At 58.8% G+C, this 57,671-nt stretch carries 49 protein-coding genes, 6 pseudogenes and 1 other annotated feature; of the genes and pseudogenes, 25 read left to right on the forward strand and 30 right to left on the reverse strand.

The features are described from left to right. Positions 1-1,137 precede the first annotated feature (1,137 nt). Positions 1,138-3,529: pseudogene (locus G8E10_RS23835) on the reverse strand (hypothetical protein). Positions 3,530-3,801: 272 nt separating this feature from the next. Between G8E10_RS23835 and G8E10_RS23840 the strand changes: the two are divergent. From G8E10_RS23840 to G8E10_RS23850, 3 genes are all read left to right on the forward strand, one after another. Then, positions 3,802-4,767 carry an NAD-dependent epimerase/dehydratase family protein gene (locus G8E10_RS23840; protein ID WP_167130930.1) on the forward strand — a complete coding sequence of 322 codons (966 nt, stop codon included), beginning with the start codon at positions 3,802-3,804 and terminating at the stop codon, positions 4,765-4,767. A 259-nt stretch (positions 4,768-5,026) separates the two neighbouring features. Continuing rightward, complete coding sequence (locus G8E10_RS23845) at positions 5,027-6,133, forward strand: Fic family protein (RefSeq protein WP_132449629.1); 1,107 nt, start codon at positions 5,027-5,029, stop codon at positions 6,131-6,133. A 154-nt stretch (positions 6,134-6,287) separates the two neighbouring features. Continuing rightward, positions 6,288-7,382, forward strand: coding sequence for a nucleotidyltransferase family protein (locus G8E10_RS23850; RefSeq protein WP_167130973.1), 1,095 nt, complete (start codon positions 6,288-6,290; stop codon positions 7,380-7,382). Positions 7,383-7,544: 162 nt separating this feature from the next. Here G8E10_RS23850 and G8E10_RS23855 read toward each other — a convergent pair whose 3' ends face one another. The 11 genes from G8E10_RS23855 to G8E10_RS23905 form a co-directional block, all read right to left on the reverse strand. Further along, entirely contained in the window at positions 7,545-8,537 is a 993-nt protein-coding gene (locus G8E10_RS23855) for a GlxA family transcriptional regulator (RefSeq protein ID WP_167130931.1), read from the reverse strand. Positions 8,538-8,550: 13 nt separating this feature from the next. Further along, entirely contained in the window at positions 8,551-9,342 is a 792-nt protein-coding gene (locus G8E10_RS23860) for a pyrroline-5-carboxylate reductase family protein (protein WP_167130932.1), read from the reverse strand. A 10-nt stretch (positions 9,343-9,352) separates the two neighbouring features. Then, entirely contained in the window at positions 9,353-10,351 is a 999-nt protein-coding gene (locus G8E10_RS23865; RefSeq protein ID WP_167130933.1) for a 4-hydroxyproline epimerase, read from the reverse strand. Between the two features lie 15 nt (positions 10,352-10,366). Next, positions 10,367-11,218, reverse strand: coding sequence for an ABC transporter permease (locus tag G8E10_RS23870; RefSeq protein WP_167130934.1), 852 nt, complete (start codon positions 11,216-11,218; stop codon positions 10,367-10,369). Beyond that, on the reverse strand, positions 11,215-12,063 hold the full coding sequence (locus G8E10_RS23875) for an ABC transporter permease (RefSeq protein ID WP_167130935.1): 849 nt from the start codon (positions 12,061-12,063) through the stop codon (positions 11,215-11,217). The genes G8E10_RS23870 and G8E10_RS23875 overlap by 4 nt, the downstream gene beginning before the upstream one ends. 14 nt (positions 12,064-12,077) lie before the next feature. Beyond that, positions 12,078-13,166 carry a quaternary amine ABC transporter ATP-binding protein gene (locus G8E10_RS23880; protein ID WP_167130936.1) on the reverse strand — a complete coding sequence of 363 codons (1,089 nt, stop codon included), beginning with the start codon at positions 13,164-13,166 and terminating at the stop codon, positions 12,078-12,080. Between the two features lie 90 nt (positions 13,167-13,256). Further along, positions 13,257-14,108 carry a glycine betaine ABC transporter substrate-binding protein gene (locus G8E10_RS23885; protein ID WP_167130937.1) on the reverse strand — a complete coding sequence of 284 codons (852 nt, stop codon included), beginning with the start codon at positions 14,106-14,108 and terminating at the stop codon, positions 13,257-13,259. An 80-nt stretch (positions 14,109-14,188) separates the two neighbouring features. Then, positions 14,189-15,517 carry an NAD(P)/FAD-dependent oxidoreductase gene (locus G8E10_RS23890; RefSeq protein ID WP_167130938.1) on the reverse strand — a complete coding sequence of 443 codons (1,329 nt, stop codon included), beginning with the start codon at positions 15,515-15,517 and terminating at the stop codon, positions 14,189-14,191. Beyond that, entirely contained in the window at positions 15,514-17,031 is a 1,518-nt protein-coding gene (locus G8E10_RS23895) for an aldehyde dehydrogenase (protein WP_167130939.1), read from the reverse strand. The genes G8E10_RS23890 and G8E10_RS23895 overlap by 4 nt, the downstream gene beginning before the upstream one ends. Next, positions 17,024-17,935: a dihydrodipicolinate synthase family protein gene (locus G8E10_RS23900; RefSeq protein ID WP_167130940.1), complete on the reverse strand. Its 912-nt coding sequence runs from the start codon at positions 17,933-17,935 to the stop codon at positions 17,024-17,026. Before G8E10_RS23900 ends, G8E10_RS23895 begins: the two co-directional genes overlap by 8 nt. After that, positions 17,932-18,642, reverse strand: coding sequence for a GntR family transcriptional regulator (locus G8E10_RS23905; RefSeq protein WP_167130941.1), 711 nt, complete (start codon positions 18,640-18,642; stop codon positions 17,932-17,934). The genes G8E10_RS23900 and G8E10_RS23905 overlap by 4 nt, the downstream gene beginning before the upstream one ends. Before the next feature lie 218 nt (positions 18,643-18,860). Between G8E10_RS23905 and G8E10_RS23910 the strand changes: the two genes are divergently transcribed. Further along, positions 18,861-19,571 carry a GntR family transcriptional regulator gene (locus G8E10_RS23910; RefSeq protein WP_167130942.1) on the forward strand — a complete coding sequence of 237 codons (711 nt, stop codon included), beginning with the start codon at positions 18,861-18,863 and terminating at the stop codon, positions 19,569-19,571. 3 nt (positions 19,572-19,574) lie between these two features. On the opposite strand, the gene G8E10_RS23915 is transcribed toward G8E10_RS23910, so the two are convergent. Beyond that, positions 19,575-20,474 (reverse strand): LysR substrate-binding domain-containing protein, encoded by a 900-nt coding sequence (locus G8E10_RS23915; RefSeq protein ID WP_167130974.1) that lies wholly within the window; start codon positions 20,472-20,474, stop codon positions 19,575-19,577. Positions 20,475-20,588: 114 nt separating this feature from the next. On the opposite strand from G8E10_RS23915, the gene G8E10_RS23920 reads away from it, so the two are divergent. From G8E10_RS23920 to G8E10_RS23935, 4 genes and pseudogenes are all read left to right on the forward strand, one after another. After that, on the forward strand, positions 20,589-21,842 hold the full coding sequence (locus tag G8E10_RS23920; protein WP_167130943.1) for an aromatic ring-hydroxylating oxygenase subunit alpha: 1,254 nt from the start codon (positions 20,589-20,591) through the stop codon (positions 21,840-21,842). Continuing rightward, entirely contained in the window at positions 21,832-22,908 is a 1,077-nt protein-coding gene (locus G8E10_RS23925; protein WP_167130944.1) for an FAD-binding oxidoreductase, read from the forward strand. Before G8E10_RS23920 ends, G8E10_RS23925 begins: the two co-directional genes overlap by 11 nt. Before the next feature lie 241 nt (positions 22,909-23,149). After that, positions 23,150-23,392, forward strand: coding sequence for a type II toxin-antitoxin system ParD family antitoxin (locus tag G8E10_RS23930; RefSeq protein ID WP_167130945.1), 243 nt, complete (start codon positions 23,150-23,152; stop codon positions 23,390-23,392). After that, positions 23,389-23,680, forward strand: a pseudogene (locus tag G8E10_RS23935) (type II toxin-antitoxin system RelE/ParE family toxin). The gene G8E10_RS23930 and the pseudogene G8E10_RS23935 overlap by 4 nt, the downstream one beginning before the upstream one ends. A 178-nt stretch (positions 23,681-23,858) precedes the next feature. On the opposite strand, the gene G8E10_RS26275 reads toward G8E10_RS23935, so the two are convergent. Further along, positions 23,859-24,827 carry a cupin domain-containing protein gene (locus tag G8E10_RS26275; RefSeq protein WP_167130946.1) on the reverse strand — a complete coding sequence of 323 codons (969 nt, stop codon included), beginning with the start codon at positions 24,825-24,827 and terminating at the stop codon, positions 23,859-23,861. A 138-nt stretch (positions 24,828-24,965) separates the two neighbouring features. Here G8E10_RS26275 and G8E10_RS23945 point away from each other — a divergent pair, with 138 nt between their 5' ends. Next, positions 24,966-25,928: a zinc-dependent alcohol dehydrogenase family protein gene (locus G8E10_RS23945; RefSeq protein ID WP_281517785.1), complete on the forward strand. Its 963-nt coding sequence runs from the start codon at positions 24,966-24,968 to the stop codon at positions 25,926-25,928. Positions 25,929-25,959: 31 nt separating this feature from the next. Continuing rightward, positions 25,960-26,250 (forward strand): DUF1330 domain-containing protein, encoded by a 291-nt coding sequence (locus G8E10_RS23950; RefSeq protein WP_167130948.1) that lies wholly within the window; start codon positions 25,960-25,962, stop codon positions 26,248-26,250. Positions 26,251-26,360: 110 nt separating this feature from the next. Here the strand turns inward: G8E10_RS23950 and G8E10_RS23955 are convergent, their stop codons facing one another. From G8E10_RS23955 to G8E10_RS23970, 4 genes and pseudogenes are all read right to left on the reverse strand, one after another. Then, positions 26,361-26,798 (reverse strand): lipocalin-like domain-containing protein, encoded by a 438-nt coding sequence (locus G8E10_RS23955; RefSeq protein ID WP_167130949.1) that lies wholly within the window; start codon positions 26,796-26,798, stop codon positions 26,361-26,363. A 40-nt stretch (positions 26,799-26,838) separates the two neighbouring features. Continuing rightward, positions 26,839-27,300 (reverse strand): annotated as a pseudogene (locus G8E10_RS23960) (cyclophilin-like fold protein). A gap of 11 nt (positions 27,301-27,311) precedes the next feature. After that, positions 27,312-28,058: an SDR family oxidoreductase gene (locus tag G8E10_RS23965; protein ID WP_167130950.1), complete on the reverse strand. Its 747-nt coding sequence runs from the start codon at positions 28,056-28,058 to the stop codon at positions 27,312-27,314. 30 nt (positions 28,059-28,088) lie between these two features. Then, positions 28,089-29,253: pseudogene (locus G8E10_RS23970) on the reverse strand (MFS transporter). A 94-nt stretch (positions 29,254-29,347) separates the two neighbouring features. Between G8E10_RS23970 and G8E10_RS23975 the strand changes: the two are divergent. Both G8E10_RS23975 and G8E10_RS23980 read left to right on the forward strand, forming a co-directional pair. Then, positions 29,348-30,253 (forward strand): LysR family transcriptional regulator, encoded by a 906-nt coding sequence (locus G8E10_RS23975; RefSeq protein ID WP_167130951.1) that lies wholly within the window; start codon positions 29,348-29,350, stop codon positions 30,251-30,253. A gap of 132 nt (positions 30,254-30,385) precedes the next feature. After that, positions 30,386-31,446 (forward strand): IS630 family transposase gene (locus G8E10_RS23980; protein ID WP_167130952.1). Its coding sequence is split into 2 segments (ribosomal slippage): positions 30,386-30,878 and positions 30,878-31,446, totalling 1,062 coding nucleotides; the frame shifts between segments, so codons are not numbered across the junction. 275 nt (positions 31,447-31,721) lie between these two features. On the opposite strand, the gene G8E10_RS23985 is transcribed toward G8E10_RS23980, so the two are convergent. The 10 genes from G8E10_RS23985 to G8E10_RS24030 all read right to left on the reverse strand — a co-directional run bounded on the left by G8E10_RS23985 (position 31,722) and on the right by G8E10_RS24030 (position 41,475). Beyond that, entirely contained in the window at positions 31,722-32,594 is an 873-nt protein-coding gene (locus G8E10_RS23985; protein ID WP_167130953.1) for an intradiol ring-cleavage dioxygenase, read from the reverse strand. A 110-nt stretch (positions 32,595-32,704) separates the two neighbouring features. After that, positions 32,705-33,769 carry a maleylacetate reductase gene (locus G8E10_RS23990; RefSeq protein ID WP_281517786.1) on the reverse strand — a complete coding sequence of 355 codons (1,065 nt, stop codon included), beginning with the start codon at positions 33,767-33,769 and terminating at the stop codon, positions 32,705-32,707. Then, the gene (locus G8E10_RS23995) at positions 33,766-34,080 is read right to left on the reverse strand and encodes a Dabb family protein (protein ID WP_167130955.1); all 315 of its coding nucleotides are present in this window, start codon (positions 34,078-34,080) and stop codon (positions 33,766-33,768) included. The genes G8E10_RS23990 and G8E10_RS23995 overlap by 4 nt, the downstream gene beginning before the upstream one ends. Positions 34,081-34,139: 59 nt before the next feature. Continuing rightward, positions 34,140-35,225: a Gfo/Idh/MocA family protein gene (locus tag G8E10_RS24000; RefSeq protein WP_167130956.1), complete on the reverse strand. Its 1,086-nt coding sequence runs from the start codon at positions 35,223-35,225 to the stop codon at positions 34,140-34,142. 25 nt (positions 35,226-35,250) lie between these two features. Beyond that, the gene (gene iolG / locus G8E10_RS24005) at positions 35,251-36,246 is read right to left on the reverse strand and encodes an inositol 2-dehydrogenase (RefSeq protein ID WP_167130957.1); all 996 of its coding nucleotides are present in this window, start codon (positions 36,244-36,246) and stop codon (positions 35,251-35,253) included. A 52-nt stretch (positions 36,247-36,298) separates the two neighbouring features. Further along, positions 36,299-37,177 (reverse strand): sugar phosphate isomerase/epimerase family protein, encoded by an 879-nt coding sequence (locus G8E10_RS24010; RefSeq protein ID WP_167130958.1) that lies wholly within the window; start codon positions 37,175-37,177, stop codon positions 36,299-36,301. A gap of 66 nt (positions 37,178-37,243) precedes the next feature. After that, a complete protein-coding gene (locus G8E10_RS24015) occupies positions 37,244-38,452 on the reverse strand; it encodes a sugar ABC transporter permease (RefSeq protein ID WP_167130959.1) in 1,209 nt (402 codons plus the stop codon). 32 nt (positions 38,453-38,484) lie between these two features. Continuing rightward, entirely contained in the window at positions 38,485-39,291 is an 807-nt protein-coding gene (locus tag G8E10_RS24020) for an ATP-binding cassette domain-containing protein (RefSeq protein ID WP_167130960.1), read from the reverse strand. Between the two features lie 56 nt (positions 39,292-39,347). Further along, complete coding sequence (locus G8E10_RS24025) at positions 39,348-40,484, reverse strand: ABC transporter substrate-binding protein (RefSeq protein WP_281517787.1); 1,137 nt, start codon at positions 40,482-40,484, stop codon at positions 39,348-39,350. 76 nt (positions 40,485-40,560) lie between these two features. Further along, positions 40,561-41,475, reverse strand: a complete 915-nt coding sequence (locus G8E10_RS24030) for a LysR family transcriptional regulator (protein ID WP_167130961.1) — start codon at positions 41,473-41,475, stop codon at positions 40,561-40,563. A gap of 601 nt (positions 41,476-42,076) precedes the next feature. Here G8E10_RS24030 and G8E10_RS24035 point away from each other — a divergent pair. The 10 genes and pseudogenes from G8E10_RS24035 (at position 42,077) to G8E10_RS24080 (ending at position 52,202) form a co-directional block, all read left to right on the forward strand. After that, a pseudogene (locus tag G8E10_RS24035) lies at positions 42,077-43,340 on the forward strand (IS3 family transposase). Next, positions 42,361-42,510, forward strand: a sequence feature (AL1L pseudoknot). It overlaps the preceding pseudogene by 150 nt. A gap of 272 nt (positions 43,341-43,612) precedes the next feature. After that, entirely contained in the window at positions 43,613-44,191 is a 579-nt protein-coding gene (locus tag G8E10_RS24040) for a cysteine hydrolase family protein (RefSeq protein ID WP_167130962.1), read from the forward strand. A gap of 381 nt (positions 44,192-44,572) precedes the next feature. Next, complete coding sequence (gene coxB, locus G8E10_RS24045) at positions 44,573-45,457, forward strand: cytochrome c oxidase subunit II (RefSeq protein ID WP_343289872.1); 885 nt, start codon at positions 44,573-44,575, stop codon at positions 45,455-45,457. Beyond that, positions 45,454-47,973, forward strand: a complete 2,520-nt coding sequence (ctaD, locus tag G8E10_RS24050; protein WP_167130963.1) for a cytochrome c oxidase subunit I — start codon at positions 45,454-45,456, stop codon at positions 47,971-47,973. Before coxB ends, ctaD begins: the two co-directional genes overlap by 4 nt. Before the next feature lie 4 nt (positions 47,974-47,977). Continuing rightward, on the forward strand, positions 47,978-48,355 hold the full coding sequence (locus G8E10_RS24055; RefSeq protein ID WP_062594334.1) for a hypothetical protein: 378 nt from the start codon (positions 47,978-47,980) through the stop codon (positions 48,353-48,355). Further along, a complete protein-coding gene (locus tag G8E10_RS24060; protein WP_167130964.1) occupies positions 48,352-49,014 on the forward strand; it encodes a cytochrome c oxidase assembly protein in 663 nt (220 codons plus the stop codon). Before G8E10_RS24055 ends, G8E10_RS24060 begins: the two co-directional genes overlap by 4 nt. Then, on the forward strand, positions 49,008-50,057 hold the full coding sequence (locus G8E10_RS24065) for a c-type cytochrome (protein WP_167130965.1): 1,050 nt from the start codon (positions 49,008-49,010) through the stop codon (positions 50,055-50,057). Before G8E10_RS24060 ends, G8E10_RS24065 begins: the two co-directional genes overlap by 7 nt. A gap of 262 nt (positions 50,058-50,319) precedes the next feature. Continuing rightward, positions 50,320-51,537 (forward strand): PAS domain-containing sensor histidine kinase, encoded by a 1,218-nt coding sequence (locus G8E10_RS24070; protein WP_343289873.1) that lies wholly within the window; start codon positions 50,320-50,322, stop codon positions 51,535-51,537. 23 nt (positions 51,538-51,560) lie between these two features. Beyond that, complete coding sequence (locus G8E10_RS24075) at positions 51,561-51,932, forward strand: response regulator (RefSeq protein ID WP_167130967.1); 372 nt, start codon at positions 51,561-51,563, stop codon at positions 51,930-51,932. Between the two features lie 87 nt (positions 51,933-52,019). Further along, complete coding sequence (locus G8E10_RS24080) at positions 52,020-52,202, forward strand: hypothetical protein (RefSeq protein WP_167130968.1); 183 nt, start codon at positions 52,020-52,022, stop codon at positions 52,200-52,202. A 572-nt stretch (positions 52,203-52,774) separates the two neighbouring features. On the opposite strand, the gene G8E10_RS24085 is transcribed toward G8E10_RS24080, so the two are convergent. Further along, positions 52,775-53,683, reverse strand: coding sequence for a LysR family transcriptional regulator (locus G8E10_RS24085; protein WP_167130969.1), 909 nt, complete (start codon positions 53,681-53,683; stop codon positions 52,775-52,777). 146 nt (positions 53,684-53,829) lie between these two features. Between G8E10_RS24085 and G8E10_RS24090 the strand changes: the two genes are divergently transcribed. Continuing rightward, entirely contained in the window at positions 53,830-54,408 is a 579-nt protein-coding gene (locus G8E10_RS24090; protein WP_167130970.1) for a flavodoxin family protein, read from the forward strand. A gap of 33 nt (positions 54,409-54,441) precedes the next feature. Beyond that, positions 54,442-55,849 (forward strand): annotated as a pseudogene (locus G8E10_RS24095) (aldehyde dehydrogenase family protein). Between the two features lie 187 nt (positions 55,850-56,036). Here G8E10_RS24095 and G8E10_RS24100 read toward each other — a convergent pair. Then, a complete protein-coding gene (locus G8E10_RS24100; RefSeq protein ID WP_167130971.1) occupies positions 56,037-56,939 on the reverse strand; it encodes an AraC family transcriptional regulator in 903 nt (300 codons plus the stop codon). Here G8E10_RS24100 and G8E10_RS24105 point away from each other — a divergent pair. Next, positions 56,938-57,345, forward strand: coding sequence for a DUF2000 family protein (locus G8E10_RS24105; RefSeq protein ID WP_167130972.1), 408 nt, complete (start codon positions 56,938-56,940; stop codon positions 57,343-57,345). The genes G8E10_RS24100 and G8E10_RS24105 overlap by 2 nt on opposite strands. The last annotated feature ends 326 nt before the right edge of the window (positions 57,346-57,671 follow it).

Here is a 57,671-nt window from a genome sequence, read left to right on the forward strand (position 1 = left end):
ATGTTCAAGAACGTCGGTGGCGGGCATCTCGACCTTTTCACCGCGCGCCATCTCTTGTTACAGAGCCGGTCGCTGGGATAAGAGATCGCGTGGTTTACTTCGGGGAGGGTCTTACAAGATCGGAAGCCTACTGTGATGCTCGCGGCAATCTGGAGATGCTGCTGACCATTCGTAAGTGGTCCTGAATCCTGATTTAACTGCCCCCTTATATCGCGTGCAGTTCGTTCAAGTCCAATGCGCGCTCAAACTCATGAGTTCGATCACCAAATTCATGTCACGGTTGACCGACGGAATGTTTCTTCCTTCAACGACCTTCTTCAATCAACCCGCAATTTTCAGCCGTGGGCCTACTCATAAGACGCTTATATTGATCGGAAACAAAACCTATTACCCCAGTTCTAGGGGAAAATCCTAAAATCTACCGCTTGTCAAAGAGAAAGCTTCGACTTCCCGTAAGTGACTATCGACTCTTCGTAAAGTTGTGCGATGATCTCCTCGTTATCTGAGGGGACAACGTTGAAATTTAAGCAATTTGCGCGGCTCGCGTTAGCCGCATCGATGACGCTTGCCTTGGCGAGCTGCACAACCACTACTCAAGCTGAGTTTGCCAGGAATCCTAAAGCCGTCAGCCAGGCTTCCCTATGCCGTACATTTCTGCAGGCTATGGATCCTGTTTTCCAGCAGCAGATTGCGGTCGAGCTGAATCGACGTGGAATCCAAACCTACGATTGCCCGGCAATGGTGCAGCAGCAGGACCAGGCTGCTGCTGCAATCGTGGCTATCGCATTGGTTGGAACAGCCGTCGCAATTTGTGCCAACAACGATTGCGGGGCACCGTCTTACCCGACGTATCAAGGAAATTGTCAGTACTCCTGGCAGCGGGACGCGAGAGGCAGACGATGCGGAGATCGTGCAGCCAACCGGAGGGCAGGTGGATGGTGATAACACGCTGCGTAGCCATTGCAGGCTTCATCCTTTCACTGTGCCACACGACGAGCCTGGAGGCTCATGGTGGAGGTTGCCGTAAAGATTCTCCACCCGGACAGTGCTGTCATATGAACAGGAAGACCGGTCAAGCCCACTGCCATTGACGGTAGGGCCATAGGGATCCGCGCTTGCGCGCAGAGCACATGTACCTCACGCCGCCTGCCAAACCTGATTGAGGATCTTCGCCGCCAGCGCCGCCTTATCCTGCGGCAGGAAGCGGCCATAGTGCCTTGCGACCATGTCGGGTGTGTCCTGGAAGGCATAGCTTGCCTGCTCGTAGGAGCCGGTCTGCTTTAAGATATGGGTGGCGAGCACATCGCGAACATTGTGCGGCCCGTGTGGCAGCAGGCCTTCGATCGCACCGCGGCCGGTGTAGGGATTGTAGATCCCGTACCGCTGGATGGTCAGCCGCCAAGCCTCGTAGAAAGTCGTCTGGTCGTAGGCCGCATCCTTGCTGGTGGTCTTCACCGTCTTGACGAAGAAAGTTTCGGGATCGCGCGCGTTTCCAAGAAGGACACTGCGGTGTCGCGCGACATAGGCGTCAAGATGCGTGTAGAGACCCAAAAGATCGGGCAGAACCAGCCGGAAAGGTTTCGAGCCGAAGAACGACGAGTGGGCATTCTTGAAGGCGTTGGCCGGAATGAGCACTTCCCAGCCCCGCTCGCGGTCGTTCCAGCGCAGCTCGCCCCGCTTCAGTTCTTCCAGCCGCCGCTCGGAGCGTGGAAAATGACCGCGAGGGCAGAGCAGGAGCTGGCGCAGGTTCTTCTGGCGAAGCCCCAGATGCAGGCCGAGACGCAACATCAGGAAAGCACGCACGGATTCGGCCACAGCCCGCGGATACCGGCGTTCATCCGGCATCCGCTGAACGATCTCCTCCGTGATCTTGCGATACTCGGCAAGCGGGCTTGCCGCCTCCAGAACCGGCATGATCGGCTCGAACGGATCACGGTGGACGCGCATGACCCGCTGGATCTCCTTCGAGCGATGACGGGCATACTGGAAGAAACGTTCGCAGGCGGCATGCCAGTCGCTGCGCGCGTCATCGATCTCGGCTTGCGAAATCAGGCCGGGCACGGCACGTACGCGCTGCAAAAGTTCGGGATGTTGTCGCAGCCAGCCTGTGCCTTCCCGGGTCAACGAAAGTGCGACGTTCAGCATGTCGACCTCCCAGGCAGTGTAGAAGCACGGCGGCGTTCACGCCACTGCACATACCAGTCCCAGATGCCGGGAAAGACCAGCATGCCGAAGGTCAGGTGCGGCAGCGGCACACCACGCCCGCGCACGGCACTGCCAGGAGAGGCGGCAAGGGCACCGAACATCAGGCCGAGATGCTCGATCTTCTGGGACGCCGTTTCCTCACCCCACACCCCGTGGCGCTGAAACCCGAGGGCTGTCAGCGTCGATGTCTTGAAGCTAACGAGATCGGCCATTTCCATCGCAAGGGCTGGCGGCGCATCGAACACGCCGGACAGGAGATCCGGATCCTCGATCGACGTGACATCGTCTTCATCTGCATCGTCCACACTTGTGAGGAGGTTGCAACTGGTCGATGGGCCGCCGCCATAGGCTATTCCGGGAAAGCGTATGGCGTATCGCTGACGCACGGCTGCTGCCTGATATCGCCTGTAGTCGGTGGCGCCGGTAATAATGACGCGGCGGACCCATTCAAGGATCTCCTCGCGCTTGGCATGGGGCAGACTGTTGAAGTCGTCCGGAAGATGCCAGACCAATCGACGGCGTTCCGCTGGACCGATGTCGCTGCCGACGTCATGGCCCGATGCTGCGCGCGCGGCATGCGGCAGTTTGGCTTTGAAGTATCCTTGGGGAAGGCGATAGCGGGCTTCAATACGGTTGAGGATGTCGAGGCTTTCCAGCGTCCTCTGCGTCTCATGCCGGTGATCCAGCTCAGAAGCGTATTCTTGTCAAAGGTCTCGCTTGGACGAACGACGGTCTTATGCAGGCTGTAGTAGGTCTCGCCAAAACGACGGATCTGGTAGCTGAGTGCCTCCTGGAAAGAGGCGGGATCCTGCCCTTGGCTGAAGAGCGGCTCGGGGAAGGGGTCGATTGGTCGCGGATCCGGTTCAGGCTTCAACCGAGACGATGGCGACACGGATATCATCGTTGGCTGCGACGTTGACGATCTCGATGGCGGCGCGCCTTTGACTGATCGTTTAGCCTCCGCCGTCTTGCCCATAGTCGTCGTCCGCGGGCGCGGCCGTGCTTGCTGAGAGGGAGCTAGAACCGGCTCCGCCTCGCTGACGTCGCGTATCCAGCGTTCGATCGCATCCAGTCCTGGCTGCATCGCCCGCTTAAGCCTCGGCGACAGGTCGTGCTGGAGATCACATTCATCTGCAATCTGCCGCCAGTCCGCGGTGCGCCCTGTGTTCATCATGGGCGACGGGGCTTTTTCGGCGATGAGGGCAAGCATGAAGCGCTGAATGTTCTGGCAGTCTCGTGGTGTTGCCACGGAAGCGATCCCCGCTTGGCAGAACTGGGTAATCATGCGCTGGAGGGTTTGGGGTGAGGCAATGTGCTTTCGCATAAGGCATCCGCAGTTGGTCGAACATCGCCGACCTAAGGCCGGGGCACGCCTGCTAATGCGATAATGTTAACAGAGCGTGTATAAGACAATGAGAATGTAGTTTCGGAGCTGTCTGACCCGTTTGGAAGCGCCCGATCCTGTGCTGCACCTTGCGCAGCTCCATGTAACTTAAGATTTTAAGGCGTTCGGACCGTTCGGACCGTTCGGAACCGGAGCGACAGATGCGCGTTCCCGAACACGAGCCTCCATCAACCAGGCAGTCAGGTGACGTTATGACCCGTGTGATCGTGATTGGAGCAACGGGGCATGTCGGGACCTACCTTGTTCCCGCCCTCGTTGACGCAGGGTATAAGGTTGTCGCCATCAGTCGTGGCTTGGCCGAACCCTACCAGCCGCACACGGCCTGGCGTCAGGTCGAACGTCTGCAAATGGATCGGGAGGCACTGGAGCGCGCCAGTACTTTTGGCAAGGATATCCTGTCTCTGAAGCCCGACATCGTCATCGACATGATTTGCTTCACAAAACCCAGCGCTGAAATGCTTGTTGAAGCACTGGCTGGTCACGTCGGTCATTTCCTTCACACAGGCACGATCTGGACCCACGGCACGTCTGTTGCTGTGCCGACCGTTGAAGACGCAGCAAAATATCCCCTCGGCGACTATGGGGTGAAGAAAGCCGAGATCGAGACCTACCTGTTGAAGAAGGCGCATCAGGACGGGTTTCCCGTGACTATTCTTCATCCCGGCCACATCGTCGGACCGGGCTGGGCCCCGCTCAACCCGCAGGGCAACTTCAATTCGCAGGTGTTTTCGATGCTGGCGCGGGGTGAAACACTCGTCCTGCCGAACTTCGGCCTGGAGACGGTTCATCATGTCCATGCGGAAGATGTCGCCCGCTTGTTCATGGCGGCCATCTCCTCTCGTGCAACGGCAATCGGCGAGGCCTTCCACGCGGTTTCCGACAAGGCTCTGACGCTGCGCGGATATGCGGAGAGCATGTTGCGTTGGTTCGGTCACGAACCGGATCTGGAATTCCTTCCCTATGACCAATGGGCTGCTGGCCAGAATGCCGAAGACGCGAAAGCCACATGGGAGCATATTGCGCGCAGCCCAAACTGCTCGGTGGAAAAAGCGCGGCGTCTCCTAGGTTTCGTCCCCCGGCACACATCGCTGCAAGCCGTACAGGAAGCGGTCACGTGGCTCATCGCAAAGGATGAGGTAGAGGCACCAATCGGGTAAGTATATTGGCTTCAGCGTGGATTATATGCCACCGATAAGCCGTACTTATCGATGGTTAGAGCTCCTACCAGCAATCATACCATGTGAGCGATTGGGAATATGAGGCGAGCTTTATCAAAATGTGTTTAGGGTAAGAGGTTGCCTGTCGATCGCTGCCTCTTGGGTGGAGGCTGCAGAATGTGGTATTGAGCGATAGGCGGGCTTGCAATAGCTCATTCTGGGCAATAATTATGAGTTATAGAGAGGAATTCTATAGCTCATGAAATGGAACTGGCAAAACACTGACTGGCCAAACTTCAGATACGACAGCGCAAGCCTAGTACCGTTGGAGCAGAAATTCTTGCAGTCCGCCGGCGAGGTTATCGGTGCTGTTCGACATTTCAACGATGACGACAGCAACCAACTTCGCATTGAGTTGCTGAGCGACGAAGCGGTCAAGACCTCAGAGATTGAGGGGGAGTTTCTGGACCGCGTGAGTGTCCAGTCATCACTCCGCCGGCAGTTCGGGCTGAACACTGATGATAGACAGATCCGCCCCCAGGAGCGGGGAATCGCCGAGATGATGGCGGATGTCTATCGAAGTTGGCATAGGCCGCTGTGTCATGAGGGACTGTTCCACTGGCATTCAATGCTGATGGCCGGAAACCGATATATTGAAACGGTTGGTGCTTACCGCACGCATGAAGACGCCATGCAGATCGTATCAGGTCGATTGGACAAACCCACTATCCACTTTGAGGCTCCCCCATCTCGTCAGGTTGCCGCTGAGATGGAGACCTTCATCAAATGGTTCAATCAATCCGGGCCAGATTGTCAAACGTCGCTTCAAGCTTTGGCACGCGCCGCATTAGGACACCTTTACTTTGAAAGCATACATCCATTTGAGGATGGCAACGGCCGAATTGGACGCGCGCTCGCCGAGAAATCCCTGGCGCAAAACATAGGGCAACCAAGCCTCATTTCACTCGCCTTCACAATCGAGAAGCGTCGGAAGGCCTATTACTCAGAGCTTGAACGGCACCAGCGCACGCTTGATATCACCGACTGGGTCATTTTCTTTTCAGAGACTATCCTGGATGCTCAACGGGCGACGCTTGAGCGCGTAGATTTCTTCATCCATAAAGCAAAGTTCTATGATCGTTTTCGGGACAAGCTGAACGAGCGGCAAGAAAAGGTAGTCGCGCGTATCTTCAAGGAAGGCACAGCTGGTTTCAAGGGAGGTCTAAGTGCCGAGAACTATATCTCGATCACAGATACATCCCGCGCTACAGCAACACGCGACCTTCAGCAGCTCGTGGAGATCGGTGCACTGACGCGTAGGGGTGAACGTCGGCATACTCGGTACTCACTATCATTGCAGAAATAAATCGCTGCCACTCCAATGAACAACACCAAAGTCATTATCTAGTGAACGGCGGTTCGTATCCGTTCAAGGCGGAGAACTTACGTCCCGTATTGCGACCTATCCTTTCGAGCGTTATACTGTTTTTGAAAAACAGTATAACGCCGGAGTCGAGCTTATGAAATCTGTCGACCTCATGTACCAGACTATGCTCGCCGAGCTAGGTCAGCGCTCGCTTGACGCCGCTTGGACGGCTGATTTCCCTCCAGAGGGGCGATTTACCCCTGCGACCATCAAGGGACGCAAGTATTGGTACTTCGACATCCCGGATGGACACGGTGGTACCAAACGTCGCTATGTTGGTCCTGCTGACGATCCGGATATAGCACAACGCGTATCTGATCATAAGCGGGACAAGGACGACCTACGCGCTCGCAGGCGGTTGGTAAATAGCCTGACCCGCGAAGGTGGGATGATTTCCCCCGACGCCATGTCGGGCGACATTGTCGAAGCTCTTGCCGATGGGGGGCTCTTTCGACTCCGTGGTGTTCTCATAGGCACGGTGGCCTTTCAATGCTATTCAGGGCTGCTGGGCGTGCGCCTTCCCATGGCTGCCATACTGACCGGCGATGCGGACATCGCTCAGGATTATGCCATCAGTCGAGAGGTTGAAGATAGTCTGCCTCCGATCGTGGAGTTGCTGCAGCACGTCGACGCCAGTTTCCTGCCCGTTCCACATAGATCGGGATCAGGGGCCTCGTCAGCGTTTCAGAATGCCGACGGCTACAGAGTTGAATTCCTGACATCGAACCGTGGCTCGGACGACTACGTCGATCAGCCAGCGAAGATGCCTGCTCTTGGCGGTGCTAGCGCGGATCCACTGCGCTTTCTCGACTTTCTCATCAGGGAACCGGTCAGGACAATCCTGCTCCACCGAAGCGGCATCCCAGTCGTTGTCCCTGATCCGCCTCGGTATGCCGTCCATAAGCTCATAGTCGCCAGCCGTCGGCACACCGACGGGCAAGGGCCAGCGAAGCGCGAGAAGGACATTCGTCAGGCCGCGCTGCTTTTCGAGGCGCTGCAGCAGACAAGGCGATCCGCTGACTTGGCCCTCGTCTACAACGAAGCGTGGGAGCGCGGCCCTGCGTGGCAAGACGCTATCCGAATTGGGGCGGGGATGCTGCCGGCACCAGATGCAGACCGGTTCAAAACTGTCCTAATCGACGGCGCAAAGAAAAACCGAGAAGCAATTGAACTTCCGTTCGGCGAATAGACGTACTTGAATTGAATGCCAAGCTGTTGATCTCGTTGGAAGTGGCTCACACAAATAGGGTGCCGAGAGTCCGATTCTGTTCAAGGCGATGGGAGTAGAAGGAGAACTGGAACCGAACCTCTTCGGAATTCATCATGGATGAAGCACGTTGAGGGGGCCGCGTCAGCCCACGCCAACTGAGCGCAGCGCTCGCAGCCTTGACGGTGTCTGGCCGAACACCTGGAGGAAGGCGCGCGAGAAATTGGAGGCGTTTTCAAAGCCGACATCAAGCGCAATTTCGATCATGGAAGTATCTGTTTCCAGCAGTAGCTGCTTGGCCCGCTCAAGTCTCAGGCGGCGATAGACGAGGGCGGGGCTCATAGCGAGTTCAGCGAGGAACATGCGTTCCAGATGACGGCGGGACAAGCCAACGGACGCGGCGAGTTCTTCGATCGGCACCTTGCCCTCGATGTGGCGGTCCATCGCGATGAGCACGGCCTGAATGCGAGGATCCTTACTTTCAAGCGAAAGCGGGCGGCGTGGCTGGATCGCGAGCGCGGTGCGTGCCTTGTCGATCTGCAGGACTTCCATCGCATTGCGCTCGGCTTCCCGACTGATGTGCTTGCGCACGATCATCGCGGCCATGTCGGCCGCGCTGCTACCGCCAGCGCATGAGCCCCGGCTGCGGTCGAGATTGAAAATTCGGTCGGAACGGACTTCGTGGTCAGGGAAGCGCTCGCGGAAAGCGTTGTAGTGTAGCCAACTGACGCAGGTACGATGCAATTTCATCAGGCCTGCTTCGGCAAGGATGAACGAGCCCGTGCAGACGCCGATCAGTGACACGTTCGCAGTAGCGGCCTTCTTGAGGAAGTCCATCGTCACCCGGTCGATCGTAACTTCGCTGTTGAGGAGGCCACCGACAACGACGATGTAGGTGAACTGTCGAGGATCGGTAAAGTCGGACGTCGGAGCGACCTTCACGCCACAGCTTGACGCGATCAGATTGCGACTGCTCGCAAGGACCTCCCAGTCCGCAAGCACGCGTCCCGAGCGGTCGAATTCGTCGCTGGCGAGCCGCAATGTGTCGATGAACAATGCGAATGCTGATAGCGTGAAGGACTTGGCCAGCACGAAGCCTATCTTCAACCGCGGCACATCAGGATCCAACGATGTCATGGCGACTCCAAGTTCAGCGGCCGGACGACATCGACAGCGCCTTCCGATAGGCGACCCAGAGGCCTCGGTCCACGATTTCGTCGAAACCGTTTCGACGCATCGCGAGTATACCTGCCGCCGTTGTGCCCTCATAGTCGATGAAGGACTGGACTGTCTGGGACACCGAGTCGCCCGACGTCTCCTGAAGCCGGCCCGCTGCAATCAGCACCTGCTGCGCCGCCCGATGAGCGATAGTCTCAGGGATGCCATGCTTTATCGCGGCTGCTGCCAAGGCATCGGTGAGGAGCGCAGGGAAGGCGGCTCCCGAGCCGGACATTGCCGTGAAGTAATCGATATGATCCTCGTCGAGGACGCGGTCTACCAGGCCTCCACATTTGAATATGGCCTCGATCCTCGCCGCGTCCGATGCGTCCTCGCTCGCTAAATGGTATGGCGTGTATCCAAAGCCGATCCCGACGGCTGCATTCGGCAGAGCACGCGCGACGCGTCGGGACTTCGTTCTTGCTGCTATCTGCTTGAGCGGGACTCCGGCCATGACGGAGATAACGAGCTTGTCGGCAGCCTCGATTCGGATGGTGGGCCAGTCATCCGGCCGCACGCAAAGCATGATAGTATCGGCAGCGCCTGCCAGTGCGACGTTGTCCGTCGTCCATGCGCAGCCGAGATCGTCGTCCGGTCGGGTACGGCGATAGGAGCAGATCAACCTGTCGGGTGTCAGCCGCCCCGTCTCAATCAGCCTGGCGGCGATCGCGCCGCCCAGCCATCCGGCCCCGCCAATGAGGCCGACCTTTCCGAGGTCCATCATATCAGTTCACTCATCTTATCTGGAAGCCATGCTTCAGCGGGTCACGGTCGTCAACGAAGATAGTATTGTGGCCGATAATCCTTGCCCAACCTGATACGCTGGGTCGTACGCCACGGAATGGCCCGACCTCGACCTGCTCTTCCAACCGACCCTCAAACACCGTGCCGATGAGGCTTTCCTGCCGGAAGATCTTCCCGATGGGAAGACGGCCCTTGCCATGGAGTTGCGCCATCCGTGCCGACGTGCCGGTTCCTCCAGGAGAACGATCGATAGCCTTGTCGCCGTAGAAGACGGCACCGCGACCGTCCGCGTTCGGGCTCGTGGATTGATCGCACCAGATGGCGTGGTGTACGCCTCGAATGCTGGAGTTCTCCGGATGCACAGGGTCGCAAATCTCCGCAAGCGCATCCTGTAGCCGGACACTGAGATCAACGATCTCGCCAGCATTCATCCCGTCAAGGCCGGACCAGGATGACTGCGGTTCTATGACCGCGTAGAAATTGCCGCCATAGGCGATATCGACTGTCAGTCGGCCATGGTTCGGCACATCGACCTCTATGTCGCTCGCATGCAGGTAGCTCGGGACGTTGTACATGCGGACAGAGGTCACGGCGTCGCCAGTTTTCTCGTAGGTCACGTCGACTTTTCCGGCTGGTGTCTCGAGCGAAACGCAGCCTTCGACACGGGGCACGAGGAGCCCTTCCTCGATCGCTGCCGTTACAAGGCCGATGGTGCCCGCCCCACACATTGGCAAGCAGCCGCTGACCTCGATGAATAGCACGGCGATGTCGCAGTCTTCGCGATAGGCCGGATAGAGGATCGCACCCGACATGATGTCATGGCCGCGGGGCTCGAACATAAGCGCCTGCCTCACCCAGTCGTGCTTGGCAACGAAGATGTCCCGCCTCTCGGCGATAGCGAGGTGCGGAAGGATCGGTCCGCCGCCTGCCACCAGTCGCACCGGGTTACCGCAAGTGTGGGCGTCGATGCAGAAGAAGCTGCGTCGCATCGGGAACCTCGTCTTTCACTGAATTTCTGTCATGTCACGCTGCTGCAGCGCGCCGCGCGACAGCCGGTCTAGAAGAATGGCAAGCGCCACGATAGCAAGGCCCGCGCGAAGGCCCAGACCCATCTCCATGCGCGTAAGACCGCGCGTGACTTCCGCTCCCAGACCTCCCGCGCCGACGAGACCAGCAAGCACGACAATAGCGAGCGAGAGCAGGATGCACTGATTAAGGCCGACGAGAAGTGTCGGGGTCGCTGAAGGGATCTCGATCTTGAAGAGGATCGAGCGTGGGGATGCCCCCGTCGCCTGTCCGAGTTCGAGAAGATCCTTGGGCACCTGCTGGAAGGCGAGTGTCGTCAGTCGGAGCATGGGCGGTATTCCGTAGACGATGGTGGCGATGATGGCCGGCACGCGGCCGAGGCTGAAGATCATCACGGCGGGGATCAGATAGACCCACGGCGGAACCGTCTGCATCACGTCGAGCATTGGGCGGATCACGGCTTCGAAGGTGCGGTTGCGTGCGGCAAGAACCCCGATCGGAAAGGCGATGATGACCGATATACAGACTGAGACGGTGACGAGCACAAGCGTCTGCATGGAAGCCTCCCAAAGGCCTGAGAAGAAACAGAAGCCGAGCGCGATGCCGCTGACGATGGCGACCCGGATGTTGACGAGAAGACCAGAAAAAATAACGACGATTGCGATGACGGCGTAGGCCGGGAGGATGAGGAGGATGGTCTCAAGGGCGCCGAGCGTCGTCTCGATGATACGCGTCACGAGATCGAAGAAAGGGTGGAAGTTGGCGTTCAACCAATCAACGACCGGCGCGAGCAAGGCGCCCGGCGAAAACCGAATGAGATCGGCGTTCATGATGCGGCTCCCTTGGCAAGGGCTGCCGCGCTCTGCGTTAGCCGGTCGATGATCATGGTCAGGATGACGATGGCGATCGCCGCATTGATCGATGTGGCGATGTCGAGGGTTCGCACCGCGCTGTAGATCGTCTCTCCGAGCCCGCCGGAGCCCACGATCCCGGCAATGACCACCATGCCGAAGGCCATCATCAGGCTCTGGTTGATCCCGGCCATCATGCTCGGTACGGCAAACGGCATGCGGATCTTCGCAAACATCTGCCAAGGCGTGAGGCCGCTCGCATGACCGAGTTCGATGAAGGCGTGCGGTGTGCGACGGATGCCGAGCGAGGTCAGCCGGACCACCGGTGGCATCGCCACGATCACGGTCGCAAGCAAAGCCGTGGCGGGGCCGTATCCCATGAGGGCGATGGCTGGTAGAAGGTAGATGTAGGGCGGCAGCGTCTGGATGAGATCGAGAGACGGCTGCAGGATTCTGTCAAAGGTTCGCACGAAGCCCGCGATGATGCCGAGCGGAATGCCAATCAGGAGCGCCATCATCGTAGCCGTTGCGACGAGCGCGAGCGTGCTCATTGTTTCCGACCAGAGGCCCATGGCGGCGCAGGTGACAAGCGCCACTCCAGCCAGAAGACCTGCCTGCCAGCGGATCAGCCGCCATCCGAGAACCCCAACCAGCAGCGCCATCACGTAGAAGGGTGGCAGTGAGACAAGCCAGAGGATGGCCTCATATGTGCCTTCGAGAGCTGCTCTGATCCCGTCGAAGAGAAACGCAGCGTTGTCGCCGATCCAGATAAGGGCATCGTCGATCCGCTCGTCGAAGACGTCGGTGATGACAGTGGTATCCATGTCGTCCTCCCGAACTAGGCCGCAGCCAGCGTAGCGATGTGGCTTCCGGAGACTCCACCGAGGATCGCGCGCGTCGTGACGATGCCGACCACTTCGCTGTCATCGACCACGGCGATGGCATCACGACCCGACTGCAGCGTGAGGTCTATGAGCGCTCCGATGTCTGCTTCCGGTGTGGTGCGTACCAGCGCCCCGATGTCCGTGTGCGGACCACTGAGGTACTGCGCGACCGGAATCATGATCGAGTGCGCCTTTACGAGATGAACCCGCGAGATGCCGCCGACAAATTCAGCCACGTAGTCGTCGGCCGGGCGTGTCACGATCTCCTCGGCATCGCCGACCTGGACAATCACACCGTCCTTCATGATCGCTATGCGGTCGCCGATGCGGATGGCTTCTTCGAGATCGTGGGTGATGAACACGGCAGACTTGCCGAGCGATTTCGTCAACTGCCGGAACTCGTCCTGAAGCTGGCGGCGGATCAGCGGATCGAGCGCGCTGAAGGGCTCGTCCATGAGAATGATTTCGGGATCCGCCGCGATCGCGCGGGCAAGGCCGACGCGCTGCTGCATGCCGCCAGATAATTGGGACGGGTATCGCCCGGTCCAATCAGACAAGCCGACCTTGTCGAGCGCGGCACGCGCCGTCTTGAAGCGCTCTCCCTTGCCGACCCCGCGGACTTCGAGGCCGAATGCCGCGTTCTCGAGAACCGTGCGATTGGGCAAGAGCGCGACGCTCTGAAACACCATGCCGATATGGCGGGCACGCATATCGCGCAGCTCTGCCGCATTCAGCGCGGAGATGTCCTTCCCCTTGACCGTAATTCGTCCCAGGCTCGGCTCGATCAGCCTGTTGAGAAGGCGTACCAGGGTGGATTTGCCGCTACCGGACAGGCCCATGATGCAGAAGATCTCACCGCGTCTGACCTGGAGGCTCGCGTCGGAAACGCCGACCACGCAATCATAGTCGTTGAGGATCTGCGTCTTGCTCAGGCCATCTCGCTGGACGGCATCGACGGCCGCTTTCGCGCGGGCACCGAAGATCTTCCAAACCGACTGGCAGTCGATCAGGACATCGCTCTCATGCTGCTTGGAATGGGTCATTGCGTTCCCCGCGGCCCGTTTTGCACGGACGTTCTTGGTTGTGGATCCGAAAGTCGGGCAGCCGGCCTCGCGGCTGCCCGGAGTACGGTTCTATTCGGACTTGATGTTCTCCCAGCGCTTCAGGAGGTCGACATGGGTGTCGGTCCAGCCCTTGATAGCCTCGTCCATGGTCTTGCCTTCGTTGACGGCGCTGTTGATCGCAGTGATGTCGGCCAACGGCACATAGACGCTTGCAATGACTTCACGCGCATGCGGGTTCTCTGCGGAGAAGCCCTTCTGGCCGATCCAGTAGTAGCTCTGCGGCGGAGGGAAGACGCCTTTCGGATCGGCAAGGAACTTGATATCGAACTTCTGTGCCATCCAGGAAGGCTCCCAGATCGTCAAGGCAATCCATTCCTTGCGATCGGTGGCTGACTTTAGTGCCGCAGTCATAGCGGCTGTGCTGCCCTCGACGAGTTGAAGCTTCAGGTCGTAGTCCTTGACCGCATTGCTGGTGTCCTTCATGAGGCCAGCGCCAGGCTCGATGCCGACGATCTTGCCGCCGAGCTTCTCGGCGTTTTCATTCAACTGGTCCATCGAATCGATGGGTACGTACTTCGGCACGGCCACGCCTTGGAACAGCCCGTGAGAGACCGGCGAGATCTTTTCCAGCCGCTTCTTGTTCTTGTTCCAGTAATCCTGGGCAACGTAATCCGTCTGGGAGGCCATGATCTGTACGTCGCCCTTGGCGAGTGCTGCATAGGCGATACCCCATTCGGAGAATGGTACGACCTTGACGGTGTAGCCGGAATCCTCGAGCACTTTCTTGGTGATGCCGGTGATCGGGGTCAGGTCTTCCCAGGACATCGTCCCGATGGTGATCGATTTTTCTTCCGCATGCGCGGCCGTCAGGCTCATGCCGACCACTGCGGCGGCGCAGAGGGCTTTCCATAGGATGTTCATGCTCTTGGCTCCTGTTTTTTGTTCCCGTTATTGTTTGAAAGCCACGCACGTGGCGTGAGCCTTCATTGCGCTCCGGGAGGTTATCCCTCGCGGCCTGCACGCAATTCCTGCATTCGGATCACCGCGTTGACGCCGAGCCACGCAAAGGGCTCCGGCGGAAGCCTCACTGGCTTCGGCTGATCCATGTAGTCTTCGAGCACTTTTGAATGCGTACCTGTGGCGAGATCTGCGGCCATGACGCCTGCAAGTGTACTCTTCACCGTGCCGAGACCATTTTCGCAGCAGGCGGAATAAAGACCCTCTTCGATCTCGCCGAAAGCGGCGACATGGTTTCGGCTCAGGCACAGGCGTCCGGCCCAGTTGTAGTCGAAAGGCACGCCTGAGAGATCGGGAAAGCGCGCGTCTAGGGACTTGCGCTGTTCGGCGGCTATCCGCGCCATCCTGCGTTCGGTGACCTGGATGGTGCGGTCGTAGGTGAAGCGGGTACGAATGACGATGCGCGAACCCTCGTCCGTCTCGATCTGGCGGACGGTCGCGCCCATCGGATCGGCAGGAAGCAGCGCCCAGGAGGGTCTGCCAGACTTTGCCTGAAAAGGCGCCGTCATCGATGCATAGGTGAAGATGTGCATCAGGCGGCCCTGGAAGTGGCCGAAGTCTTCGATATGACCGTTGACGGCGACAATGACCTTGGGTGCCGTAACGTGTCCCTTGTGCGAGGTCGCCGTCCAACTGCCCCTGTCGCGGCCGAGCCTGACGACAGGGGACTGCTCGAAGATGTCAACACGACCCGCAAGCCCTTCTGCAAGGATGCGAATGTAGTCGGCTGGCTGGATGAGGACGGCGCCGGGTGTGTAGAGGCCTCCGTGATAATAGGAGGAGCCGGTTATCTCCCGCATCTCGCGCGCATCGAGAAGTTGGTGTTTCTCCCCTATCGCGCCCAGCGAGCGTGCGTAGGCGGCGTTCATCTCGGTGCCACGCTCGGATGCGGCCGCATTGATCTTGCCGGACGGATCAAATGTCCGGCGTGACATGCCGTAGTCCGCAGCGGCATGTGCGGCAAAGGATATGGCAAAGCGGTTCTGCGCTATCTCGGACTTCGTAGCCGCATCGCTCCCGACCGAATATTCGCCAGATGAGAGATTGTGCGGTACGTCGATCATATAGCCGGAGTTGCGGCCCGATGTTCCCTTGGCAACTTCTCCCGCTTCAAGAAGAACGATCCTGTCCGCAGGGCGTTGCTCGAGCAGCCGACGTGCGGCCGACAGCCCGGCGAAGCCCGCCCCGATGATGAGCCAGTCGGCTGCGACGGGACCGTCAAGCGTGCGGAGGGGAAATCTGCGACGGCTGATCGCCTCCCACCCCGAGGTTCCGGACACTGCCGGAAGCCGCTTGATGACCCGCTCGGTCATCGCACTGTCTCGTCCACGGACCGTTCGGAAACGTCGATCCAGATCGTCTTCAGCTCGGTGTACTGGTCGTGGGCGAAGATCGACTTGTCGCGCCCGCCGAACCCGGACTCCTTGAAACCGCCGAAGGGTGTGCTTGCGTCGCCCTCGCCGAAGCAGTTGACGGTTACAACACCGGCACGGATCTCGCGCGACAGTCTGATCGCCTTGCGCAGACTGCCTGTGTAGACAGACGCGGCCAGACCGTAGGGGGTGTCATTTGCGAGTGTTATAGCCTCCGAGAGACTGTTGAATGTCGTGACCGAAAGGACGGGTCCGAAGATCTCCTCCCGGAATAGCCGGCTCGCAGGGGAGACGCCGTCGATGATCGTCGGCTCGACGTAGACCCCTTCACGGGTCTCTCCGCCGTGAGCTACGACCAGCTTGTCCTTGGTGAGATCGTCGAGATAGGATTTGACCTTGGCGAAGTGGGTTGGGCTGACCAACGCACCAATGCGGTTCTCGGGGTCGAGAGGATCGCCGGTCTTCCATTCACGCAAGTATGCGCCCATCCGGGCAAGCAGGTCGTCCTTGATATTGGCATGCACCAAGAGGCGCGACGTTGCCGAGCAGTTCTCACCCATATTCCAGAACGCGCCGGTCACGACCTGTTCCGCAACAAGATCGAGGTCCTCGGCATCGTCCATGACCACTGCGGGGTTCTTGCCGCCGCATTCGAGCACGATCCGCTTGAGATTGGAGTCGGCGGCGTAGCGCAGGAAGCGGCGGCCGGTCGGCGTGGAGCCTGTGAAGGTGACCATGTCGATGTCCATGTGAAGGCCGATCGGCTCGCCGACCTCCTTGCCACCGCCGGTGACGACGTTGAACACACCTGCAGGAATGCCGGCCTCATGGGCCAGTTCGGCGACACGAAGCGTTGTAAGCGTTGTTTCCAGAGCGGGCTTGACAATGACGGAGCATCCTGCAGCCAGCGCCGGTCCGATCTTCCAGGCGAGCATCAGGAGCGGGAAGTTCCACGGAAGCACGGCGCCGACGACACCGATCGGCTCACGTACGACCATGGTCAAGGCGCTTGCACCGACCGGTGCGGTGTGATCGTAGAGTTTGTCTATCAGTTCGGCATGCCAGCGGATCGTGTGGATCGTATCCGGAACATCGACCGTTTGGCACTCCCGCACCGGCTTCCCGCTGTCGAGGCTTTCGAGAACGGCCAGTTCATGGCGGTGGTCTTCGAGCAGGCGTGCAAATCCTAGAAGAACGCGCTTTCGTTCACCAGGCGACAGGAGCCGCCAGCGGCCGTCTTCGAACGCCGCTCTGGCCTTCGTTACAGCAAAATCCACGTCGCTTGAGTCGCAAGCGGAAATTTCTGCGAGCAAGTCGCCGGTGGCCGGGTTTTTCGTCTCGAACGTCTTGCCAGACTGCGCCGGTCGAAATGCACCATCGATAAAGGCGGAGGTTGGCAGCGTAATGGTCTTTGCAATAGCCCGGTATTCGGCGGCTGTCAGAGGTTCATGCATGGTTGGCTCCCGACGTGATCCCAGCGACCGTGCGCTTCAGGGTGGTGACAACTGTTTCGAGTGCGCGCTTTTCCTCGCTCTTCAGGCCTCGAAGCGGCGCGCGCACCGGACCGGTCTTCAGCCCGATGATCTCGCATCCATGCTTGATGGACTGGACGAACTTGCCGCATTCGAGAAAGTCCATCAGCGGCAGCATGGCAGTCATGATGGCGCGGCCCTTGTCGAAATTCTTCTCCAGCACGCAGGCTTCGTAGAGCGCGACATGCTCGCGCGGCAGGAAATTCGAGCCGGCGCAGACCCAGCTACGCGCGCCCCATGCAAAGAATTCGAGCGCCTGGTCGTCCCATCCGCAGGACAGGCCGATATGCGGGAACTTCCGGGCAAGGAGATGGACGTTCGCCATCTCGCCCGAGCTTTCCTTGATCGCTACGACGTTGCGCGACTTGCCGACGCGGGCGAAGTAGTCCTCCCGCATGGTGACGCCCATGCGGGCAGGGTAGTTGTAGAGCATGATCGGCAGGTTTGCGGCCCGGTCGACGGTCAGCGCATGAATAGCGTTTTCCTGCTCTGTCGGCAGCGCGTAAGGCGGCGAGGACACAAGGATCGCGTCCGCGCCGATTTCCTTTGCCGCCTTGGCGTATTCGACAGAGTCTTCCGTGCGTGTCGCGCCTGTGCCGATGACGAGCGCAAGCCGCGTGCCGATAACAGACTTCGCAAAGGCTCCAAGCTCGAACCGTTCCTGCGCGCTCTGGGCATAGTACTCGCCGGTGGACCCGCCGACGATGATGCCGTGGACCTTCGCCTCGATCAGGGACTCAAGGACCGCCGCGAAGGCTGTCTGGTCGATGCTCCCCTCGTTCCTGAGCGGCGTGATCGCCGGTGTATAGATGCCTTCGAATTTCATGATGACTTCTCCATCGATTGCATCGGCGTCTCGACCAGTGCGTCCGCTTTGAGGGCCTGCGGGGCGATAAACATCTCCATGTTCTCGCGCGACAGTTCCCAGTGTTCAAAAACCAGATCGACGACCGCATCCTCGTCATGCGCGGCAATGGCCGCGATGAAGCTGTCATGGTGCGCGACCGACTTTCCAAGGCGCTCGTGCATGTCGTTGTTGCGCGGGCGAAAGAATGTGTGACCGATGCGGGCATGGTCGATCAGCAGGCGGCCGAGGCTCGGCTGCAAATACTCGTTGCCCGACATCTCGCCGATGATTTCGTGAAAGCGGTTGTTCTCAAGCGTGAGGGACAAAGGATCCTGCGCGGCGCTCGCAGCGCGAAACCGGTCCTGCGTCGCCTGAAGTTCGAGCATCTGCTTCGCCTTGAAGTTCCGGGCGGCAAGCCTTCCGATCGCGGCATAGATCATCGGTGCAACGAGGAAGAAGTGCCGCAGCGTCGCGTGGTTCATAGGGATGACGCGCGCTCCCCGATTGGTGCGGATATCGACGTATCCTTCACCTTGCAGGCGCCTGAAGATCTCCCGGACCGGCGTTCTCGACAGTCCGTACTGCTCGCTGAGGCTCGCTTCGTCGAGGTCTTCGTCGGGATCGAGTTCCATGGTCAGGATCTGGCGTTTCAGATGATCGTAGAGCTCGCCCTTGCCACCTTTCATCGCTTGATCCTCCGCTTGATCCTCGGCCCGGTCGTGCTGCCGAGGCTGTTGATTGGGAAGTTTGCATGAGCATTCCAACCTGTCAACAGAATTGTATTTTCTAAGTACACATTAATTGTGCGGACAAAATACATATGAGACCGAATGCGCTTTGTGGATATTTGCCAAGCCGGCTCGCCAGCGTTAAATCCAGCGAGCGAAGGCTAAGAAGGTTCGAAATGAAGAGTGGTAAGAGCAGTCTCTATGACGATCTCAAGCGCCAGATCCTGACAATGGAGCTCGATCCGGACGAGGATCTGGATGAAGTGACCATCAGTGAGAAGTACGGGTTGTCACGCACTCCAGTGCGCGACATATTTCGCAGGCTGGCCGGGGAGGGCTACATCGACATCCGCGAAAACCGCGGCGCACGGGTTATCCCTCTCAACCATGCGACGCTGCGCAACTTCTTCCTCGTAGCGCCAATGATCTATGCCGCCATCGGTAGGCTCGCGGTCCAGAACTTCAAGCCGAAGCAGTTAGCCGACCTTGTCGAAACTCAGGAACGATTTCGGCGCGCCAGCGCGCACTTTGAAACGCTTGCGATGGTGCTGGAGAACAACAGGTTCCATGAGATAATGGGCGAGATGTCGGCCAACGTCTACCTCCAGCCAAGCCTCAGACGGCTGCTGGTGGACCACGCTCGCATCGGCCACACTTTCTTCCACCCCCGCAACGATGACATGCGGCAGCGCCTGAAGATTGCGGTCGACCATCACGATGCCTTCATTGAAGCGCTGAAAGCGCACGACGAGGCGGGCGTCGTCGATCTCGTGTTCAGGCACTGGGAGTTGTCGCGAGAGAACATGGAACTCTACGTCGCGCCTGGCGATATGAAAGCCGACTTTCCACTGGAACTCGCATCCTCTGTGGTTCGTTCTGGCCGGTGAGACTCAGACGGACGTCTGCAAGGCCTGCGTCAGCCATGCCGCCGTCAGGTCTGCAGCAGCCGTCCGCCGGGTACTACCGGGCACGAGGATATTGTGGCGTCCTTCAGCATCCAGCTCGATGTCCCCGACCCTTACAAGACTGCCGTCTGCGATGAGGCTGCCGACCAGCGTGTCCCATCCCAGCGCGACACCCTGACCAGCCTTCGTAGCCGAAATTGTCTCCGTGTAGTGGCTGAACCTCAGCGTGGCACGAAGCCGGTCGGGCTTGCGTCCAACACGTGCAAACCAGTCCGCCCAGCGATACCAGCTTCGGCTCGGGACATCGCTTTCGATCAGCTCGCAATCGCCATCCGGAAAATCCGCCACCTTTCCCGATTTAGCGTAGCTCGGCGAGCAGACCGGATAGATGCGATCGCCGCAGGACGCGAGCACCATGCCGTCATTGAAAGGCGGAACACCGTATCGCAGCGCGATATCGACGCCTCCCTGTCCAAGGTCGAACTTTGCGTCCTGCGAGACGACGCGGATCTGGATGCCGGGATGAATGAGCCGCAAGTCCGCGATCCTCGGGAGCAGCCAGAAGGACGAGAAAGCGATCGTTGCGCCGATCGTCACCACATCGTTAGAGCTGGCTCGTATGGCATCCACACTGTCCGCGATGTTGGAAAGGCTATCTGCCAGCGACGCGCCGAGGATCAGGCAGGCAGGCGTCGGCTCGATCGACCGATGACCTCGCGTGAACAGCGGCCGTCCGAAGTCGTCCTCCAGGAGCGCGATCATCCGGCTGACCGCTGCCTGCGTGACACCGAGCTCATTGGCCGCAAGTGTAAAGCTTCGATGGCGTATAGCAGCTTCCAGCGCCACAAGCGCGGTTAGCGAAGGGAGCTTCTTACGGTACTGCAAAGGTCGATACCTTTTTCTTAGAGTGACTTTTTGTAATGCCACATACAAGTATTTATGCCATTGAAACCAGCGCAACTTGGAGCATTCTCTGAACAACAGGCATCAGAGGATATCATGCTAAACACGTTTCCGTCACCTATCTCAGCCATTCTCGATCAACGTGCCGAAGGTCATTCGCTTCCAGCAGCGCTCTACACTCAAGAAGACGTGTTTCGAGCTGATCTAGACGTATTCTTCCGAAAGCACTGGATCTATGTCGGACTTGAATGCGATGTGCCTGAAGCGGGGGATGCCAGCGTCATCGACATTGGGACGACGAGTCTCATCCTACTTCGGGACGACGCTGAGCATATCCGCGTCTTGCACAATGTCTGTCGGCACAGAGGCACACGCTTCTTGGACGAGGGACAAACAGTTATCTCAAAGCTCGTGTGTCCTTACCATCAGTGGACCTATGAGCTTTCCGGAGAACTGATCCACGCGCCGCACATGGGCAAGGATTTCGACACAGCCTGCCACAACCTGAAGCCTGTCCATTTCAAGTCAATCGGGGGCCTCATCTATGTCTGTCTGTCGGACAAGCCTCCAACGGATGTCGCGCTACTCGAACGCGTGATGGAGCAGCGTTTGGCGCCTTATGATATCCGAAACACGAAGATCGCGTTCCAGAAGGACGTGATCGAAGACGGCAACTGGAAGCTCACGATGGAGAATAACCGTGAGTGCTATCACTGCGCGGCCAACCACCCGGAGCTCTGCGTCTCGTTCATCGATCTAGATTTCGGCTTCGACCCTGAGACGCTGAGCGATGAAGACCGTGCCGAGGCGGAGGATCACATGCGCCAATATGCGGAGCGGACATCTGCCTGGGAGGCCGATGGCTTTCCATCAAGCGCGGTCGAGCAACTGGCAGGCAACGAGACGAATTTCCGCACCCAGCGCCTCATCATCGCAGGCGCTGGCGAATCCCAGACACCTGACGCGACGGCCGCCTCATCGAAGCTTATGGGCACCATGACGCGGAAGGATCTCGGCGACACGCATCTCTGGGGGCATAACTGCTGGAACCACTTCATGGGCGACCATGCGGTGACCGCGATCGTCATACCGTTATCGGCCAACAAGACGCTCGTCAGGACAAAATGGCTTGTCCACAAGGATGCTGTCGAAGGTGTCGACTACGACCTCGACAAGCTGACGGATGTCTGGATCGCAACGACAGACCAGGATGCAGAATTGGTCGCCAGATCGCAGCGCGGTGTCGAGGATCCGGCCTACGAACCCGGTCCGTATTCCCGCTTCACGGAATCCCAGCTCGACAATTTCGCGACCTGGTACGTCGAGAGGATGCGAGCCCATGGATATTGAGATGGTAACGGCGCCATCGATCGGACCTGTTGCTTGGGATCCGGAGATCGACGCGGAATTGCTCTGCGTCGATCTCCATTTAGAGACACATGATGTGAAAACCTTTACGTTCGTGTCAGCCAGCGGAAAGGACATCTCGTTCACTGCCGGGCAGTATTTCGCTTTTGACGTAGAAACGGAAAGCGGCACGGAGACCCGGTGCTACAGCATCTCTTCCTCGCCCTCCCGCAGACGCGCCGTGTCGATCACCGTTAAGCGTGTCCCCGGTGGTATCGTTTCCAATTGGCTGCATGACACTCTCACGGCCGGACATATCCTGCGTGCTGCCGGTCCTCTAGGTCATTTTGCAAGGCCGGAAAATCGAAAGTACCTTTTTCTCAGTGGCGGATCGGGCATCACGCCTGTCATGTCCATGGTCCGTGATCTGGCCGACCAAGCCCTGCCGGTGGATGTCATCTTCCTGCATGCCTGCCGCACTCCAATGGACCTCGCCTTCCGAGCGGAGCTGGAGACGATCGCCAGGAGACTGAAGGGCTTACGTCTCTTCTTCCTCCCCGAAACCCTGGTGGGGGAGCCCGGCTGGCACGGGTTGAGCGGACGGATTTCTGAAGGCCTTCTCGCCCTTGCGGTTCCTGATATAGCCGTACGGACGGTCCTTTGCTGTGGGCCGGCTCCGTTCATGGCCGCCGCCCGGTCGCTCTGTGCAAGCCTAGGTGTGCCCGCTGACTGCTACATCGAGGAAAGCTTCGACGCTGCTGTCATCGAAGAAGCCCCGGCACCCTTGGTCGAGGAGAAGGGTGCCGCTTCCTTCAAGGTGATGTTCACGAAGCAGGGTCGTTCAATCGACGTCACCGGCGATCAGACAATCCTTGGATGCGCAAAAAAGGCCGGCATCAAGATCCCCTCGTCGTGCGCGACAGGCCTGTGCGGCACCTGCAAATCGAAGCTTGTCAGCGGTCAGGTGAACATGACCCACAACGGAGGGATTCGCCAGCGCGAGATCGACGCTGGGCTTTTCTTGCCCTGTTGCTCCAAGCCGCTGAGCGATCTTGTCATTGAGCGATAGAGCAATAAAGCGGCATGCGACGATCTACGATGCATAGCGTCTGGCAAGAACTTGTGACGTAGCAAGCCTTGCGGTTGGACGAGCCGTTGGTCAGCAGCGTTCTCACAATCACTGCGGCAGGTTCCGTAAAAGCGTTAATATGCAGAGGTAATGATAGAAGGTTCCAACCCCCATTTAGATGTGGGAGATTTTGACAAAATTTGCCAAAATCGAATATGATGCCTTCAAATGGAGGTCTCCGATGGCGACTATGAACGTTTCTCTTCCAGACCCGATGAAAGATTGGGTGGAGGCGCAGGCCAAGACTGGGCGATATTCGAACGCGAGTGACTACGTACGCGACCTGATCCGACGCGACCAGACACGAAATGACAAGATTGCCGCCATGCAAAGTTTCGTTGAGGCCGGGCTCCAAAGTGGCGTTGGCATTCGATCAAAGGATGAACTGTTTGCCGAAGCGATGGCTCGTGCCAGCAAGCCATGAGTTTTAAGCTTTCTGTCGAAGCGGAAGAACATAATTGCGATCGCCGCGCAGGGTACCCGTTTGTTCGATGTAGACCAGGCAGAACGTTACCACGATGAGCTTTACGCGCTATTTGATCTGATAGCTGCCAATCCACGCATCGCGCGCGAGCGGAATGAGATCGAGCCGCCCGTCAGAATACATCCTTTCAAAGCGCACCTCATCGTTTATCAGGTTGAAGACGATGAGAGAATTTTTGTAGTGCGAATTCGCCATGGGCATGAAGATTGGTCAGCTACATCAACGTAGTGCCACGATGGAACTGCGGGTTCTGGTGTATCAGGTTCGAATCTGTTCGAGACGCTAGGGATTGTGAATGCAATGCTGTTTTCTCCACTCGTCAGGCGCCGCGACAGAGTCACTCTACTAACTTGCCTCGACAATCCGTCAGGCCTCCTGTGAAACATCCCGGTGCAACGACATGCGATCATGCAACTTCCAATTCTGCATCAACCGAGGCACGTTCCAGATGAACCGTGCCTTTGTGTTTCATCATTTGCCGCCATCTCCCCGGCGCGATACCTGTTCTGCGCTTGAACACTCGGCTCAGTGACAAGTCATTATCGTAGCCGACCAGGTTGGCGATGCGCAGCAGGCTTTCGTCCGTTCCGGTCAGCAGCATCTTGACGCGGTAGACGCGCCAGCCAGTGAGGTAATCCAGCGGCGCTTCACCAACCACCGATTTGAACAGGGCAGCAAAGCTCGAACGCGAAAGTCCGGCCTCCTGCGCCATATCTTCGACAGTCCAGCGCCGCGCTAGATCGGAGTGGACAGCGTGGATCGTGCGCGCCAGCCGTCGGTCGCCAAGGCCTGCAAGCCAGCAGCTTGTCTTGCCCGTGTCGTTGCTGCAGAGCGCACGCAGCGCCTGCACGAACAGGGTGTTGACCAGTCGATCGACCACAAACCCTGAACCATGCTCACCGGCGGTGGTTTCCATGCCGATGAGATCGAGGGTCGCCCTGATCAAAGCGGCATGCGTTTCGTTCAGCGGGAAATGAACCAGAGCCGGTATGGAGCGAAACAGAGGCTCGGCCGCGACCGCATCAAAGGAAAAGCGAGCTGAGACGATCTCGGTTTGCGCACCGCTTCCGCCGTAAGCCACCGCGCCGTCCGTTTCCGACGTCACCAGTGTTTCACAGGCGATCACACTCTGATCAGGTACGTCCGACAGATCGAAGGTGACCTGTGGCTGCACAATCATGCAGGTGCCTGGGGCTAGCCTGACAGGATCGGTTAGCCCCTCCCACCGCAGAAAGCAGTCGCTTCTGGATATGACGACCAGTCGCGCGTGCTCGCCGGTATGGAACCGAATGCCCCAAGGCGCGCCGAGATGCAGACGAGCGTAAAGGGATGTCTCGACCTGCATCTGGTGGATGATTTCATCGAACGGGTTCACGACAGCTCCGGATTGGACGATCGGATATAAATAGCAGACTGCGCGGCATTATTCATCCGAATTCTCAATGTTAGATTGGCGTCACAGTCAAGCATGGAGTTGAAGATGAAAGTTTACCGCCACATAAAGTCAGGCGACATGACCACTCTGAAGGTCCGCGAGGAAGCTCTTCCGGCGGTCGGTTCGGGTGAGGTTCTGGTTCGTGTCCAGGCCAGTTCGCTGAACTTCCGCGACATCATCATTGCGCAGGGTCACTATCCCTTTGGCATCGTGGAGAACCACGTGCCCCTGTCGGACGGCGCAGGTGTGATTGAAGTTGTCGGCGACGGTGTCCGCCGGTTCGCCGTGGGCGATCGGGTCATGAGCAGCTTCTTTCCGAACTGGTTCGGCGGCCGCATTCCCGCTCACCGCGAACAATATCAGATGGAACAGGACGGCTGGTTGACCGAATATCGCCTGATCAGTGCGGAAGCTTTGATGTCCATCCCCGATCATCTGACCTTCGAAGAGGCATCCGCGTTACCTTGTGCCGCCTTGACCGGATGGTCGGCCGTGTCGGGCGTCGGGCCTGGCGATACAGTTCTGACGCTTGGGACAGGCGGCGTTTCCCTCTCCGCGATCCAGTTCGCAAAGGCACGCGGCGCGCGGGTCATCGCCACGACATCGTCCAGCGACAAGTTCGAAAAGCTCACCGCGCTCGGTGCGGATGCGCTCATCAACTACCGGGAGAACCCGGACTGGCAACAGGCGGTCCGTGATCTGACGGGTGGCCTGGGTGCCGACCGTATCGTCGAGGTCGGCGGACCGGCAACCATCGCCCAGTCCGTTCGCTCGATCCGCGAAGGCGGCCAGGTCTCCATCGTCGGCGCGCTCGGCATGGAGGGCGAAGCGATCGATATCATGAAGCTGTTCTTCAGCCAGGCGATCTACAAGGTCATCAGCGTCGGCAATCGCAGCGACCTCGAGGATATGAATCGCGCTGTCGCCGCGCACCAGATCCGCCCGGTGATCGACAGCGTGTTTGCGTTCGAGGACGCCCATTCCGCCTACGAGCGCCTCGCCAACCGAAATGTCTTCGGCAAGGTCGTCATTCGCAACTGACCGTATCGCGAACTCTCAAGGAGATTTCAGCATGACCGCATATGCAATTTTCATTCGGGAACGCAGTCGCAATGCCGCTGAACTGCAGACCTATGCCGAACTGGTGACACCACTGCTCGGTCAATCGGGAGCGACCGTGCTTGCCGCCTACGGCCCTCTGGATGCTCTCGAGGGTGCCGCTCCCGAAGGTGTCGTTATGGCCAGGTTCCCGACCATGGAAGCCGCTCGCGCCTTCTACGACAACCCCGAATACCAGGCGGCCGTGAAGCACAGGTTCCTGGGTGCAGACTATCGCTCCTTCATCATCGACGGGGTAAGCTAGGCCAGCGAGGGTTACGGGACCTCAACATGAATCGCCCGCCACATCGGGGCGGGCAATTCAGTCGATCAGACACGGTGGTTCCTGAAGAACGTCTGCAGGGGCTCGAGCTTTCAGAAGCGGTCGTAGCTGACGCGCCAACCTTCTGCAGCATCGACCGGGGAAATCACCAGCTTGTCACCTGTGACCTCGAACTTGCGCTCAAGTCTCTGACCGATCAGGTTGCGGACGAGGGAGGACTCCACGGTGATCGCGAATATGTTCCTGGCATCGTCGATCTCGACGGGACCGTAATAGGCCTCGTAGGCTTTCGTGGTGTAGGGCGTGTCGGCGGCATTGGCATCGGGGTTCATAGCCTGGACCGACAGGGTTCCTCCTTGCGTGAAAACGAGCTGGCCTGAATACGGGATGGTCTGAAGATTACCCGCAGCACCGACCTCCAGTGCGGTCATGCGCCAGGCACCGATGATCGGAGACTTGGCATCACTCGCGAATGCCGGGGAGGTAAAGGCCAGTGCCAGTGCTGCAGCCAAGATCTTGAAACTGTTCATCGAGATGTCCTTTGTTGTGTGGCAGGAAGAGGTTGGACCGTTAAATCCGTTCGATACGGACGGGATACTTGCCGCGCACCAGAAGCGCGTCGAAACCGTTGTCGAACCGGCCGAGACGGATCAGCCCGTCTCAACGATAGTCGGCATAGAAGAGAGCGAGGTTGCCCCAAGGCTTGAAGTAGCAGAGGTCGCCTGGCCGCTCGTTGGTGAAGGGGCCGCTGGCATCCTCGGTGAGCTTGCGAGGCAGATGGACGATCTTTTCGTTGCCTCCGAAATCCTCGATCTCGAGATCAAGCGGAAGCATGGACGCAAGGTCGCGCGATGATGGGTTGTCGTAGAGCGTCGCTGTCAGCACCAATCCATTGAACGTCAACCTGATGCGCACGTCGCTCGGCTCCCGGTTGTTTGGGTCGCGTCCTTGCTGTGCTTTTGCGACATGCGGGATTGCCGCAGCCGCGAGCGCGACACCCAAAACCTGTCCTCGCCTGAATGATCGAGACATGGCGGCTTTCGTCAGACCGGTTGCGCTGTGGGTCGGAAGAGAATTTCGTTGATGTCCACGTCATCCGGCTCACTAATGGCGAATGCGACACTCCGGGCAAATGTACCGGGCCCGATGGCGATTTTGCTGACGAACTCCATGGTACCTGCCTGGATATCCTTTTCGCTGATATGTTCGAGGAGTTCTGTGTTGACCGCGCCGGGCGAGATGATGGTTGTCCGGATATTGTAGGGTTTCACCTCTTTGCGCAGGCCTTCTGACAAAGCGCGGACGGCATGCTTTGTGGCGCAATAGACAGTCGCACCGGGATCAACGACATGGCCGTAAACCGAGGAAACGTTGATGATGTGTCCCGACTTTTGGGCCTTCATGTGAGGAAGTGCGGCGGCAATCCCGTAGAGCACGCCCTTGATGTTGACATCGATCATGCGGTCCCACTCGTCGACCTTGAGACGTTCTAGCGGCGCAAGCGGCATAAGGCCCGCGTTGTTCAGCATGACGTCGATCCGACCGAACTGTTTGACAGTGATATCGACAAGGTTTTTGACCTGATCCCGGTCGGTCACGTCAGTCTGTACCGCGACGACCTTATAGCCCTGTGCGTTCATTTCCGCAGCCAGAGCCTCAATGCGGTCAAGGCGACGCGCGCCGATGATCACGGTCGCGCCGCGCTCTGCGAGATGCCGGGCCGTAGCTTCGCCCAGGCCACTGCTGGCGCCGGTGATGACAACGACCTTGTTTTCGATTCCCTGTGACATGACGGTCTCCTGTTTCTGAGTTTAAGTGGTTCAGCTGCGCGGCCGGGCGAGGGCGGCCAGAACCGCCGACCCGACGAGCAAGATTGCGGAGAGGACAAAGGCGCTCCACCATCCGACGGTATCGAACAGGACACCGCCTGCGGACGCGCCGCCTGCTATAGCGAGCTGGATCAGGGCGACCTGCAGGCCGCCGCCGGCTTCGAGATCGTCCGGGATGATACGTGTCATCCAGGTGTTCCAGGCGACAGGCACCGGTGTCGACACGGGCTGCCGTCAGCCACTGGAATGGTCCAGCTGCGATCAGGAGGAGGGCGATGACGGCAAGGACAACGGGCATGCCGACAAATGCGACCCCAAGATGCCGACGGAGCACGAAACCGATCGCAAACAACCCGGCCAATCCGCCAACACCCAGGCCGAGCAGCACCATGGACAGCGTGTTGATGTCGAGCCTGGTCACATGTTCGAGGAACGGCCTCAGGTAGATCGAGAGCGAATTCATGCCGATGAACGTCAGCGCAGTCGCCGCCATGCCAATCGCAAAGGTGCGGCTGCGAAGCAATCCGAACATTGTCCCAACGGATGCTGCTTTGGCAGGGGGCATTTTCGGCAGGACAGCCATTTGCCATATCAGCGCGCCGAAGCCGATCGGTACGGTGACGAGAAATGTGTTGCGCCACCCAATGAGGCTGCCGAGAAAACTGCCCAGCGGTGCGGCGGCAACGATTGCCATTGCCGTTCCGCCCTGAAGCTGGGAAATTGCCTTGGGAAGATCGGGGCCAGATGCGAGGCGCGCGAGAATGGCGGTCGAAAGTGACCAGAAGCCGCCGATCGCGATGCCAACCAGGGCCCGCCCGATCAGGAAGATTAAGTAGCTTGGAGCAAGCGCCACCGCGAGACTGGAGATTGTCAGAACGGTCGTATAGAGAAGCACGACCGTTTTCCTGTCCAGTAGGCCTAAGATCCTGTTCCCGAACAAACTGGTCACGACCGCAAAGAAGCCCGAAACCGCGATCGCCAGTCCTGCCTGACCCTCGGTAGTCGACAAGTCCTGCGCAATTGGTGTCAGGAGGCTGACAGGCATGAACTCCAGGCCCACCAATAGGAATGTCAGGAGCGACAGGCAGGTGACGGCACTCCAGGGTGTCGTCTGCGGCCGGCCATGAAAGCCATCATCCACGGTCAGTTCGGTCATATGGTACTCGCTTCTGTTGCGAGTTTAGATAACGGTGTTGAACTCGTGCCACTAGACGGCATAAACTGCATGTCATGGTGAGAGAGATTCAACAATGCGCCGAGACGAATTTACCGAGATGCGGGCCTTTCTTGAGGTCGCGAGAGAACGCAGCTTTACGCGCGCGGCTGTAAAACTTGGGGTCACCCGATCTGCGCTCAGCCATACCATCCGAGCGCTGGAGGAGCGGCTCGGTGTGCGCCTCCTCGCGCGCACGACCCGTGATGTCGCACCGACTGCCATGGGCGAGCGGCTAGTGCAGAGTATCGAGCATCATTTCGAGGGGATCAGTGCCGAGATCACAGCGCTGAAGGCTCTCAGCGACAAGCCCTCCGGCCATGTCCGGATCGTCTGTCCCGATGATGCCATCGAACTGGTGTTTCGGGATCGGCTGAAGCCGTTCCTGCGCGAGTACACGGACATTCAGGTCGAACTCATCGTTGACAACGGTTTCACGAATATTGTCGAACGCCAGTACGACGCCGGGGTCCGGCTAGGTGAGGCGATCGCACGCGATATGGTCGCTGTTCGCATTGGTCCTGATGTGAGCTATTCCGTTGTCGGTTCGCCTGAATATTTCGAGCGTTATCCTGTGCCGGAGAGCCCACAGGATCTCACCACGCACAATTGCGTCAATCTGCGGCTTCCTACATCGGGTGGTCTTTACGCCTGGGAATTCCAGGAGTACGGGCGCGAGTTCAGCGTCCGCGTCGATGGCCAGCTAGTTTACAGCAATATTGGCTCAGCAGTCGATGCCGCTCTCGACGGAATGGGTATTGCTTACGCGCCGACCGATCTCATTCGCGGATATGTCAACGACGGCCATCTGCGAGAGGTCATCAAGGACTGGTGCCCGACCTTCCAAGGCTACCATCTCTACTATCCCAACAAGCGAAACCATTCCCCGGCGTTCTCGACATTTGTCGATGCATTCAGGTTTCGCCTTGGCACGGGCTATTGAAAAATTCGTGCTCCGGTGGCGATCGCAGCAGAAGCGTTTTGAGACGGGTAATACCAACCTCCATTGATGCTGACTCTCGGGGTTCCCAAAAGCCGACGAATCTGAATCGGTAGCGCAAACAGGAGGTTTGCGATGGGTTCAGCAATTTCTTTGCGATCAGACTTTCGCGGGGACGGGCTGCGGATTCTGGCCCGACAGACAAAGGATGCGGACCAGGCGCGGCGGCTCCTGGCGCTTGCTTCGATCTATGATGGCGGCTCTCGCGCTGATGCTGCGCGGCTCGGCAGCGTCACGGTGCAGATCGTGCGCGACTGGGTGGTGCGGTTCAACGCGCGCGGTCCCGATGGGTTGATCAACGGCAAGGCTCCGGGCAAGCCGTCACTGTTGAACGAAGATCAGCGCACGGCCTTGGCGCAAGCCATTGAGCGAGGCCCTACACCCTATCTCGACGGCGTCGTGCGCTGGCGTTTGTGTGATCTGGCCCAGTGGCTTTGGGAGGAATTCCGTGTCTCGGTGAGTGAGCAGACTTTGGGCCGCGAAGTGCGCTCGATGGGCTACCGCAAACTCTCGGCTCGCCCGAGACATCATGCGCAGGATGCCGAGACAGCCGAGGCGTTTAAAAAAACTTCCCCGCCGCAGTGGCAGAGGTCGCCGTCGGTCCCGCCAAGGGCAAGGTGATCGAAATCTGGTTTCAGGACGAAGCGCGTATTGGGCAGAAGAACAAAATCACCCGCCGCTGGGCCAAGCGTGGATCAAGGCCATCCGCACCGCACGACCAGCGAACCCGCTCGGCCTATATCTTCGGCGCGATCTGCACCAAACACGGCAAGGCCGCCGCTCTCGTCATGCCTTGGTGCGATACCCATGCCATGAACCAACATCTGATCGAAATCTCTCGAAACGTCGCCGACAATGGGCACGCCATTCTGATCATGGACCAGGCAGGATGGCACATGTCCAACAACTTGGCCGTCCCCGAAAACATCACCATCCTACCCCTGCCGCCGAAATCACCCGAACTCAATCCCGTCGAAAACATCTGGCAGTTCATGCGTGAAAACTGGCTCTCGAACCGAGTCTTCAAATCCTACGAGGATATCGTCGACCACTGCTGCCACGCTTGGCGAACACTGCAGGACCGACCTTGGAAGATCATGTCCATCGGTCAGCGGCAATGGGCTCATAGGTTCTGATCAATGAGGGTTGGTATAAGTTGTGTATTGGTGGAACGTCGGTTCGTATCGGTTCGAGGCGACAGTACTTATAGGAGCCATACGCAACGGAATTCAGTTCTTACGCTTCAATCACGCCAGCCTATATCTTGTTTTCCGCGAAAGTATCGTTGCCAGCCTGCAGGCGTACCGGCTAACCGGCGAGAACACGTCATAGAGAATGTTGGTGGAAACAGCCTGGAGCTGCAATGGTGATATAGATGCAACGCGGTGGCAACTGTCACATTTCGGCATAATCACGGCTTAAAATCAGGCGAAGCCTTCTCTATCACGATCGGCACAAGGACGAAGTCGAAGGGCGAACGCCACGCTGTATAACCGTTTGTGAGACGTTCGAAAGGCGCGATCAAGGAGCTCTTAACGCCAAACACGGTGTCGGAGCTCAGATACGAGTCATCGCCGACAAAGGTGTGCGTCACAACCTTCTGAAAGCCAGGCGCGGTTACGAGGTAGTGCATATGCGCTGGACGAAAGGGATGACGGCCGAGCTGCGCGAGCATCTTCCCAACCGGGCCGTCGTCCGGGATCGGATATGACACCGGCTTGATGCCAACGAAGCTGTAGCGACCGTCTGAGCCGGTGACAAAGATACCTCGATTGTTCCAGCGCGGCTGGATATCCGGCTGTTGGACGTCGTAGTAGCCGTCGGCATTATCTGACCAGACGTCGATTCGTGCACCTGCTATCGGATTGCCTTCGAGGTCGATCACGCGCCCTTCAAAGAGACAGGTCTCACCTTTGCCGTCGAGCGAGATCGTCGCTCCCATTTCACGGATCGGTGCGTTCGGGACGTGGAATGGACCGAACACTGTATTCTCTGTCGCGCCTTCGGGCCGTCGGTTGTTGATGGCATCGACCAGCATCGAGAAGCCAAGCGTGTCGCTGAGAAGGATAAACTCCTGGCGTTCGCCGGAACACATCTTTCCGGTTCTGGTGAGGAAATCGATACCGACCTCCCACTCCTCCTGAGTGAGCTGCGTTTCTTTCGCAAAAGCATGAAGATGCTTGACCAGGCAAGCCATGACTTCAGCGAGACGGGGATTCGCTTCGGAGGCCGTCCGGGCATTTACCGCCTCGACCGAGCCCTCCTCCGTGAAGTAAACGTCCATTCTTTTCTCCTCCTCCTAGCTCCTCATAGCCAAGTCGTTCCTGCAACGATCGGGTTGCCCGCTGGCTGGAGCGCTCATTAAGACCAAAGGCAAGTGTAAATCGTTATCGCCTAGGGGCGCGGCTCAGCGCCCTCCCATGCGCGTTGAAGCAGCGCTCTCAGTGGCGCGGCCTCAACTGGCCGTGGGTTCCAGTAGGGTTTGGAAAGCGCGATCTCACAAGCGCGATCAAGGTCAGCCTCCTTCATTCCAAGGTCGCGGAGAGCTGTCGGCATACCTAGCTTCGTTGCTATCCGATGGAGGCCGCCAGGCCCGTCAGAAGCATGTATTGCGTTCGCAATCTGCTCCATGGCTTCCGGTGCATTAGGGCTATTATACGCCAGGGCGTGGGGCAAAACGATGGTATGCGTTTCCGCGTGCGGGAGGTTAAAAGTTCCTCCGAGCGTATGGCAGAGCTTATGGTGCAAAGACATTCCAACGTTGCCGAGCACCGTGCCGCAGAGCCAAGCTCCATAGAGGCACGACGCACGTGCTTCCTTGTCGTCTGGTGCCTCTACGAGCTGCGGCATTCCCTCGGCAAGCGCGCGAATTCCTTCCTGGCCCATAAGGGACATGACAGGATTGCCGTCCTGCGCGTAAAGCCCCTCGGCTGCATGAGCGATCGCATTCATCCCGCTGACGAGCGACATTCCGAGTGGCAGGGTCATCGTCAGATCCGGATCGTATATGACCGAGCGCGGCAGGACGCGAACATCCTTGCCCGTTCGTTTGAGACCGTTCTCGGTAATACCGTAGATCGGCGTCATTTCTGAACCGGCATAGGTCGTCGGAATAGCGATAATGGGGATCGAGGATTCAAGCGCAATCGCTTTGCCAAGACCGATGGTCGAGCCGCCTCCGATCGCAACAGCGCAATCTGCGCCGAGCTCCGCCGCGAGAGCCCGAGCTCTACGCGCGCTCTCGATCGGAACGTGCATTTCAGCTCCGTCATGGATACCCGCGAGGCGTGAGCCGAGCATTTCGGCCACCATCTCAGCCTGCGCGCGTTGAGGAGGCGTGCAAAGGACTAGCGCGCGGCTTGAACCGATCGCCTCGACCTCGTCGGCTACGGTGGTGACTTTCCCAGTCCCGAACACCACCCGAGAAGGAAGTGCTTTATAGACAAATTCCCTCATCAAGCGCTTCCTCCCGCGACAGCATAATCCACCTGGTAGCGCGCGATCCTCATCTGACCCAGTTCTCCTTTGACCCTGATGTGTGCGGGATGCACCGCATAGGCATCGAGGGCTTCCTGACTTTCGAATTCCGTGTAGAGGACGACGTCGCAGGCATAATCAACGTGGCTGTGATCAAGACCCACCTCGAGGTGAAGCAGACCCGGCACCTCACCGCGCAATTGCTCGAAGCGGCTGCGGAGGAAATCGGCAGCCTTTGATCGATCCTCTTTCGTATCGCCTGCAACATTCCACATCACGATATGCTTAATCATTATGATACTCCGTAGACGCGAGGATCTTGTGGCACCGCACGTTGCCAAGCTCATCTGAGTTAAAGCTTGATCTCGGCCCCGTTCTGCGACGATGACTGGAAGAGTGCCTCAAGGACACGGTTGATATTGTGCGCTTGCTGAGCCGGGACGTTTGAAGGCGCACCTGTCCGCAAGGAATTCGCGAAGGTGGCTGCCTCTCGGTCAAAATAGACGGGGTTCCCGATTTCAGCGATTTCCGGGGAGTAGATTGTCTTGCGGACAGCCCAGACTTCCGGGAAGCTCGTTTCATTCCATTCTGTCCAGCCCTCGGGCAGGCCGGTCTTGCCTGTGCTGTAGAGCTTGTAGGAAGCTGGCATCGGGCGGGAATGCAGTACGCCTTCGGTGCCATAGGCGGTGATATCCCAGCTCTCCGTCCACGGAAGCGGATCCCAGGACATGAAGTCGATGGTGATCATCTTGTCGGAATAGTTCAGGATCGCTCCGGCAGCGTCTTCCCGAGCGGCCGGCACCATGACACCGTCGAACTTGGTGATACGGGCGTTGACCGACTGGGGCATGCCGAAGTGCAGCAGAAGCCGATCGATCGTGTGGCAGCCGATCACGTAGAACGCCCCACCGATATCGCCAGGCTGGCGCATGTGGTCGGTGTCAGCCTCTCCATGGGAGCAGCCCGCGTGCGCGCGCACTTGCAGCACCTTGCCAAGCTGACCGGCCTGCAAGACTTCCTGCATCTTGTCGATCGACGGCGCATAGCGCCAGCAGTAGCCGACCTGAAAGAGCTGTCCCGTCTTCTCGACGGCTTCGACCAACCTTACTGTGTCAACGGATCCCCGGCCTGCAGGCTTTTCACAAAGAACAGCCTTTCCTGCTTCCATGGCTTCGATGGCCCACTCGGCCATCAGATAACTTTTCGGGTGGATCAGAACCGCGTGAACCTCGGGGTCAGCAAGGATATCCTCTTTGGTCCGCTTGGAAATGCCCATCGCCTCAACGAATGGATCGAGCAGAGGGCTGGTATCATAAGCGCCCAGCACCTTGGCGTTCGACATGCGTTGAAATGCCTTCACGCGCCCGGAGGTGTGCGGATGCGTGATGCCGAGGCAAGCGATCCCGAGTGTGGTGTCGGCTCCAATGGCATAGGTCATGACGATATTCTCCCTTATTATAATTTCAGACGCTGACGGCGCGGCCGGTACGCGCGGACTCGACGGCGCATTCGGCAAGGCGCAGAGCAAGGACCCCATCGCGCACAGTGGTCGGCATGGGCTTGCCGCCCTCGATCGCATCAATGAACGCATCCATTTCTGCCCGGTAAGCCTGTGCGTATCGTTCGAGGAAGAAGTTGAGCAAAGGCTCCCGCGCGTCGGTGAGATCGGCCGTCGTTACCCGCATGGTTGTCGGCCGGAGGTTATCCTGGGTGAGCATGCCTGAAGCGCCAAGCACCTCGACGCGCTGGTCATAACCATAGACCGCTTCGCGGCAGTTGTTGATGTGCGCCTGCCGTCCGCTTGCAGTCTGCAGTACGACCATCACTGTATCGTAATCTTCGTACTGACCTACAAGCTCTGGATCGACAAGGCGCGAGCCTACGGCAGTGACGAGCATCGGCTCCTCACCAAGCAGCCAGCGCGCCATATCAAAATCGTGGATGGTCATGTCGCGAAAGATACCGCCGGAAGTCTTCACATAGGCAGGCGGGGGCATGCCAGGATCGCGGCTGGATATGATCACCTGACGGACCTCTCCAATACGGCCAGCATCAATCGCACGGCGCATCTCGGCGAAAGTGCTGTCAAAGCGCCGGTTGAAAGCGAGCATGACCTTGCCCCCTCTACGCTCCACCTCGGCCGCAGCGCTTTCGCTCTTTGTCATATCGAGATCGATCGGCTTCTCGCACAGAACGGCTTTACCGAGCTCGATGGCCTTCATGAGGAAGCCGACATGCGTGTCCGTGGGCGTGCCGATCACAACGGCATCGACGTCCACGCGCTCGATCGCGGCCATGGCATCGGTCATGGCTTCTGCGCCATGCGCATCCGCGACAGACTTGGCAGCGTCCGCAAAGGGGTCCGCCACCGCGATCAACTGCGCCTTCGGGTTGGCCGCCACGCTCGCGGCATGGATTTTGCCGATACGCCCGGCGCCAAGGACTGCAATTCTTACCATCTTGGAATTCCTTAAGTTCTAGATCGGGGGTATCCGCCCCGTTTGAGTTCGGTCAGTCGCTCGGCAAGGTGACGGCGCGAAACTGCTGCATCGTCGTGTCGAACGCCCGCTGTGCGGCAAGCTCAAGGGGGAGGTGGCGGTGATAGGCCGAAATGACCTCGACCCCCCAATAGCCCCGGTATCCAACGTCCAGGACGGCTTGGACCTGAGATGGGATGTCGATCGAGCCTTCGCCGCAGAGACGTCGGTAGTGTGTCGAGTCGTTGAAAAAAGAGCCGAGAATTTCGGGACCCGCATCATCCAGCTCGACTGCGCGGAGAAAATCCGTAGGTATTTGACGGATATCGTCGGCTGTCATGCCGCCGCGCTCGATATGCCAGGTATCGACCAGAAGCCCCCCGTTCGTCGTGCCGAGTCCTTCGAAGAGCGCCAAACCGCGTTTAATGTTGTTGATGCTGGCGAATGGAAGAAACTCGATGACGATATCGATGCCGAGTGGCGCCGCGCGTTCGCAGATCGAATGCAGGGCGCTCCGCATAGCAGGAAGATCCGGCTCGCCTTCTTCGAAGATGCCGCCGCCTATCTTGATCTTCTTGATGCCGATTTCGGCCCCGAGCTCCAAAAGGCGGTCGTACATCGTATCGGATGCAAGACGCCGCTCGCCGCCGAGATGCCAGTCGACGAGGAATTCGAGTTCAACGTGGCGAATGCCGTTGTCCGAAAAGATCTGACGGACGGTCGGCAGCCCGTAGCGGGTGACCGATGCATTCATATCGTCGAGAACAAACCCCATGCCCCGCCAGCCGATACGACCGCAGACCTCGGCGCGTTCTTTCAAGGAAAACGGACTGATCTCAGTTGGCGAGCCGGGGTGAACAGCTCCACTGACCGTCCAGTACGTCGCGCAAAGTTCGATGTCTTCTATTCGCATGTCTGCAATCTTTCTAATGCGGCATTCTTTTGGATTGGATCCTAGCCCCGAGGAGCAGGAACCATTTTAGAAGCTTTGGTGTCCGGTCGCCCGCTCGATGAGTTTGTCGATGGAAACGGCCAGAACCAAAAGGAGGCCGGTGACGATAAGGCGGACTTCGTTTTCGACACCCAGCAGATTAAGTCCGTTGCTGACCGTCCCGATAACCAGCGCGCCAAGCAGCGCTGCGTGGATCGAGCCGCGACCTCCGAAGAGGCTGACGCCGCCGATGACGGCAGCCGCGATGGACTCCAACAGCAGAGTTCCACCACCCACGCCGCCACCCGAGAACACGCCCACGCCGAGCGTCCGCGATGCCGCGATCACACCGGCGAGAGCGGCAACCCCTCCGGCGATCGCGAAGGCGGCCATCTTGATGCTCGCTACCTTGATGCCGGCGCGTCGCGCCGCTTCCTCATTGTTGCCGACAGCGTAGAGGTAAAGACCGAACTGCGTGCTCTTGAGGATGTAGCCGCCGATCCCCAAGAGGACGGCGAAAATCAGTACCACAAGTGGGATACCCTGGTGTGCGGTCAGGATTGCCACGACGATCACGCCGAACACTGCAGCCGCAGCAATTGGTGTCGCGACAGTCTGCATGAATGGCGATTGTAGTCCGACCTTCTTCCGTCGTGCCTCGTCGGACAATACGACTGCGGCGTAGACCAGAAGAACCAGAGCGAGGGATAGCCAAGCCCACACGCCGCTGATGCTTGTGAGAGCGATCTTCTCAATGCCAGTCTGCTGCAAGCCGTAGCGGGCCGTCGACGGCAGGAGGATAAGTTGCAGTCCGTTAAGCGCGAGGCCGAGGCCTAGGGTTACGACGAACGAGGGTACGCCAACGAATGTCACCCATCGCGCCGAACAGCTCCCAATAGCTGCACCGATGAGAACAGCCGTGGGAACTGCGACCCAAGGGGAAAAACCGAACTCCACGATAAGTTTCGCCATAAGAACGGATGTGACACCGTTGATGGCGGCTATCGAGAGGTCGATCTCTTTCACTAGGAGAACGAACATCAGGCCGAGAGCCATGATCCCGACGACGGTGCTTTGCACCAGAAGGTTTGAAAGGTTCCGGGAGGTCAGGAACACATCGCTTTGGGAGGCGAAAAAGATCCCGAGTGCGACAAGACCGATGACGATCGGCAGTGCCCGAAGGTCGCTGGAGAGCAGTTCGCCGAAGCTGCGGCGGGGACGTTGCGCAGGCGCATCAACCGTCATGGTGTTGGCCATTGGATATTCCTCAAAGATTCTAGGGTTTGCGGTCAACCCGCAAGATTGACGCCTTCGTTGCCGCCGACCATGGCGTTGACGACCTGCTCGCCTGTCACGTCTTTCGACTTGAAGCTCGCCACGTTGGTTCCAAGGCGCATGACTTCTATCCGGTCAGTCGCGTTCACAACGAAATGATGGATGTCGTGGCTGACGATAACAATGCCGAGGCCTTGATCGGCCAGCATCCTGACGAGGGTCGAGACGCCTTCAGCCGCTGAATGGCTGAGTGCCGCGGTCGGCTCGTCGAGGATGACGACCTTTGGCGTTTCCAGGATTGATCGTGCAATTGCGATGTTCTGACGCTGACCTCCAGACATGGCGCCGACCGGCCGCGTCAGAGACAGGTTGCCGAGTCGCATCCGCGTGAGGATCTCACGCGCGCGGACCTCGCATTCGGCGCGACGGATGCGTCCGCCACCCCACCACGAACCCGTTCGTTCGCGTCCAAGGAAAAGGTTCTGCACGGCATCGAGATTGCTGCAAAGCGAGAGATCCTGGTAGACCGTCTGGATTCCCAACGCCGTTGCGTCCGTAGGCTTTTTGACCCGAACAGGCTTTCCCTCGAAGAGGTAGTCGCCGGAGTCTGAAGCGTGAACACCAGCCATGACCTTCACGAGCGTTGATTTACCCGCACCGTTGTCCCCGACCAGAGCGACGATCTCACCAGGGTATACGTCAACGGAAGCGCCGCGTAGAGCGTGCAAGGATCCGAAATGCTTCTGGATGTTGCGAAGCGAAATAATAGGGGTGGCGCTGTTGTAAGCCGTTGCCGGTCTCTCTGCTGCCAGTGCTGTCATCAGGTAGTCCTCCCAGAAGTGAGAAGGGCGGGCGGCTGAGCCCCCCGCCCAGTCGTTCACATGTTGGTCTTGCAGACCTCGGTGCTTTCGATGCCCTGGCAGATTTCCTTCCAGCTCCAGACACCCTTCTTCACCACATCGCCGAGATTGTCCTTGGTGATATTCTCCACCGGCAGCAGGATTGCAGGCACATCGGCAAACTCGTTGTTGACCGTGCCGTTGACGAGATTCTTGGGAACCCCCTTGCCGTCGAGGATCGACGAAACGACCTTGGCGGCTTCGGTCGCTTCGACCTTGAGGTCCTTCAGCACCGAGTTGTCCTGCCAGCCTTGCGCAACATAACGGAGCGCCTCCACGGTCGCATCCTGACCGCCGGTGACAACCTTATCGCCGGGTTTAAAGCCTTGGCTGATCAGAGCGGCCACCGAGCCACCGGTCGTGCCGTCGTTCATGCCAACGAACACGTCGACATCGCCGCCATTCTTGGTCAGGCAGTCTTCCGCGAATGACTGAGCAAGCGTCGGGTCCCAGTTCTGTGTGTACTGTTCGCAGACGACCGTGACCTTTCCTGCGTCGATCAAAGGCTGGATGAATTCGTTCTGGCCCTTTTCATACTGCCCAGTGCCATATTCGCCCTGATTGCCCTTTATCCGAGCGACCTTTACCGGTGACTTGGCCATCGTGTTGATAAGCTCCGCCGCCCGCTTGCCCTGCGCCTGACCGACAGCAAGCGAGTCGAAAACCACGTGAGCCTCGGCTTTGCCGCCGACAGCATCGTGGTCGTAGAGAACGACCGGCACATTGGCGGCTTGAGCGGCCGCGAGACCGCCAGCGATGAGATTGGCGTCGGCAGAGGTCAACAGGATCAATTTTGCACCCTGCGAGATGGCGTCTTCGATCTGCCGCTGCTGCTGCTGTGGGTCGCCCTGCGCGTTCTGGACCACGATCTCAGTATTCGGACGCATGCCCTTCATGGCTTCAACAAAGAACGGAGCATCGCGGCTTTCAAACCGGATCGTCGTCGTGTTCGGAAGTAGGAAAAATACCTTTTCCATGGTCTGTGCCTGGACGGTGCCAGCGAGACCAGCGAAAGAAGCGGTCGTGACCAGTAGTGCGGTGATTAGGCCCTTCATTATGATATCCTCCCAGATGAAACTTAAGGCGTGTGCATGCCACCGGCTGTGGCTGAGCAACTCCCTTTAACATTTACAAAATCTGAGATTAACAGGCCATTTTGGGAAACATTTTTGCAAAAAATGCAAAACACGGCTAAACGGTCCAATGGCGTTCAAAATCGTTTAGACGGAAACGTTCAACGAGGAAGTCGATAAAAAGCCTCGTTCGAACGGGCATGAAAGACTTGCTCGGATAAGCGATGTTCATGGTGAGACGCGGAAGATCCCAGTCATCGAGAACTCTGATGAGGCGGCCTGCGTTCAAGTCTTCTTGAATTATGTAGGTCGGCTGAGCAAGGATACCTAAGCTGTCGCGAGCGGCCTGACAGATCAACTGACCGTCGTTGGCAAGGATCGCACCGTCGACCTTCACGGAGACTGATTCCTGGCCGCGACTGAACTTGAATTCATTCCAGTTGTCGGCCAAAGTGTATAAGATAAGGTCGTGCGCCATGAGGTCGTTTGGATGTTCAGGAATGCCTTTTCGGCTTAGATAGTCAGCGGAAGCTGCCAGCAGGCGACGTGTCTCACCCAACCGCCGTATAGTGATTGAGCTGTCCGCTTCGACACGGCGGGTGCGTATTGCCAGGTCCAACCCATTCTCGATGATATCGTAGTAGCGGTTCGAAGAGATTATTTCGATCGAGAGGGTGGGGTAGATTCGACGAAACTGCGCAACCACGGGCATAAGATGAAGCAGGGAAAAAGATAGGGATGCTCCAATCCGAAGCCGACCTGTGGGGGCATGCGAGCGTGCCGTGACGTTCGCCTCGGCCGCGTCCCATGTTGCAAGAAGATCTCGCGCGTCTGCAAAAAGTGCTTCGCCTTCGCTCGTCAGACTGAGCTGACGCGTCGATCTTTGTACAAGTCTAGCACCTAGACGTGTCTCGAGGTTCACCAAGTGTCGGCTGATGCCGGAAACTGAAAGGCCCAGCGTGCTCGCTGCCTTCGTCATACTCCGCTCCTCAGCGATCTTGACAAAGACGTGAAACTCGGTCCAGCGGTCCATTTTCTCTTCCGGATAAGGCGGTTTGTTCAAGCTGATCTTTGATTTGTAGAGGTATCACAGATCGAGAGGAGCCAAAGGTCTGATCGGTGCAAATCAGTGCGTTAGAAGCGTGCTAGATGTCGATAGCTCGAGCGTTATTGTTACAATGAACGTGACTGTGCTTTTATTGACGAGTGTGAACTCGAGAGGCTCGACGCTGCTGAAGATTGCCCCCAGCCAACTCTCGATGTTTGTCGTCCGCAAATACCCCCTTACGTCGAGTAGAAGCTTGAGATCGTCGAGTTCTAAGATAGTCGTTCCGAGGTTGACCCCTTGGTGGTAGACATCGATGCGGTAATTGTACAGCCTGCGATCTGGTCGAGCGGAGGATTGTTGCGGAAGACCTGTACTCATGTGCAGCCTCGATGATTTAAGAAAAGACTACAATAAAAAGGGTCTTTTTGTCTATTCAAGGTTCACCAAGTGAATGCAGGCGATCTGCGAGTGTGCGCATTTATTTGAGAGCGCGTTGATACCAAATATCGAGCTTTAGCGGAAACTCAATTAACAGCTGAACCGCCCCGGCTTTACCGGAGACCTTAACTCGTGAGAAGTAGGGTCTATCACAAGCAAAACGACGAACAAATTTTCTCCTGAAGTTCGTGCCCGTGCTGTTCAGATAGTGACGGAGCATGAAGCCGAACTTCTCTCCCGCTGGGCGGCAGTATCATCGATAGCGGCCAAGATCGGTTGCTCGGCGCATACCCTCCATGAATGGGTGAAGAAGGCCGAGGTCGACAGCGGCAAGCGTGCAGGTTTGTCGAGTGACGTGGCCGAGAAGATGAAGGCTCTGGAACGGGAGAACCGGGAGCTTCGTCAGGCGAATGAGATTCTACGCAAAGCCTCGGCGTATTTTGCCCAGGCCCTTTCAGCGAATGCAAGCATTCCCTTGTCGGGCAAGGGGAGCTCGACCGCCCACTGAAGCGATGATTTCCTTCATCGACGAACACCGCTCGGTGCTCGGGGGCCGATCTGCAGGCTGCTGCCGATTGCCCGTCCACCTATTATGAAGTCGTCGCCAAGCGCACGGACGTGGGTCGCCTATCAGCCCGCGAACGGAATGATATTGCTATGAAAGTCGAGATACGCCGGGTGTTCAACGAGAACTTCCAGGTCTATGGCGTGCGGAAAGTGTGGCGACAGTTGCAGCGAGAAGGCTTCGACGTCGCACGGCTCGCACCGTCGCAAGGCTCATGAGAATGATGGGTCTTCAAGGCATCATTCGTGGCAAGCCGATCAAAACCACTATATCGGACAAGTCTGCTCCGTGTCCGCTCAACCGCATCAATCGCCACTTCAAGGCTCCCGCGCCGAACATGCTGTGGTTATCCGAGTTCACCTATGTCGCGACCTGGCAAGGCTTCGTTTACGTGGCCTTTGTCATTGATGCCTTCGCCCGCCGTATCGTCGGTTGGCGGGCAAGCCGGACGGCTCATACCGGCCTTGTGCTCGATGCCCTCGACCAGGCGCTTCATGAGCGGCGGCCTGTCAAACGCGGCGGGCTGGTTTATCATTCCGACCGCGGCTCGCAATATGTGTCCATTCGCTATTCCGAACGGCTGGCGGAGGCGGGCATCGAGCCGTCTGTCGGAAGCGTTGGCGACAGTTACGACTGCTCTCGCCGAGACGATCAACGGTCTTTTTAAGGCCGAGGTCATCCATCGCGGGGGACCGTGGCGTAGCTTTGAAGCCGTGGAGTTCGCCACGCTCGAATGGGTCGACTGGTTCAACAACCGCCGCCTTCTGGAGCCCATCGGAAATAATCGCCTGCCGAGGCTGAAGAACGATACTATGCCATGCTGGACGCACTAGCCATGGCCGCGTAAGTTAAACCAAACGGTCTCCGGTAAAGCCGGGGCGGTTCACAGGTACACATCTTCGTTCGACGAAGAAGCTTGTGGGGTAACCCACGACGTTGATGATTTCCTTGAAGGGAGGGCGGTTGCCCAGCCCGCACGGCAACGTATTTGCAAGACGTATTGGGCAACCGCACAAACGCGCCGGCCCGTGCACCGATCGACGAAATGGTGGTGTGAAAAGCCTCGGCCCACGGGGAACCGCTGTCTGTGATGTCGGTTCGTATCAGACGGAGGAGACGATGAAAGAAAGTCACTGGATCCACTTGTGCATCGATATGCAGCGTATGTTCGCAGAAGACACGCCTTGGCATGTCCCATGGATGCGAGACGTTTCGCCTCAGGTCCAGGAAATTGCGCTACGTCATCCGCAGCGCACGGTGTTCACGCGGTTCGTGCCGCCCCAGCGGGCAGAGGCTATGCCCGGCATGTGGCGGAGCTACTACGAGAAATGGGACACCATGACCATGGACCAGCTAGGACCGGACATGGTCGACCTCGTTCCGTCGCTGAACGTCTTGGTCCCGCCGGCCCGGATCTTTGACAAGATGACCTATTCCCCATGGACCACCGGCAAGCTTCACCACGTCCTGGCGGGGGAGGGCGTAAAGACACTCGCGATCTCAGGCGGGGAGACGGACGTATGTGTTCTGGCTGCAGCTCTCGGAGCTATTGACCTCGGCTATCGCGTCATTCTCCTGAAGGACGCCGTCTGCAGTGGCGCCGATGATACCCATGATGCCTCGCTCGAATTGTTAGGCGATCGGTTCTCAGTGCAGTTGGAAATTCTGTCGACAGAGGACTTTCTCAATAGGATATGAACATCGTTGGCCTCATCTGAGGGCGATCAAAGGAGGGTGGTCACGGATCTCCATTGATCTTGGCGCCGATGCCAGCGGGTGCCCGTCATCAGGCCGTCCCAGCCTGCGGCCGTCACCGTGCAATGATCTGCTCGAGCTCGTTGCAATACCCGGTGGGATCGTTTCCTCGCGCTCTGCCACTTGTCTTTGTTTGGGAACGCGACATATCGCGCAGATTGTCGCACTTAGGACAGGAGTGATACGGCGATTTCAGGACGGATCAGAGCCCCGACCCGGATTTTCGGTCGTCCTGTGCCGACGATCGTTTTCGCGACCTTGGCCCTCGCGGGTTGCTCTGGCCCGCAATCTGCACTCGATCCGGCCGGGGTAGAAGCGAGCGCCGTGCACCACCTCTTCATCGTCATGGTGATCGGCGGCGCCATCATCTGGGCACTGACCATCGGTGTTCTCGCCTATGCCGGCCGTACCCGCCCAAAACCCATGTCCGTGCGTGGAGCGAGCCGACTGATCGTATGGGGTGGGGTCGCCTTTCCGGTGATCGTCCTGTTTCTTCTGCTGTCCTATGCCGTCTGGCTGATGCCGCAAGTGCGACCCTGGCTGCCGGGCGCCATGGACGGGACGGCTGAGATCGAGGTGACCGGCGAGCAGTTCTGGTGGCGTATCCTCTATCTCGATCAGGCCGGTAAACCTGCCTTCGAGACTGCCAACGAGCTGCACTTGCCTGTCGGACGCCGGACGACCTTTCGCCTGAAGGCTGCCGATGTCATCCACTCCTTCTGGATTCCCGCCCTCGGCGGCAAGATGGATATGATTCCCGGCCGCGATAACACTCTATCGCTGGAGCCGACGAAAGCTGGCATTTACCGTGGCCCTTGCGCGGAATTCTGCGGAACGTCGCATGCGCTGATGGCCTTTTCCGTCGTGGTGATGGAGGAGGCGGACTACTTGGCTTGGCGGGCGGCACGGACGCAGGCACCGGTTGCTCCGCAAAAGACGTCCGGGCAAGAGTTGTTCTTCCGGCATGGCTGCGCGGCCTGCCACGCTATTGCCGGTACGCCTGCCATTGGACGCATTGGCCCGGATCTGACGGCCGTCGGCGAACGCCAGACGCTGGCCGCTGGCACGCTTTCGAACACGCCGGACTCCATGATCCGTTTCATCCGCGACCCCGCCTCCATCAAGCCCGGCGTGAAGATGCCGGCCTTTGGCATGCTGCCGGACGGCGATATCGAGGCGATCTCCGCCTGGCTCGGAGGGCTAAAATGAGCGCGACTGATCTGCCGACCTTTACCGACGAGGAGCGCGCGGGCCAGGAGGAGCGGCTGCGCAAGGTCTGGACGACACCGTCAGGCTGGCGTTACTGGACATCGGTCAACAATACGGAAATCGGCCTTTGGTACGGGGCCGCCGCTTTCATCTTCATGCTGTTTGCAGGCCTGCTCGGCCTGATGGTGCGCGTGCAACTCGCGGTTCCCGACAACAGCTTCATCTCCGCGGATCTCTTCAACCAAGCCTTCACACTGCACGGAACGATCATGATGTTCCTGTTCGCGGTGCCGATCTTCGAGGCCATTGCGGTTTATCTTCTGCCGTCCATGCTGGGCACGCGGGAGCTTCCCTTTCCGCGCCTGTCAGCCTTCGGCTTCTGGAGCTTTGCCATCGGCGGCGTGTTCGTCTGCGGGTCGATCTTCTTCAATGCCGCGCCCAATACGGGCTGGTTCATGTATCCGCCGCTCGCCACCGACAAGGAATATTCCGGCATTGGCGCGGATATCTGGCTGCTCGGCCTCTCCTTCATCGAAGTCGCCTCCATCGCGGCGGCGGTCGAACTCATCGTCGGCATCATGAAATGCCGCGCGCCCGGCATGCGTATCAACATGATGCCGCTCTTTGCCTGGTACCTGCTGATCGTCGCCGGCATGATCCTCTTCGCCTTCCCGCCGCTGATTGCAGGCGATATCCTGTTCGAGATGGAGCGGATGTTCGACTGGCCGTTCTTCGACGCGGCACGCGGTGGCGACCCGCTGCTCTGGCAGCACCTGTTCTGGATCTTCGGCCATCCGGAGGTCTACATCATCTTCCTGCCGGCCATCGCGATCATGGCCATGGTGGTGCCGACCTTCTCGCAGCGCCCCATCGTCGGCTATTCTTGGATCGTGCTCGCCGCCGTCGGCACCGGGTTCCTGAGCTTTGGGCTCTGGGTGCATCATATGTTTGCGACCGGCCTGCCGCAGATGTCGCTCGCCTTCTTCTCGGCGGCATCGGAAGCCGTGGCGATCCCGACCGGCGTGCAGATCTTCGTGTTCATCGCCACCATGCTGGCCGGCCGGGTGATCTTCTCCGTGCCGATGCTGTTCGGCGCCGGCGGGCTCGCCATCTTCGTGATCGGGGGCCTCACCGGCGTCATGGTCGCGCTCGTGCCCTTCGACTGGCAGGCGCACGACACCTATTTCATCGTCGCCCACCTGCATTACGTGCTGATCGGCGGCATGCTCTTTCCAGTCGTTGCCGGCATCTATTACTACTATCCTCTGCTCGACGGAAAAAAGTTGTCCGACCGTTTCGGCAAGGTCGCCTTCTGGCTGATGTTCGTCGGCTTTAACGTTGCGTTCTTTCCCATGCACTTCTCCGGCCTGCGCGGCATGCCGCGCCGCGTCTTTACCTATCCGGCTGGTATCGGCTGGGACTGGTTCAACATGATCTCCACCATCGGCGCCTTCGTCTTTGCATTCGGCGTCGGTGTGGTGGTGATCGACGTCGTGCGTCCGAAAAGGAAACAGCCGCGCTGCGAACAGAATCCGTGGAACGCCGGCACGCTGGAATTCATCTCTGAGCCGGAAGAAAAATGGGGCGTGCGATCGGTACCGATCATCACCAGCCGCTATCCCGCCTGGGACCAGCCGGACCTGATCGCCAATATGAAGGCCGGCCGCTACTATCTGCCGGACAGCCCGATGGGGGAACGCGAGACGCTGGTCACCACCGTCCTCGACGCGCGGCCTGTCCAGTGCCTGCGCGTCGGCGGCACCTCGATCGTGACGATGGTCGCGGCCGCCGCACTCGGCGGCGTGTTCATCGCGCTTACCTTCCACTGGTGGTGGATCACGATTGCCTGCGCCATCGTTACGCTCGGGGCCATTCTCACCTGGCTGTGGACGGGAACCGCGATCATTCCCGAAACGCAGGATTACGATGTCGGCCTTGGACTGAAACTGCCCGTCTATGCGTCGGGTCCGGACTCCGTTGGCTGGTGGGCGATGTTCATCACCATGGTTGGCGACGGCACGGCCTATGCCAGCCTCATCTTCGGCTATTTCTTCTACTGGACGATCCACGAGGATTTCACCGGCGGACATGCCGGGCCCGGCGCCTTCTGGCCGATGGCGGCGCTGGTGCTCTTCGTTCTCGCCTGGCTTCTCATGCTGGCTGCACGCTCGCTCAACAAGGCGAACCGCATTCGCGCGACGCAGGGCGTGCTTGTCCTCTCCACAGTTCTCACCGTCGCCGGCTGCGGTGCGGGCCTTGCCGGTCCTTACCTATATTCGATGGACCCGACGCTGTTCGTCTATCCTGCCATTGTCTGGGTCGTCGCCATCTGGACCGTCGTCCATGGCGCGGTCGCGGTGATCATGCAGCTATATTGCCTGGCGCGCAGCCTGTCGGGCCGTATGACGGCACGTTACGACATGGATCTCGTCAATGTCGTGCTCTACTGGCATTTCATGGTCATAACCGCCGTCACGTCCTTTGCCGTAATCGGCCTGTTTCCGCTGTTGAGGTGACCCGATGAAATGGCTGCGCGAGATCGAGACCTTCTGGACGCTATTCACGGCGCCGACCGTCTGGGCACTGCATTTCCTGATTTGTTATGTCGCCTTCGCGGTCTTTTGCGCCAAGCAGGGTGCGCTTGCCCTTTCTTTCGATACCGTGCGGCTGGCGCTCGGTGGCGTGACCGTCGTCGCGCTAGGCGTCATCGTGCTTTCCGCCTGGCTCGCCTGGCGGCAATGGGGCTTTGGCACCGACGATCCGCCGCATGATGCGCCGACCGACGAGGACCGCCGGAAGTTTCAGGGCTTTGCCACCCTTCTGCTCGCGGGTCTCTCCTTCGTCGCCGTTCTCTACGTCTCGGTCCCGCTCCTCTTCATCGGAGCCTGCCAGTCATGAGCCGAGAGGGGACACGGAAAAATGCATCGCTGGCCGCCGGGATCGGTGTGCTTCTCGCCATTCTCGTGGCCATCACGCTGAGTTGGGGCGAGCGGTCCTTCACGGCCCATATGGTTGTCCACATGGCCATCGTTGCTATTGCCGCGCCACTTGTAGCCACAGCGCTTTCGGGAAGCCGTGCCGATCTCACGCGGCACCTGCCGTGGCTCGGACCGCTGCTCGCCTCGCTGATCGAACTCGTCATCGTCTGGATCTGGCATGTGCCGGCCATGCGCGGCGCGGTGGAAGCCGAACCCTTTCTCGGTCTTTTCGAGCAGGCGACCTTTCTCGCCGGCGGCCTTCTTCTCTGGCTCACCTGTCTCGGCGGCGCGGCAGATGGAAGGACGGGGCGGCGGCTTGCCGGTGCGATCGGGCTTTTGTTCACCTCCATGCACATGACCCTGCTCGGCGTTCTGCTTGCGCTAAGCCCACGCCCGCTCTATGGGGACGGCGACGTGACCTGCTTCGGCATTCCCTTGACTGGCGGAACCGACCAGCAACTGGGTGGTGTGGTCATGCTGGCCGTTGGTGCGGCGTCCTATCTCATCGGCGGCGTGGCGCTCCTTTCCAGTATCCTGCGTGACGAGGGGCCTTTGAAGCCGGAGGACGCGCAATGCTGATCCGCTGGCGTCATCTCCTGGCAGCCTTGGTCGCCTTGCCTGTTCTCGGCCTGATGGTTGCGTGGCTGGGTCTCATTCCGGTCGGCGCGAGCGGCGGGCACTGGGCGGCAACCGACTGGTTTTTGCACTGGGTCATGCGCAATTCGGTGCGAACGGCGGCACTCGATACCAAGACCCCGCCTCTTAACAATGCCGCCATGCTACCGCTCGCGGCCGGTCATTTCGAGACCGGATGCGCGCTCTGCCATGGTTCGCCTGTGCAGAAGCGGTCGGCAGCAGCTCTTGCTATGCTGCCGCCGCCGCCGGACCTGGCAGAGGTTGTGCCGACCTGGACTGATGCCCAGCTGTTCGAGATTGTCCAGCATGGCGTGCGCTTTACCGGCATGCCCTATTGGCCGACGCGCGATCGGGAGGACGAGGTCTGGGCAATGGTCGCCTTCCTGCGGCAGCTGCCGGATATGGACGGGCCGACCTATCTGCGACTATCCGGGCTGGCCACCCCGATCCAGGACGGCACCCTCCGACCACCCGCTCTTGCCTGCGACAGCTGCCACGCGGAAACGCGGCTCGACGGAAACGGCCTGATCCCCGGCCTTGCCGGCCAGTCCGAGGCCTATCTGCTGGAGAGCCTGCGCGCCTATGCCGACGGAACGCGGCCAAGCGGCGTGATGCAGGCGGCCATCAGCGGGCTGGAGCCCGACAGCTTTCATGATCTCGCCCGCTTTTACGCCGGTCAGGCGCGCCAGTCGCTGCCGCCTGCGCAAAGCGAACCCGCCCTCCTCGATCATGGCCGCCGTCTTGCCGAAGCGGGCGACGCTGGCCGCCGCATCCCCGCCTGCCTCACCTGTCACGACAGGGCCGACGGAAACCCTGCCTTTCCCGTGCTATCCGGACAGAGCGCGCCCTATCTGGAAAGCCAGCTGCGCCTGTTCGCCGCTAAAACCCGCGGCGGGGGCGCCTATGCAGACCTGATGATTCCGGCTGCCGAAAATCTTGAGGAGCGCGACATCGAAGCACTCGCTGCTTATTTCTCCAGTCGATAATTCTTTTCCTTCCAGCCCGAAAATCGTGTGTCTCAGCTTGTTGATTCGGTGAGGCCGCCTCTAGCTCCGTTGTTGTGCAGGCTCAGGCGTCTGATTGGAACGCAGCGACAGCTCTTTTAGGTGGGTCGCAGCGCTATAATATTCTCGGATGTGAGGTCCCGAATTCAACTGAGCCTAGAGTCAACAGGGTCTCCCAGAGGACCGTGCCGTAGCTGGCAGCAAGACATTGATATGATGGTGATGTTGAGATTTTTTCTTGCCTGTGCAGTATGGGGAAAAACGCTGGGCTAACGACTTTATGAACGCGGACGATATCTGGAATAGCCTGAGCGATTTTCCCGCTCCGGATGGCCTTCTGTCGGAAGGCGGCATGATGGGTGATGCGATCCGCCACCATGACTGGGCGGCGACCTCCCTAGGCCCGATGGCAACGTGGCCACTTTCCTTAAAGAATGCGCTGCGCATGATGCTGACGTCCCGCCAGCCAATGTCGCTGTTCTGGGGTCGTGACCTGATCATGCTCTACAACGACGGCTACGCACCGTTCCTCGCCGAACGCCATGGACGGGCGCTGGGTCAGCCATTCCAGACGATCTGGAGCGACGTTTGGCAGGAGCTAGTGCCGCTGGTTGCGGAAACGCTTTCCGGTCGCGGCACAGGCGGCGAGGACATCCGTTTGATGATGCTGCGCGATGGCGTGGAGGTCGAAACCTTCTGGACGTTTTCCTATACACCGGTCCATGACGACCATGGCAGGATCGCAGGCCTGATCAACATTACCACTGAAACGACGTCTCACGTCCGCAGCCAGGCTGCTGCGGCAGCGATCATTGAAGATACTCAACGCCAGCTGGAACATACGATGCAGCTGGAGCGACAGCGGCGCATTGTGCAGCGTGAGATGGCGCACCGCATCAAGAATATTTTGTCAATGACTATGGCAGTGGTGTCGCAAAGCATGCGTCATGCAACAAGCATCGAGGATGCACAGGAAACAATCACGCACCGGATCGGTGCCTTGGCCAAGGCCCAGGACATCCTGACCGACACGGAATTCCGGGATGCTAATGTCCGCTCGATCATCGAGCAGGTCCTCAAGCCCCATCAGGACCATAGTGGCCGGACCCGCCTTGATGGCCGCGATGTGAAGGTTTCGGCGCAACAAGCGCTAGGCCTGTCGCTTGCTATGCATGAGCTGGCCACAAACGCCGTCAAGTACGGTGCCCTGTCCAACGAGAACGGTACGATTTCCGTTAGGTGGGAGGAGGGTGCCGACAACACGTTCCGGCTCGAATGGCAGGAAGCCGGTGGTCCGCCGGTAGTGCCGCCAAGCCGCAAGGGGTTCGGCTCGCGCCTGACCGGCCGGATCGTCGGGGGGTATTTCAACGGGGCGGGTGATATCGATTATCATCCCCAAGGTGTTCGTTACGTGCTGACGGGGACAATCGAGCGCCTCGCAGACGAACTTAATCCTTCTTGATGACTTTAAGGCCGATGAAAAGCATGCAGCCGTTAAAAGTCCTCGTCGTCGAGGACGAGATCATTCTCCTGGTCGATATCGTGGATCTCGTGGAAGACAGCGGATTCCGCGCGCTGGAGGCGCAGAACGCTGATGCCGCAATGATCCTGCTGCAACAGCACACCGATATCGACGTCCTGATCACCGACATCGACATGCCGGGTTCCATGGACGGTCTGGAGCTGGCACGTCGTGCGCGTGGAATCTATCCGGATATGGCCGTGGTGGTCATTTCCGGAAAGTTGCACGCTTCAAAGAACGATGTGCCTCCGCGCGGCCGCTTCATCCCGAAGCCCTACCCCCGGTTGGCGATCATGGAAGTGCTTAAGGCGTTGGCGACGCCGTCATATCATTAGTATTTTCGGTAAACCTGATCTGTTTTTGTCCGCTTGAAACCGTAACAATTCCACTAATTTTGGATTGGAAACGGTAAGGAGAGCATCATGTCAGACGATGGCAAGAAGAAGCGGAGACCCAAGGGGCAAGCGGCACTTGGAGATGTTGTTCAGACTAAAAAAGTTGTTGATTTGATGCTGAAACAGCAACACGAAGATACCAGGGCCAAGTCTGCGCGACTCCGCGAACTCAGGCTTGCAGCAAGGCAGCAAGATTCACAGACGCCTTAACAACCTGACGAGGAGCACTAACCAGCTCGATTGAACTGCAGGGTTTTGTGAACATCAGGCAAACCTCTATTCACGCTGTAAGTGTCGACATCGACAATGTGGTCCAGGTCTCACCGGAGCGGGTAGCAGGCCAGACTTTCGATTGCCATTTTGTTGGCCAAGGTGAGAAAGCCGAAAAACCACCTTGTCCACCATCTCCGTCAGGTCGGCTTGACACAGCATGTTCCCCCCGGGAAAAACGTGTGGCGCTTGGTTTGTTCCCGCAATGGATTCCAAACCACATTTTGCGCGTCACAGGACACGCAGATCGCCGAGGCCGTATTTCTTGACTTAGTGGATAAAACAGCCGCCGGCCTCGGAACGGCTATGGCTGGCACCCCCAACATCTGATTGAGGATCTTTCCAATATTCCCCTTTTCCCAGAGCGCCGCCCGGTTTTGAAGACGTCTCCGAAAACTACGTCGTCGATGACGAGATAAACGCTTCAGCGTCATTGGAAGAGAGCCCGCCATTTCTGGTCTTTGGCGGTTGACCACAAAATTGACCGCAGTTGGCGCTGAGCGGCCACGAGGCTATTCCAGATAGGGCCGGAGCACCTGTTCGATCCATCCCATGAATGCTCGCACACGGCGTGACAGGTTTTGGCGATGCGCGACCACAAGCGACACGTTCAACGGCTCCGGGCGGAAATCCGGCAGGACTTCAACAAGTGCTCCGCTTTCCAGATGTTGGCGTATCCCGTAATAGGCTGCCTGGATCAGTCCCATGCCTGCGAGACCGGCAGCCTCGTATGTCTGCACACTATTGACATGCAGTGCACCAGGAAGCGGAAGCGTCGCAAAATCGCCGTCACCGTCCGGATACTCCCAGCCATAGGGTTTGGCGCCGAGTGTCCTGCTGTAGTGAATCGTATGGTGCGTCTGTAGTTGCAGGTCTTCCAGAGTTTGAGGGATGCCATAGCGAGCTATGTAGATCGGGCTTGCCGCATTCACCATGCGCAGCCGACCGAGCCGACGGGCGATCAGAGTCTCGTCCCCAATCGGCCCGATCCGGAGCACGCAGTCGAAGCCCTCCTGAACAAGATCGACCTGCCGATCCGTGCTCGATATCTCCAGCTCCAGATCTGGATGGGCGGCCATGAATTCCGGCAGGGCAGGGATGATCGTCGTACGCGCCAGTTCTGTCGGCAGATCGACCCGAAGCCGACCTCGAAGCGCAACGTGATCTTTCGCAAACATCGATTGTAGATCGTCGACGCTGGCAAGAATGTCGCGGGCGCGCGCATGGTAGGCCCGTCCGTCTTCCGTGATTTGCACACTTCGTGTCGTCCGGTGCAGCAATCGAACGCCGACATCCTCCTCGAGCTTGCGAACGGCGGTGGAGGCGCGCCCCTTTTGTATGCCCAGGCTATCCGCCGCGCGGGTAAAGCTCCCCATCTCGGCAACCCGGATGAAGATGAGGAGTGGCTCAAGGTTATGCAATTCTAACACACCCGATTGGACCGTTTGGGAAGAACAATGCGTTCTTTATAGCCCAATTTATCATCGATTGGCAAAACAGTAGTTTGGCACGGGCACGAACTATGCACCGTCAATAAGGCGGAACGCCCTAGCGCCAAGGACATACAATGACCCAATCAACCTTAAAGACCGCCGTCGTCTACCACTCCGGCTACGGCCACACGAAACGGCTCGCAGAGGTCGTCGCCGAAGGCGCTTCCGCGTTGCTGATCGCGATCGATGCCGAAGGCAACATCTCGCAGGATGCGTGGGACGCTCTCGATGATGCGGATGCCATCATCTTCGGCTCGCCAACCTACATGGGCGGACCTAGCTGGCAGTTTAAGAAGTTTGCCGACACCTCTTCAAAACCGTGGTTCGAAGAAAAGTGGAAGCACAAGGTATTCGGCGGCTTCACCAACAGCGCCAGCGTCAACGGCGACAAGCTCAACACCCTGCAATATTTCGCCCTCCTGGCAGGCCAGCACGGTGGCGTTTGGGTTAGCCTTGCTATGAAGCCTGCCAACGTCAAGGCGTCCAAACGTGACGATCTGAACAGAATGGGCTCATACATCGGGCCGATGGCACAGTGCGACGCAGATGCCGCCCCGAACGAGATGTCACAAGGCGATCTTGAGACCGCTCGGCTTTACGGCGTTCGCGTAGCGGAAATCGCCAGCCGATTTGCGCCGGCTCAAACAGCCTGAACGCCAAACGATCAATGACCGAAGGATCGATCAATGTCTATTGGTGTGCAGAACCTCTTTATCGACGGGCACTGGGTGCCTTTCGAAAGTGGCAAGACCTACGTATCTCTAAACCCTTTCACCGGGGGCTTCGCGACGCGGGCGTCGGCTGCAAACGCCGTCGACATCGAGCGTGCTGTGGATGCAGCGCAGAATGCCTCCGGTCGCTGGGCTTCTTTGCCTCCGGGCAAACGACGGCAATATCTTTTGGCTGCGGCCGACGCCGTTGAGGCGCGCGCCTCAGACATCATCGAAGCCATCACGACAGAGATGGGAGGACCCGCCGCCTGGGGGAAATACAACGTCAAGGTCCTGGCGGAAAAGCTTCGTTTTGCTGCAGACGGCAGCTACCAGGGTCTGACCGGTGAGGTCATCCCATCCGAAAATCCGTCGCGAACGATGATTGTCGTCCGCAAGCCCGCAGGGGTTGTCGTTAGTATCGTGCCCTGGAATGCTCCGGCACTGCTCATCGGCGCGTCAGTGCCGGCCGCACTCGTTCTCGGCAATACTGTCGTCATCAAGGCGTCGGAGCAGACACCCCGGACGCACGGCCTCGTGACGGAATGCTTTGCCGACGCCGGCTTCCCGGCTGGCGTGGTCGACCTCATCACCAACGCTCCCGAAAACGCGGGCCAGGTCGTGGAAGCCTTGATTGCCAATCCGAGCGTGCGCCGCGTCCACTTTACCGGATCGACGCGGATCAGCCGCATCATCGCGGAAAAGGCCGGGACCTATCTCAAGCGGGCCGTGCTGGAACTTGGCGGCAAGGCGCCGTGCATCGTTCTGGCCGATGCCGATCTGGATCGTGCCGTGAGTGCTGCGGCATTTGGCTCATTTGCCAACTCCGGACAGGGATGTCTTTCGACTGAACGCATCATCGTCGACAAGTCCATTGCCGACGACTTCTGCCGTCGCCTCGCCACTGTGGCGAAGACCATCGTCTATGGTGACCCCCGCAACAGCGCGACTGTGCTTGGTCCAGTCATCAACGCGCCCGCGGTCAAACGTCTGGCGGAACTGGTCGAGGATGCCGTTGCTTCCGGTGCCCAGTTGCTTGAGGGGGGCAAGGCCGACGGCCCATGTTTTGCCCCAACGGTCTTGAGTGGCGTCACGCCCGCCATGCGTGTCTATCAGGAAGAATCCTTCGGACCCTTGGCATCCGTCGTCATTGTCGATGGTGCGGAAGAGGCAATCCGGATCGCCAACGACAACGACTACGGCCTGTCCTCTGCGATATTCAGCCGGGACGTCACATATCAACGGTGCAACGCTTGATGACGAGGCTCAGATACCCTTTGGAGGGGTTAAAGACAGCGGCCACGGCCGGTCGGGTGACGCAATCGGGTTCGAAGAGTTTACCGAGCTGCAATGGATCACAATCGAAGGTCCACAAGCTCCGTGATATCCGATCTCCGAACAACACCTCTGACCGACACGTCGGCTTAAGGGCCGGCGTGATGGTCCCTCGATGGCCATTCTAGGAAGGCGCTCATGCACACAATATTCGTCGGGCTTTCCGTCGCGGTATTCGTTGGCAGCTTGTAAGGTGCTTACCGGTATCTTATTAGCGTCCCGTGCTCAGGATAGGATCAGCATTCTCCTGTGTTCGGAATGCGTATTGTAAGCCAGTGCCCCGGCGTAATGCCAAAGGTTTTCCGGAAATGCCGCGTAAAATGTGCCTGATCAGCAAAGCCGGCATCAGCGGCCGCCGCCGCGAGCCCCTGTCCTTCCGCCAGGGATCGTTTTGCCCGCTCCAGGCGGCGCATTACAAGGTATCGGTGGGGGCTCGTACCCATCAGCCGTCGAAACTGCCGCGCCAACTCGTATCGATCCAGTCCTGTTTCTGCCTCCAGTGCCTTGGAGCTTACGAGGTCTGCGCAGCGGTCTTCGAGGAGGTCCCGAGCTCTCAGGACAGCGGACCGTGCCGAAGGAGTTAGCCTTTTTCCCAGTGCACCCGCCTGCCGGAAAAGACCGGCAGCCAGCCGCATCACCACGTCATCCATGATCAGGTCAGACGGCTGCTCGTCCAGGTCATAGAGGATATCTCTGAGCGCCTGCCGTATCTCCTCATCGGCCAACACAGGATCAGGAACAAAGGGCAGCCCTGTTTGATCACCGTTGACGGCGCTGATCAGGGCAGGCGGGAGATAGATCATGCGGTAGATCAAGCCATCTTCAGTGCCGGCAGCTCCGTCATGCAACTCGTCGGGATGAAGCACGATGACGTTGCCGGCATTGCTGAAGCGCTCGACCCCACGATAGTGGAAAGTCTGCACGCCATGGAGCGTTAGTCCAAGCCCGTACGTGTCATGGCGATGCGGTGAGAAGGCGTTGCCATGAAAGCGAGCCTCGATGCGCTCCACCCCATGTGAAGGGTCGGCAACACGGATCCCGTCCGCCGGACGGGCCTGGCACGAACGTTCAAGACCGCCCCGACCACCCGGCGCTAAGTCTACGTTTAAGTTCACACCCAAAAAGGAGTTCCGTTGCATGTTTGACACCAAAATCGCGATCGTAATTCGCGATGATCTTGCAATGTGGCAGAAGCTGAACGTGACCGCCTTCTTGACGAGCGGCCTCGTCGCCCAATCGCCGGAGATTATCGGCGAACCATACCGGGATGCGGACGGTCATGTCTACAATCCAATGACCATCCAGCCAATGGTGGTGCTTAGCGCAGATCAGGAAACATTACGCGGAATGCATAGACGCTCCGTCGAGCGTCAGGTCACAATCTCCGCCTACACGGAGGAAATGTTTGGGACTGGCCACGACGCTGCTAACAGGGCTGTGTTTGCTCAGTTCTCGCCAGATATTGCGAAACTCGCGGGACTCGCCCTGCGCGCCGAAAGGAGGATCGTTGACAAGATCGTCAAGGGAGCCAGGATGCATCAGTGACCGCATCTGAATGATGCCGCGTTGGCAGAGTTGCTTTCAACGCCGAAGCGCCGCGGGAGTTGACAGCCGATGGCAGCCTCTAACAACTGGCCTGAACATCGGTATCAGGACGTCTTTGTAAAAAGGCGTGCTGTTTTGTGAGTGTTGAGTTGGCGGGTCAGAGCCGAGGCCAGAGCAGTGCAAGTCTGCCGAAGCGAGAAATCCGTCCGTTTCAGGCCGACTCCGGACTACTGGTCAGGTGTCCGCATTCGTAGATGGGAGAGAAGGGGGAGCAGCCAGCCCATGTTCTTCCAAACCCGGCAAACCTGATTTCCCTGCGCACCAAC

Origin of the sequence: Ferranicluibacter rubi (assembly GCF_011603255.1) — a bacterium.
In the GTDB taxonomy this organism is placed as follows: Bacteria; Pseudomonadota; Alphaproteobacteria; order Rhizobiales; family Rhizobiaceae; genus Ferranicluibacter; species Ferranicluibacter rubi.

Coding starts and splice junctions, on each gene's coding strand:
- G8E10_RS23860 (WP_167130932.1), bottom strand. CDS start 9,342: ATGATGGACCTCGGAAAGGTCGGCCTCATTGGCGGGGCCGGATGGCTG.
- G8E10_RS23870 (WP_167130934.1), bottom strand. CDS start 11,218: ATGAACGCCGATCTCATTCGGTTTTCGCCGGGCGCCTTGCTCGCGCCG.
- G8E10_RS24000 (WP_167130956.1), bottom strand. CDS start 35,225: ATGACCTATGCCATTGGAGCCGACACCACACTCGGGATCGCTTGCCTC.
- G8E10_RS24055 (WP_062594334.1), top strand. CDS start 47,978: ATGAAATGGCTGCGCGAGATCGAGACCTTCTGGACGCTATTCACGGCG.
- G8E10_RS24105 (WP_167130972.1), top strand. CDS start 56,938: ATGTTTGACACCAAAATCGCGATCGTAATTCGCGATGATCTTGCAATG.
- G8E10_RS23840 (WP_167130930.1), top strand. CDS start 3,802: ATGACCCGTGTGATCGTGATTGGAGCAACGGGGCATGTCGGGACCTAC.
- G8E10_RS23995 (WP_167130955.1), bottom strand. CDS start 34,080: ATGATTAAGCATATCGTGATGTGGAATGTTGCAGGCGATACGAAAGAG.
- G8E10_RS23975 (WP_167130951.1), top strand. CDS start 29,348: ATGCGCCGAGACGAATTTACCGAGATGCGGGCCTTTCTTGAGGTCGCG.
- iolG (WP_167130957.1), bottom strand. CDS start 36,246: ATGGTAAGAATTGCAGTCCTTGGCGCCGGGCGTATCGGCAAAATCCAT.
- G8E10_RS23885 (WP_167130937.1), bottom strand. CDS start 14,108: ATGAACATCCTATGGAAAGCCCTCTGCGCCGCCGCAGTGGTCGGCATG.
- G8E10_RS23910 (WP_167130942.1), top strand. CDS start 18,861: ATGAAGAGTGGTAAGAGCAGTCTCTATGACGATCTCAAGCGCCAGATC.
- G8E10_RS23875 (WP_167130935.1), bottom strand. CDS start 12,063: ATGGATACCACTGTCATCACCGACGTCTTCGACGAGCGGATCGACGAT.
- G8E10_RS24080 (WP_167130968.1), top strand. CDS start 52,020: ATGTCAGACGATGGCAAGAAGAAGCGGAGACCCAAGGGGCAAGCGGCA.
- ctaD (WP_167130963.1), top strand. CDS start 45,454: ATGAGCGCGACTGATCTGCCGACCTTTACCGACGAGGAGCGCGCGGGC.
- G8E10_RS23890 (WP_167130938.1), bottom strand. CDS start 15,517: ATGACCGAGCGGGTCATCAAGCGGCTTCCGGCAGTGTCCGGAACCTCG.
- G8E10_RS24065 (WP_167130965.1), top strand. CDS start 49,008: ATGCTGATCCGCTGGCGTCATCTCCTGGCAGCCTTGGTCGCCTTGCCT.
- G8E10_RS23850 (WP_167130973.1), top strand. CDS start 6,288: ATGAAATCTGTCGACCTCATGTACCAGACTATGCTCGCCGAGCTAGGT.
- G8E10_RS23930 (WP_167130945.1), top strand. CDS start 23,150: ATGGCGACTATGAACGTTTCTCTTCCAGACCCGATGAAAGATTGGGTG.
- G8E10_RS24010 (WP_167130958.1), bottom strand. CDS start 37,177: ATGCGAATAGAAGACATCGAACTTTGCGCGACGTACTGGACGGTCAGT.
- G8E10_RS23965 (WP_167130950.1), bottom strand. CDS start 28,058: ATGTCACAGGGAATCGAAAACAAGGTCGTTGTCATCACCGGCGCCAGC.
- G8E10_RS23900 (WP_167130940.1), bottom strand. CDS start 17,935: ATGAAATTCGAAGGCATCTATACACCGGCGATCACGCCGCTCAGGAAC.
- G8E10_RS23945 (WP_281517785.1), top strand. CDS start 24,966: ATGACCACTCTGAAGGTCCGCGAGGAAGCTCTTCCGGCGGTCGGTTCG.
- G8E10_RS24075 (WP_167130967.1), top strand. CDS start 51,561: ATGCAGCCGTTAAAAGTCCTCGTCGTCGAGGACGAGATCATTCTCCTG.
- G8E10_RS24030 (WP_167130961.1), bottom strand. CDS start 41,475: ATGGACCGCTGGACCGAGTTTCACGTCTTTGTCAAGATCGCTGAGGAG.
- G8E10_RS23955 (WP_167130949.1), bottom strand. CDS start 26,798: ATGAACAGTTTCAAGATCTTGGCTGCAGCACTGGCACTGGCCTTTACC.
- G8E10_RS23895 (WP_167130939.1), bottom strand. CDS start 17,031: ATGCATGAACCTCTGACAGCCGCCGAATACCGGGCTATTGCAAAGACC.
- G8E10_RS23845 (WP_132449629.1), top strand. CDS start 5,027: ATGAAATGGAACTGGCAAAACACTGACTGGCCAAACTTCAGATACGAC.
- G8E10_RS23985 (WP_167130953.1), bottom strand. CDS start 32,594: ATGGACGTTTACTTCACGGAGGAGGGCTCGGTCGAGGCGGTAAATGCC.
- G8E10_RS24015 (WP_167130959.1), bottom strand. CDS start 38,452: ATGGCCAACACCATGACGGTTGATGCGCCTGCGCAACGTCCCCGCCGC.
- G8E10_RS23925 (WP_167130944.1), top strand. CDS start 21,832: ATGGATATTGAGATGGTAACGGCGCCATCGATCGGACCTGTTGCTTGG.
- G8E10_RS23880 (WP_167130936.1), bottom strand. CDS start 13,166: ATGACCCATTCCAAGCAGCATGAGAGCGATGTCCTGATCGACTGCCAG.
- G8E10_RS23905 (WP_167130941.1), bottom strand. CDS start 18,642: ATGAAAGGTGGCAAGGGCGAGCTCTACGATCATCTGAAACGCCAGATC.
- G8E10_RS23855 (WP_167130931.1), bottom strand. CDS start 8,537: ATGACATCGTTGGATCCTGATGTGCCGCGGTTGAAGATAGGCTTCGTG.
- G8E10_RS24060 (WP_167130964.1), top strand. CDS start 48,352: ATGAGCCGAGAGGGGACACGGAAAAATGCATCGCTGGCCGCCGGGATC.
- G8E10_RS23865 (WP_167130933.1), bottom strand. CDS start 10,351: ATGCGACGCAGCTTCTTCTGCATCGACGCCCACACTTGCGGTAACCCG.
- G8E10_RS24040 (WP_167130962.1), top strand. CDS start 43,613: ATGAAAGAAAGTCACTGGATCCACTTGTGCATCGATATGCAGCGTATG.
- G8E10_RS23950 (WP_167130948.1), top strand. CDS start 25,960: ATGACCGCATATGCAATTTTCATTCGGGAACGCAGTCGCAATGCCGCT.
- G8E10_RS24090 (WP_167130970.1), top strand. CDS start 53,830: ATGACCCAATCAACCTTAAAGACCGCCGTCGTCTACCACTCCGGCTAC.
- G8E10_RS24100 (WP_167130971.1), bottom strand. CDS start 56,939: ATGCAACGGAACTCCTTTTTGGGTGTGAACTTAAACGTAGACTTAGCG.
- G8E10_RS23920 (WP_167130943.1), top strand. CDS start 20,589: ATGCTAAACACGTTTCCGTCACCTATCTCAGCCATTCTCGATCAACGT.
- G8E10_RS24020 (WP_167130960.1), bottom strand. CDS start 39,291: ATGACAGCACTGGCAGCAGAGAGACCGGCAACGGCTTACAACAGCGCC.